61 protein-coding genes (1 of these 61 running past the window's edge) are annotated in these 57,671 nt (G+C 33.8%); 18 read left to right on the top strand and 43 right to left on the bottom strand.

Annotated features, from left to right (window positions below):
* The 4 genes from LX80_RS13935 to LX80_RS13920 all read left to right on the top strand — a co-directional run.
* Nucleotides 1-1,361, top strand: the 3' portion of a protein-coding gene (locus tag LX80_RS13935; RefSeq protein ID WP_111297264.1) for a GMC oxidoreductase. The gene continues 358 nt to the left of window position 1, outside the view; only the last 1,361 of its 1,719 coding nucleotides appear in the window; the start codon falls outside the window, past its left edge; its stop codon occupies nt 1,359-1,361.
* A 90-nt stretch (nt 1,362-1,451) separates the two neighbouring features.
* A complete protein-coding gene (locus LX80_RS13930; RefSeq protein WP_111297263.1) occupies nt 1,452-3,173 on the top strand; it encodes a GMC oxidoreductase in 1,722 nt (573 codons plus the stop codon).
* A gap of 18 nt (nt 3,174-3,191) precedes the next feature.
* Nucleotides 3,192-3,809: a gluconate 2-dehydrogenase subunit 3 family protein gene (locus LX80_RS13925; RefSeq protein WP_111297262.1), complete on the top strand. Its 618-nt coding sequence runs from the start codon at nt 3,192-3,194 to the stop codon at nt 3,807-3,809.
* A gap of 64 nt (nt 3,810-3,873) precedes the next feature.
* Nucleotides 3,874-4,761 (top strand): sugar phosphate isomerase/epimerase family protein, encoded by an 888-nt coding sequence (locus tag LX80_RS13920; RefSeq protein WP_111297261.1) that lies wholly within the window; start codon nt 3,874-3,876, stop codon nt 4,759-4,761.
* A gap of 69 nt (nt 4,762-4,830) precedes the next feature.
* Here the strand turns inward: LX80_RS13920 and LX80_RS13915 are convergent, their stop codons facing one another.
* Nucleotides 4,831-5,418, bottom strand: a complete 588-nt coding sequence (locus LX80_RS13915) for an archaeosortase/exosortase family protein (protein ID WP_111297260.1) — start codon at nt 5,416-5,418, stop codon at nt 4,831-4,833.
* A 227-nt stretch (nt 5,419-5,645) separates the two neighbouring features.
* Here LX80_RS13915 and LX80_RS13910 point away from each other — a divergent pair, with 227 nt between their 5' ends.
* On the top strand, nt 5,646-5,951 hold the full coding sequence (locus LX80_RS13910; RefSeq protein ID WP_111297259.1) for a YtxH domain-containing protein: 306 nt from the start codon (nt 5,646-5,648) through the stop codon (nt 5,949-5,951).
* A gap of 101 nt (nt 5,952-6,052) precedes the next feature.
* Here the strand turns inward: LX80_RS13910 and LX80_RS13905 are convergent, their stop codons facing one another.
* Genes LX80_RS13905 through LX80_RS13890 form a run of 4 tightly spaced genes read right to left on the bottom strand, consistent with a single transcriptional unit; the run spans nt 6,053 to nt 9,082 of the window.
* Nucleotides 6,053-7,042: a potassium channel beta subunit family protein gene (locus LX80_RS13905; RefSeq protein ID WP_111297258.1), complete on the bottom strand. Its 990-nt coding sequence runs from the start codon at nt 7,040-7,042 to the stop codon at nt 6,053-6,055.
* A 30-nt stretch (nt 7,043-7,072) separates the two neighbouring features.
* Nucleotides 7,073-7,651: an LPS export ABC transporter periplasmic protein LptC gene (lptC, locus tag LX80_RS13900; protein WP_111297257.1), complete on the bottom strand. Its 579-nt coding sequence runs from the start codon at nt 7,649-7,651 to the stop codon at nt 7,073-7,075.
* Between the two features lie 50 nt (nt 7,652-7,701).
* Nucleotides 7,702-8,430 (bottom strand): type III pantothenate kinase, encoded by a 729-nt coding sequence (locus LX80_RS13895; protein ID WP_111297256.1) that lies wholly within the window; start codon nt 8,428-8,430, stop codon nt 7,702-7,704.
* Nucleotides 8,431-8,446: 16 nt separating this feature from the next.
* Entirely contained in the window at nt 8,447-9,082 is a 636-nt protein-coding gene (locus tag LX80_RS13890) for an LON peptidase substrate-binding domain-containing protein (protein WP_111297255.1), read from the bottom strand.
* Nucleotides 9,083-9,227: 145 nt separating this feature from the next.
* Between LX80_RS13890 and LX80_RS13885 the strand changes: the two genes are divergently transcribed.
* Nucleotides 9,228-10,100, top strand: coding sequence for a glycosyltransferase family protein (locus LX80_RS13885; protein WP_111297254.1), 873 nt, complete (start codon nt 9,228-9,230; stop codon nt 10,098-10,100).
* On the opposite strand, the gene LX80_RS13880 is transcribed toward LX80_RS13885, so the two are convergent.
* A complete protein-coding gene (locus LX80_RS13880) occupies nt 10,082-11,287 on the bottom strand; it encodes an O-antigen ligase family protein (protein WP_146250544.1) in 1,206 nt (401 codons plus the stop codon). The genes LX80_RS13885 and LX80_RS13880 overlap by 19 nt on opposite strands.
* A 45-nt stretch (nt 11,288-11,332) precedes the next feature.
* On the opposite strand from LX80_RS13880, the gene meaB reads away from it, so the two are divergent.
* On the top strand, nt 11,333-12,241 hold the full coding sequence (meaB, locus tag LX80_RS13875; RefSeq protein ID WP_245898070.1) for a methylmalonyl Co-A mutase-associated GTPase MeaB: 909 nt from the start codon (nt 11,333-11,335) through the stop codon (nt 12,239-12,241).
* A gap of 37 nt (nt 12,242-12,278) precedes the next feature.
* Here meaB and LX80_RS13870 read toward each other — a convergent pair whose 3' ends face one another.
* On the bottom strand, nt 12,279-13,172 hold the full coding sequence (locus LX80_RS13870) for a glycosyltransferase family 2 protein (protein WP_111297251.1): 894 nt from the start codon (nt 13,170-13,172) through the stop codon (nt 12,279-12,281).
* A 132-nt stretch (nt 13,173-13,304) separates the two neighbouring features.
* On the opposite strand from LX80_RS13870, the gene LX80_RS13865 reads away from it, so the two are divergent.
* Nucleotides 13,305-13,559, top strand: a complete 255-nt coding sequence (locus LX80_RS13865) for a CDGSH iron-sulfur domain-containing protein (RefSeq protein WP_111297250.1) — start codon at nt 13,305-13,307, stop codon at nt 13,557-13,559.
* Nucleotides 13,560-13,567: 8 nt separating this feature from the next.
* Here the strand turns inward: LX80_RS13865 and LX80_RS13860 are convergent, their stop codons facing one another.
* Nucleotides 13,568-13,825: a hypothetical protein gene (locus LX80_RS13860; RefSeq protein ID WP_111297249.1), complete on the bottom strand. Its 258-nt coding sequence runs from the start codon at nt 13,823-13,825 to the stop codon at nt 13,568-13,570.
* 197 nt (nt 13,826-14,022) lie between these two features.
* On the opposite strand from LX80_RS13860, the gene LX80_RS13855 reads away from it, so the two are divergent.
* Together LX80_RS13855 and LX80_RS13850 are read left to right on the top strand one after the other, a co-directional pair.
* Nucleotides 14,023-14,913: a UDP-2,3-diacylglucosamine diphosphatase gene (locus LX80_RS13855; RefSeq protein ID WP_111297248.1), complete on the top strand. Its 891-nt coding sequence runs from the start codon at nt 14,023-14,025 to the stop codon at nt 14,911-14,913.
* A gap of 11 nt (nt 14,914-14,924) precedes the next feature.
* On the top strand, nt 14,925-15,980 hold the full coding sequence (locus LX80_RS13850; RefSeq protein ID WP_111297247.1) for a glycosyltransferase family protein: 1,056 nt from the start codon (nt 14,925-14,927) through the stop codon (nt 15,978-15,980).
* 35 nt (nt 15,981-16,015) lie between these two features.
* Here the strand turns inward: LX80_RS13850 and LX80_RS13845 are convergent, their stop codons facing one another.
* Genes LX80_RS13845 through LX80_RS13830 form a run of 4 tightly spaced genes read right to left on the bottom strand, consistent with a single transcriptional unit; the run spans nt 16,016 to nt 19,108 of the window.
* Nucleotides 16,016-16,909 carry a flavin reductase family protein gene (locus LX80_RS13845; protein ID WP_111297246.1) on the bottom strand — a complete coding sequence of 298 codons (894 nt, stop codon included), beginning with the start codon at nt 16,907-16,909 and terminating at the stop codon, nt 16,016-16,018.
* A gap of 21 nt (nt 16,910-16,930) precedes the next feature.
* Nucleotides 16,931-17,953 (bottom strand): fumarylacetoacetate hydrolase family protein, encoded by a 1,023-nt coding sequence (locus LX80_RS13840; protein WP_111297245.1) that lies wholly within the window; start codon nt 17,951-17,953, stop codon nt 16,931-16,933.
* 44 nt (nt 17,954-17,997) lie between these two features.
* Nucleotides 17,998-18,315 carry a hypothetical protein gene (locus LX80_RS13835; RefSeq protein ID WP_146250542.1) on the bottom strand — a complete coding sequence of 106 codons (318 nt, stop codon included), beginning with the start codon at nt 18,313-18,315 and terminating at the stop codon, nt 17,998-18,000.
* Between the two features lie 22 nt (nt 18,316-18,337).
* Nucleotides 18,338-19,108: a TIGR02757 family protein gene (locus tag LX80_RS13830; protein WP_211307782.1), complete on the bottom strand. Its 771-nt coding sequence runs from the start codon at nt 19,106-19,108 to the stop codon at nt 18,338-18,340.
* A gap of 158 nt (nt 19,109-19,266) precedes the next feature.
* Between LX80_RS13830 and bglX the strand changes: the two genes are divergently transcribed.
* On the top strand, nt 19,267-21,510 hold the full coding sequence (gene bglX / locus LX80_RS13825) for a beta-glucosidase BglX (protein WP_111297243.1): 2,244 nt from the start codon (nt 19,267-19,269) through the stop codon (nt 21,508-21,510).
* Nucleotides 21,511-21,540: 30 nt separating this feature from the next.
* Here the strand turns inward: bglX and LX80_RS13820 are convergent, their stop codons facing one another.
* The 5 genes from LX80_RS13820 to LX80_RS13800 all read right to left on the bottom strand — a co-directional run bounded on the left by LX80_RS13820 (nt 21,541) and on the right by LX80_RS13800 (nt 25,834).
* On the bottom strand, nt 21,541-21,801 hold the full coding sequence (locus tag LX80_RS13820) for a CBU_0592 family membrane protein (RefSeq protein WP_111297242.1): 261 nt from the start codon (nt 21,799-21,801) through the stop codon (nt 21,541-21,543).
* A gap of 24 nt (nt 21,802-21,825) precedes the next feature.
* Entirely contained in the window at nt 21,826-22,965 is a 1,140-nt protein-coding gene (locus LX80_RS13815; RefSeq protein ID WP_111297241.1) for a cystathionine gamma-synthase, read from the bottom strand.
* Between the two features lie 150 nt (nt 22,966-23,115).
* The gene (locus tag LX80_RS13810; RefSeq protein WP_111297274.1) at nt 23,116-23,685 is read right to left on the bottom strand and encodes a DUF2911 domain-containing protein; all 570 of its coding nucleotides are present in this window, start codon (nt 23,683-23,685) and stop codon (nt 23,116-23,118) included.
* 124 nt (nt 23,686-23,809) lie between these two features.
* A complete protein-coding gene (locus LX80_RS13805; protein ID WP_245898069.1) occupies nt 23,810-24,409 on the bottom strand; it encodes an acyl carrier protein phosphodiesterase in 600 nt (199 codons plus the stop codon).
* A gap of 57 nt (nt 24,410-24,466) precedes the next feature.
* Complete coding sequence (locus LX80_RS13800) at nt 24,467-25,834, bottom strand: hypothetical protein (RefSeq protein ID WP_146250540.1); 1,368 nt, start codon at nt 25,832-25,834, stop codon at nt 24,467-24,469.
* 162 nt (nt 25,835-25,996) lie between these two features.
* On the opposite strand from LX80_RS13800, the gene LX80_RS13795 reads away from it, so the two are divergent.
* Nucleotides 25,997-27,580, top strand: a complete 1,584-nt coding sequence (locus LX80_RS13795; RefSeq protein WP_111297238.1) for an NAD(P)/FAD-dependent oxidoreductase — start codon at nt 25,997-25,999, stop codon at nt 27,578-27,580.
* A gap of 359 nt (nt 27,581-27,939) precedes the next feature.
* Entirely contained in the window at nt 27,940-28,389 is a 450-nt protein-coding gene (locus tag LX80_RS13790; RefSeq protein ID WP_111297237.1) for a hypothetical protein, read from the top strand.
* A 34-nt stretch (nt 28,390-28,423) separates the two neighbouring features.
* Here the strand turns inward: LX80_RS13790 and LX80_RS13785 are convergent, their stop codons facing one another.
* The 3 genes from LX80_RS13785 to LX80_RS13775 are packed head-to-tail and all read right to left on the bottom strand — an operon-like array spanning nt 28,424 to nt 31,364.
* On the bottom strand, nt 28,424-29,212 hold the full coding sequence (locus tag LX80_RS13785) for a polysaccharide deacetylase family protein (RefSeq protein WP_111297236.1): 789 nt from the start codon (nt 29,210-29,212) through the stop codon (nt 28,424-28,426).
* Nucleotides 29,209-30,438, bottom strand: coding sequence for a glycosyltransferase family 87 protein (locus LX80_RS13780; protein WP_111297235.1), 1,230 nt, complete (start codon nt 30,436-30,438; stop codon nt 29,209-29,211). Before LX80_RS13780 ends, LX80_RS13785 begins: the two co-directional genes overlap by 4 nt.
* Nucleotides 30,439-30,440: 2 nt before the next feature.
* Nucleotides 30,441-31,364 (bottom strand): glycosyltransferase family 2 protein, encoded by a 924-nt coding sequence (locus LX80_RS13775; RefSeq protein ID WP_245898068.1) that lies wholly within the window; start codon nt 31,362-31,364, stop codon nt 30,441-30,443.
* Nucleotides 31,365-31,485: 121 nt separating this feature from the next.
* Here LX80_RS13775 and LX80_RS13770 point away from each other — a divergent pair, with 121 nt between their 5' ends.
* Nucleotides 31,486-32,460: a deoxyhypusine synthase family protein gene (locus LX80_RS13770; RefSeq protein WP_111297234.1), complete on the top strand. Its 975-nt coding sequence runs from the start codon at nt 31,486-31,488 to the stop codon at nt 32,458-32,460.
* A gap of 278 nt (nt 32,461-32,738) precedes the next feature.
* On the opposite strand, the gene LX80_RS13765 is transcribed toward LX80_RS13770, so the two are convergent.
* From LX80_RS13765 to LX80_RS13660, 23 genes are all read right to left on the bottom strand, one after another.
* Nucleotides 32,739-34,208: a TlpA family protein disulfide reductase gene (locus tag LX80_RS13765; RefSeq protein ID WP_146250538.1), complete on the bottom strand. Its 1,470-nt coding sequence runs from the start codon at nt 34,206-34,208 to the stop codon at nt 32,739-32,741.
* A gap of 457 nt (nt 34,209-34,665) precedes the next feature.
* Nucleotides 34,666-35,667: a TlpA disulfide reductase family protein gene (locus tag LX80_RS13760; protein ID WP_111297232.1), complete on the bottom strand. Its 1,002-nt coding sequence runs from the start codon at nt 35,665-35,667 to the stop codon at nt 34,666-34,668.
* Between the two features lie 76 nt (nt 35,668-35,743).
* The gene (locus LX80_RS14545; protein WP_170120474.1) at nt 35,744-35,902 is read right to left on the bottom strand and encodes a hypothetical protein; all 159 of its coding nucleotides are present in this window, start codon (nt 35,900-35,902) and stop codon (nt 35,744-35,746) included.
* Between the two features lie 299 nt (nt 35,903-36,201).
* Nucleotides 36,202-37,404: a TlpA disulfide reductase family protein gene (locus LX80_RS13755; RefSeq protein ID WP_111297231.1), complete on the bottom strand. Its 1,203-nt coding sequence runs from the start codon at nt 37,402-37,404 to the stop codon at nt 36,202-36,204.
* Nucleotides 37,405-37,813: 409 nt separating this feature from the next.
* On the bottom strand, nt 37,814-39,157 hold the full coding sequence (locus LX80_RS13745) for an HlyD family secretion protein (protein WP_111297229.1): 1,344 nt from the start codon (nt 39,155-39,157) through the stop codon (nt 37,814-37,816).
* Nucleotides 39,147-41,357 (bottom strand): peptidase domain-containing ABC transporter, encoded by a 2,211-nt coding sequence (locus LX80_RS13740; RefSeq protein WP_111297228.1) that lies wholly within the window; start codon nt 41,355-41,357, stop codon nt 39,147-39,149. Before LX80_RS13740 ends, LX80_RS13745 begins: the two co-directional genes overlap by 11 nt.
* Nucleotides 41,358-41,363: 6 nt before the next feature.
* Nucleotides 41,364-41,969 (bottom strand): hypothetical protein, encoded by a 606-nt coding sequence (locus LX80_RS13735; RefSeq protein WP_111297227.1) that lies wholly within the window; start codon nt 41,967-41,969, stop codon nt 41,364-41,366.
* A gap of 4 nt (nt 41,970-41,973) precedes the next feature.
* Entirely contained in the window at nt 41,974-42,405 is a 432-nt protein-coding gene (locus LX80_RS13730; protein ID WP_111297226.1) for a DUF4369 domain-containing protein, read from the bottom strand.
* A gap of 37 nt (nt 42,406-42,442) precedes the next feature.
* Nucleotides 42,443-43,582, bottom strand: coding sequence for a TlpA disulfide reductase family protein (locus tag LX80_RS13725; protein WP_111297225.1), 1,140 nt, complete (start codon nt 43,580-43,582; stop codon nt 42,443-42,445).
* Nucleotides 43,583-43,638: 56 nt separating this feature from the next.
* Nucleotides 43,639-43,842, bottom strand: coding sequence for a hypothetical protein (locus LX80_RS13720; RefSeq protein WP_111297224.1), 204 nt, complete (start codon nt 43,840-43,842; stop codon nt 43,639-43,641).
* A gap of 116 nt (nt 43,843-43,958) precedes the next feature.
* The gene (locus tag LX80_RS13715; protein ID WP_170120473.1) at nt 43,959-44,990 is read right to left on the bottom strand and encodes a TlpA disulfide reductase family protein; all 1,032 of its coding nucleotides are present in this window, start codon (nt 44,988-44,990) and stop codon (nt 43,959-43,961) included.
* Nucleotides 44,991-45,067: 77 nt separating this feature from the next.
* Nucleotides 45,068-45,256, bottom strand: coding sequence for a hypothetical protein (locus tag LX80_RS13710; protein ID WP_074419638.1), 189 nt, complete (start codon nt 45,254-45,256; stop codon nt 45,068-45,070).
* 266 nt (nt 45,257-45,522) lie between these two features.
* Nucleotides 45,523-46,668, bottom strand: a complete 1,146-nt coding sequence (locus LX80_RS13700) for a TlpA family protein disulfide reductase (RefSeq protein ID WP_111297222.1) — start codon at nt 46,666-46,668, stop codon at nt 45,523-45,525.
* A gap of 76 nt (nt 46,669-46,744) precedes the next feature.
* Nucleotides 46,745-46,900 carry a hypothetical protein gene (locus LX80_RS14540; protein ID WP_170120472.1) on the bottom strand — a complete coding sequence of 52 codons (156 nt, stop codon included), beginning with the start codon at nt 46,898-46,900 and terminating at the stop codon, nt 46,745-46,747.
* A gap of 29 nt (nt 46,901-46,929) precedes the next feature.
* Complete coding sequence (locus LX80_RS13695) at nt 46,930-48,093, bottom strand: TlpA disulfide reductase family protein (RefSeq protein WP_111297221.1); 1,164 nt, start codon at nt 48,091-48,093, stop codon at nt 46,930-46,932.
* 66 nt (nt 48,094-48,159) lie between these two features.
* Nucleotides 48,160-48,345 (bottom strand): hypothetical protein, encoded by a 186-nt coding sequence (locus tag LX80_RS13690; protein WP_143439173.1) that lies wholly within the window; start codon nt 48,343-48,345, stop codon nt 48,160-48,162.
* 569 nt (nt 48,346-48,914) lie between these two features.
* A complete protein-coding gene (locus LX80_RS13680) occupies nt 48,915-50,123 on the bottom strand; it encodes a TlpA disulfide reductase family protein (protein WP_111297219.1) in 1,209 nt (402 codons plus the stop codon).
* A 57-nt stretch (nt 50,124-50,180) separates the two neighbouring features.
* Nucleotides 50,181-50,423: a hypothetical protein gene (locus LX80_RS13675; RefSeq protein WP_111297218.1), complete on the bottom strand. Its 243-nt coding sequence runs from the start codon at nt 50,421-50,423 to the stop codon at nt 50,181-50,183.
* 5 nt (nt 50,424-50,428) lie between these two features.
* Complete coding sequence (locus LX80_RS14535; RefSeq protein ID WP_170120471.1) at nt 50,429-50,584, bottom strand: hypothetical protein; 156 nt, start codon at nt 50,582-50,584, stop codon at nt 50,429-50,431.
* Between the two features lie 29 nt (nt 50,585-50,613).
* Entirely contained in the window at nt 50,614-51,366 is a 753-nt protein-coding gene (locus tag LX80_RS13670; RefSeq protein ID WP_111297217.1) for a TlpA family protein disulfide reductase, read from the bottom strand.
* Between the two features lie 83 nt (nt 51,367-51,449).
* Nucleotides 51,450-51,659, bottom strand: a complete 210-nt coding sequence (locus LX80_RS13665) for a hypothetical protein (RefSeq protein WP_111297216.1) — start codon at nt 51,657-51,659, stop codon at nt 51,450-51,452.
* A 4-nt stretch (nt 51,660-51,663) separates the two neighbouring features.
* Entirely contained in the window at nt 51,664-51,807 is a 144-nt protein-coding gene (locus LX80_RS14530; RefSeq protein WP_170120470.1) for a hypothetical protein, read from the bottom strand.
* An 8-nt stretch (nt 51,808-51,815) separates the two neighbouring features.
* Nucleotides 51,816-53,426, bottom strand: a complete 1,611-nt coding sequence (locus tag LX80_RS13660; protein WP_111297215.1) for a vitamin K epoxide reductase family protein — start codon at nt 53,424-53,426, stop codon at nt 51,816-51,818.
* Between the two features lie 160 nt (nt 53,427-53,586).
* Between LX80_RS13660 and LX80_RS13655 the strand changes: the two genes are divergently transcribed.
* The 4 genes from LX80_RS13655 (at nt 53,587) to LX80_RS13640 (ending at nt 57,573) form a co-directional block, all read left to right on the top strand.
* Nucleotides 53,587-54,261, top strand: a complete 675-nt coding sequence (locus LX80_RS13655; protein ID WP_111297214.1) for a helix-turn-helix transcriptional regulator — start codon at nt 53,587-53,589, stop codon at nt 54,259-54,261.
* A 153-nt stretch (nt 54,262-54,414) separates the two neighbouring features.
* Nucleotides 54,415-54,606, top strand: coding sequence for a bacteriocin (locus LX80_RS13650; protein WP_111297213.1), 192 nt, complete (start codon nt 54,415-54,417; stop codon nt 54,604-54,606).
* A 56-nt stretch (nt 54,607-54,662) separates the two neighbouring features.
* On the top strand, nt 54,663-55,883 hold the full coding sequence (locus LX80_RS13645) for a TlpA disulfide reductase family protein (protein ID WP_111297212.1): 1,221 nt from the start codon (nt 54,663-54,665) through the stop codon (nt 55,881-55,883).
* Nucleotides 55,884-56,034: 151 nt separating this feature from the next.
* A complete protein-coding gene (locus LX80_RS13640; protein WP_111296236.1) occupies nt 56,035-57,573 on the top strand; it encodes an IS1182 family transposase in 1,539 nt (512 codons plus the stop codon).
* Nucleotides 57,574-57,671: the final 98 nt, after the last annotated feature.

The following is a 57,671-nucleotide window of genomic DNA, read 5'->3' as shown; positions in this document are numbered from 1 at the left end:
AAGTAGGCGGGCGCTCATTGCTATGGGGACGTCAAAGCTATCGTTGGAGCGATTTTGATTTTGAAGCCAATGCCAAAGATGGTATTGCCATTGACTGGCCGGTACGATACAAAGAAATTGCACCCTGGTATGATTATGTTGAAAAGTTTGCGGGTATTAGTGGATCGTTGGAAGGCTTACCCCATTTGCCCGATGGCCAGTATTTACCGCCTATCCCTTTAAATTGTGTTGAAAAAGAAGTAGCTGCTCGTATAAAAAAGCAGTATAACAATCAACGTCATTTGTTTATTGGTAGGGTAGCAAATATTACAAAGCCTATTCAAAGCCGTACCAATTGCCAATTTAGAAACAGGTGTTGGGAAGGTTGTCCATTTGGCGGTTATTTTAGTACCCAGTCCAGTACTTTACCTGCAGCAATGGCAACCGGCAAACTAACGGTTAGGCCTTTTAGTATTGTTACTAAAATTTTATACGATAAAGACAAACAAAGAGCAACCGGTGTAGAAGTATTAGATGCAGAGAATAATCAAACCTATACTTATCAGGCAAAAATAATTTTTTTAAATGCCTCAGCCCTAAACTCAGCTTGGGTGCTAATGAATTCTGCTACTGATATTTGGCCCGATGGCTTGGGAAGCAGCAGTGGCGAATTGGGGCATAATATTATGGATCATCATTACAATTGTGGTGCATCAGGGGTAATACCGGGCTTTGAAGATATTTATTATGATGGCGGTCGCCGCCCCACCGGATTTTATATTCCCAGATTTGCTAACTTGTACAATGACAAGCGGAATTACTTACGTGGATTTGGCTATCAGGGCAGTGCAAGCAGAGAAGGTTGGAGTAGAAATATAGCAGAATTACATATTGGCGCAGCCTTTAAGGAAGCATTGACTGAACCCGGACAATGGACAATAGGCGCTACCGGTTTTGGTGAAATATTGCCTTATCATGAAAATAAAATTACGCTTGATAAGCAAGTGAAAGACAAATGGGGTTTACCTGTTTTAGCAATGGATGCAGAAATTAAGGAAAATGAAAAAGCCATGCGTAAAGATATGGTTCAGGAAATGGCTGCCATGTTAACTGCTGTTGGCGCTACAAATGTAACCACTTGGGATAGCGGTCATGCAATGGGGCATGGTATTCATGAAATGGGCACTGCACGCATGGGTAATGATCCTAAAACCTCTGTATTAAACAAATACAATCAGGTTTGGGATGCTAAAAATGTATTTGTTACAGATGGTTCCTTTATGGTGTCATCTTCCTGCGTAAACCCATCATTAACCTATATGGCGTTTACTGCAAGGGCTGCAGATTATGCTGTAAGTGAATTGAAGAAGAATAATATTTAATAACCTTATTGTTGAATAATGATATGAACGTACAAGTGAGTGACACAACAGAAGTTGCACAAAGTACTGTACGTTAGTAAAAAAATAAATATGCCACAGGATAATACTAACATACATTTAAATACTAAAGCCAAAGTGCAAAACACTTACGATGCTATTGTAATTGGCTCGGGTATTAGTGGCGGATGGGCTGCGAAAGAATTAACCGAAAAGGGATTAAAAACGCTTTTGTTGGAACGCGGTAGAGATGTTGTACACATTAAAGATTATCCAACTGCAACGTTAAATCCATGGGATTTTCCACATCGTGGAAGAATGCCTTTGAAAGTAGTAACCGAGAATCCTGTAGTGGCTCGTTGTTATGCATTTGGTGAGGCCACTAATCATTTTTTTGTGAAAGATGTTGAACACCCTTATGTGCAGGAAAAACCTTTTGATTGGATAAGAGGTTACCAGGTAGGCGGTAAAAGTTTGTTATGGGCAAGGCAAACACAGCGTTGGAGCCGTTTTGATTTTGAGGGCCCTGAGCGCGATGGATTTGCTATACCTTGGCCATTCACCTACAATGAGTTGGCGCCATGGTATTCGCATGTTGAAAAATTTGTGGGTATTAGTGGAAATAAAGATGGCTTGGAAACTTTACCCGATGGTGAGTTTTTACCACCATGGGAATTGAATTGTGCTGAAAAAACAATTCAGCAACGCATAATGCAAAAATATAAAGACCGATTTGTGGTACAAGGGCGATGTGCGCATCTTACCAAACCAAATCCTATACATATTGAACAAGGTAGAAATCAGTGTCAGGCTCGTAGCCTTTGTGAACGTGGATGTCCTTTTGGCGGCTACTTCAGTTCAAACGCAAGTACCTTACCGTGGGCAGAGAAAACCGGTAACCTTACCTTAATGCCCAACAGTGTGGTACATTCAATTATTTATGATGATAAGCTACAGAAAGCTACCGGCGTTAGGGTAATTAATGCTATAACAAAAGAAACTGTTGAGTACTACGCCAAAATAATTTTTGTGAATGCATCAACTTTAAATACCAATTTAATTTTATTGAATTCTGTTTCTAATCGGTTTCCCAATGGGTTGGGTAACGATAGTGGCTTGTTGGGAAAATACATTGCTTTTCATAATTATCGCGGGCATGTTTCGGCGGCTTTTGATGGACCACTTGACAAATATTATTATGGCCGAAGACCAACACAAGCTATGATGCCGAATTTTAGAAATGTTTATAAACAAGAAACAGATTTTTTAAGGGGGTATATGGTACACTATAGTGCCGGAAGAGGAAGGGCTGCTGCTAATGGTATTGGTGCTGAATTTAAAGAAGCCATGACTGAACCCGGAAATTGGTATGTAAGTATGATGATGCAAGGTGAAACCATTCCCAAAGAAACCAATCATGTGCGTTTGAGTACTACAGAAAAAGATGAGTGGGGTATACCGCAATTAATTACTGCCGTTGATTACGATGAGAATGATGAAAAATTATTAAAAGACTTTTTAACACAAGGCAGTGAAATGTTGGCAGCTGCCGGTTGTACAAACATTCAAACACATGATTCTCATCAAGCACCCGGTTTAGATATTCATGAAATGGGTGGTGTAAGAATGGGGAAAGATGCTAAGAAAGCATTGTTGAACGAGTGGAACCAAATGCATCACTGCAAAAACGTGTTTGTTACCGATGGTGCTTGTATGGTTAGTACCAGTACACAAAATCCATCGTTAACTTATATGGCTATTACAGCCCGAGCAGCTAACTATGCAGTTGAACAATTGAAAAAAAATAACATTTAAATACTTAAAATACAAACTATGGATAGAAGAGAGCTTTTAAAAATGGTTGCACTGGCTACCGGCGGTGTGCTTATTGGAGGCGAGTTTTTACTAACCGGTTGTAAAAATGAAAAATCGGGTACTGTGGCTTTTACACCCGATGATATTGCATTTTTAGACGAAGTAGGTGAAACCATTATACCTACTACTTCATCGCCGGGTGCTAAAGCTGCCGGCATTGGTAACTTTATGAAAATAATGGTTACCGATTGTTATACCGAGCCCGATCAGCAGGCTTTTATGAAAGGTATTAAAGAATTGAATGAAGCCAGTAAAAAAGCTTACGGTATAGGCTTTATGCAAGCAACACCTCAACAGCGCACTGAACTGTTAGAAAAAATTGATGCAGAGGCCAAAGCCTATCAGAAAGAAAAAAACGAAAAAGAAGCCAAATTACAAGCTGAAGCAGCAAAAGAACGCAATAAAACCATTGCATTATCGCCCAACCATTATTTTACCATGATGAAACAATTAACCTTATTGGGTTATTTTACTTCTAAACCCGGTGCTACACAAGCATTGCGTTATGTGGCAGTACCCGGCCATTATGATGGTTGTATGCCTTATAAAAAAGGTGATAAAGCATGGGCTACTTAATAGTCCGTTTTTATGTTGTTAATGTATATAAATACCTTCATTCATTTTAAAATACAACCTCATCATGTCAACTAATCGTAGAACTTTTTTAAAAATGGGTGGCTTATCTGCCTTGGCAATGGCTGCACCTGTGAAAAAAATGGCCACAAATATTTTAAATGAAATGGCTGAAAATAATGCTGCAGGCGATTTACAAAAATTCGGCTTACAATTATGGACAGTTAAGGAAGATATGGCCAAAGACCCTAAGCAAACCTTGAAGGCAGTTGCTTCCTTCGGATATAAGCAGTTAGAAAGCTTTGAAGGAAAGATGGGTATGTTTTGGGGAATGACCAATAAGGAATTTAAAAAATATTGTGATAGTATTGGTACTAAAATTATTTCATCGCATTGCGACATTAATACCAATTTTGAACAAAAGGCTGCACAGGCTGCCGAGATTGGGATGGACTATTTAATATGTCCTTACAAAGGTCCTCAAAAAGATATTGATGCGTTTAAGAAATTTGCAGAACAGTTTAATAAATGCGGTGAAATTTGTAAAAAGAACGGTATCCGCTTTGCGTATCACAATCACGATTATTCTTTTAAACCTATTGATGGTCAAGTTCCACAGGTTGTGATGATGAATGATACTGATCCTAATTTGGTTGATTTTGAAATGGATATTTACTGGGTAGTAGCAGCCGGTGAAAACCCGCAAGAATGGTTAAGAAAATATAGTCACAGATTTAAACTTTGCCATGTAAAAGATTTAACTAAAACGGCAAATGGCGGACATGAATCATGCATATTAGGAAAAGGTATTATTGATTATCCCGCCATTTTAAAAACAGCAAAAGATAATGGCATGAAGTATTATATTGTAGAGCAAGAAGCATTTACCGGAACCACTCCTTTGGAAAGTGCTAAAGCAGATGCTGCATATATGAAAGCGTTTAAATTTGCTTAATTTATTATTGAATATTTTTTTAGCGGAGGTGTTACAAGCATCTCCGCTTTTTTTTGTAAATATTTAAGATTAAGATTGAAATTTCCGATTAACTATGTTATTATACAATAACGCCAAAAGTAAAATTGCTAAATAAGTTACAATGTTAAACCAGGTATGGTGATCAAGGCCAAAGGGCAGTTGCCATTTTTCTAATCCTGAAATAAGTACAAGGCATACACGTGCTATGTTGCAAGCTATAATAATGGCTATGCCTAAAACAGCCCAAACTGCTTTAAACCACCATTTGCCATGGTGTGTAATAACAAAAGCCAACCAAAAACTCATTACGGCAAATCCTAAACAAGAATAATTTAAAATAATACCATATTCGCCGCTAATGGTTAGTATATCAGGCTGCGGACTGTATATGTAATAGCCGTATGATTCCAATATTTTTCTGCTTCCGGCAAGTACAATATCTCTGTTAAAAGCTATGTAATTGAAATAATGGTCAATGAATGGAACATATAAGTGATAGGGTGTGGTTAAACCCCATATAATTTTTGTACCCCAGTAAAAAACAATAAACCATCCCAAAAAAATAAGTGCATACTTCCAAACGGAAAATGATAAAAGGGAGATAGTTGTACTATTTTTTTGCGTTATGGGTAACATATTTTCAAAAATACGTTCAATTACTTACTCTTGCTTCAAAATATAATTTCTGTTGATTTTTTAATATTATGGCAAATCATTCTCAGGTATGAAATTCTGTTAAATACTACCCGTTTGTATTGTTAAAAAATATCGTTTCTAATGGGCTTAACATTGCTTTAAAACAATATGTATTTACCTTGTACTTGCTTTAAAAAATGATTATTCACAACTAAAAATACAAAGCTATGAGTACACAAAAATTATTAATCGGCATATTGTCAGGAGTAGCTGCAGGCGTAGTCATAGGTTTATTAACCGCTCCTGCAAAAGGTAGTGAAACAAGAAAAAAAATTGCTGATACGGCAGAAGATATTAAACGAAAAATACGAGCAATGCGTGGCCAGGCTAACAGTGAATTAGATGAATTGAAAACCATTATTGAAAATGAAACCGGTGGTATGCGCGATGATGTTCGGGAAAGAATTTTAAAGTTGGTAGAAGCCAGCAAAAAGTCGTATCATAAAATGACAGAAGATATGCATATGAGTTAAGTATATTGGATTGTTTATGGAAGGAACAATCTGTTAATAAAAAGAGGCTGCATCGCTATATGACGCAGCCTCTGTCTATTTAAATAAATATTCATAGAATTTTAAAATTCAGCTAAGTGTGGTTTATTGTTTACTATGCCTTCAATCTTATCCATTATTTCGTGGTTAAGCATGGGCAAAACATCCAGTGCTTTTAAATTATCATTTAGTTGCTGAGTTTTTGTAGCCCCTAATATGGCGGTTGTAACATTTGGATTTTTTAACACCCATGCAATACTTAAAGCGGCAACAGATATGCCTAAAGTTTGCGCTAATGCGGTAAGCTGTTTTGCTTTTTCAATTTTGTCTGATACCAGTATTCTGTCTTTTAACCATTCAAAGCCTTCAATGCTTAAACGGCTATCTTCGGGTATGCCATTATTGTATTTTCCGGTTAATAAACCGGAAGCTAACGGGCTCCATATTGTGGTACCCATTCCAACATTTTTAAATATTTCTAAGTATTCGTTTTCTAATTTGTTTCTTTCAAAAAGATTGTATTGTGGCTGTTCAACAGAAGGACCAATTATTCTGTAATCACGGGCAATTCGATGAGCTTCCATTATTTCAACACCACTCCATTCACTGGTACCCCAATATAAAATTTTGCCTTGATTGATTAAAGTGTTCATGGTAAGAACAACTTCTTCAATGGGAGTAGATTTGTCAGGGCGATGGCAAAAATAAAGATCTAAATAATCTGTTTGTAATCGCTGTAGTGCTTCATGGCATGCTTCCGTTAAATGTTTTCTGCTTAAACCGGTTTGATTGGGTTTATTGTTTTTACCCCGCCATCCAAAATAGGCTTTAGATGACAATACATAAGAGGTACGGTCCCAACCTTTGGATTTCAAAACACGTCCCATCATTTTTTCACTTTCGCCTAAAGCGTAAGCTTCAGCATTGTCAAAAAAATTAATGCCATTATCATAAGCAATGCCCATTAATTCATCAGCAATGCCATCATTAATTTGTTTATGGAAGGTTACCCAACTTCCAAAGCTGAGAGCACTGAGTTGTAAGCCGGTACGACCCATTTTCCTGTATTCCATACAAAAAGGTTTTATGGTTAAACAAAAATGTTATAATGAACTATCAGGAACATTTAAAAAACTTGACTGACCCCCATTGCCGAAACCTACTTTAAACACTTTAATGTTGGTAAGATCCTGATTGGAGGAAAACCCTGTTCCATATAATTTTTGACGAATAGGATTGGTTTGGCTAATAACAACCGGCTTATCGGTATAATAAGTGCCTTTTGCTTGGTCCCAATACAATTCGTTCGTAAATAACGTATCACCCTTTATGTTGAAAACAATTACACTATCGCGTAATAATACTTTATTTTCATTTTCTAAATAAGAGCCATAACGAGCAAATAAGCGGCTGTCAATTTTAGGGGTGCTGTCATAAAAGTCAACATGTAAAGTTTTAGGGAATTCAATTTTTACCGTGTCTAATTGATAGCGTAACATATAAGGTGCTCTTAATATGGCTTTGATGTGCCCGCCTTGGCTGAATTGGCTAACAATACCCGTACCTTCTTCAACTCCCATTTTTCTTTTCCCTAAATTTTGTACTTCATGAATATCGTTTTCACAGCCAACAGCAATTAAGCCCATTAACAAAATGAATAATATTTTTCTTATTGATAGCATGTTATTTTTCTGTCTATTGCTATTGCAAAATTACAATTTGGCAATGACAACTAGGGGTTGTTTAATTGGTTAATGTATAACAAACCTTTAAATAATAAATGTTCATCAGTATAAATTTCATTTTTTAGGTAGGTTTTAAAAAAATGCATATCGCCACCGGTTATACTTACTTTTAAATCTGAAAATTTTTCTTTATACGCTTCTATAATGCCATCAATTTCTTTGGCCATACCTACTAATACACCACTTTGCAAATTTGTTTTGGTATCATAGCCAATTAGGGGAAAGTTTGTATCGGCTTGTACTAAAGGAAGTTTGGCAGTATGTTCATGCATGGCTCTAAAGCGCATATTCATGCCGGGCGAAATAGCGCCGCCTAAAAATTCGTGAAAAGGATTAACATAATTGTAAGTAATGCATGAACCCAGGCCTATGGCCAAATTGTGTTGTGTTGGGAATAAACTTACCGCAGCACTGCAAATAGCCAATCTGTCAGCGCCAATAGTTGAAGGCTTACCAATAGGCGTGGAAATAGGTAATTTGCTTTCATGACTAAGCAAATGAAAGCGTGTATGCTTGCTTAAAAATTCTGGTAACGCTTCATTGTGGTGTATAACTGATGATAGAATGCAGTGTGTAGGCTTAAATTGATTAAGAATGGGTTCAATAGTTGATGGGCTGTCATTGGTTAAGGTAAAAACCTCAACAATGTCTGTATTACTAAAAATGACACCTTTTAAACGAGTATTTCCAAAGTCTAAACAAAGTGTTGTGGGCATTTGTATTTTTTTGTAGTTATAAATTAAAGCCTTTCAAAGATTTAAAATGACCGTTTAATTTTATTTTTTCTTTTAATTCATCCATGCTGTGTAATAAAGGTAATACCTGGGCTAAATGCCTTCTTAAAAATTCTATTCGTTCTAGTTCTTTATAAAAGCCCAGTAAGCTTAATTCTTGTTCCTGATTTAATCCTACATGGTGGGCAACATCATAACTTAACAGTGTTTCGTCCGGCTTTTTGAATTGTTTTTCTACTTTTAGAAGGTGAAACAAATCTCTAATTTGTTGTAATATTGGCTTTAAGTATGCATACATTGGTTGCATTTCATTGGCAGGATAATTCACAATGGCGCCACTATATAATTTATCAGGTAGTTCATTAATTACTTCCAATATTTTAAATACCGAAGTTCCTTTCACAACTATATCCATATTGCCATTGTCATGTATGCGCACTATTTCTTTAATTTCTACCAATGTGCCAAAATCTGTTAATTTGTTTTGTAAAACAGCAGGTATGCCAAATGGCTTGCTTTCTGCATAACAAGTAGTGATAAGTTGTTTATAGCGAGGCTCAAAAATATGCAGGTTTACCACTTCATCGGGGTAAACAATTAAACTTAATGGAAATATGGGTATAAAATTGGTCATTTGTAAGTAATTCTAATGTGCAGTATTTTATCAATTCTATGTAAAAGTAAGGCTTACGGTTTTTTTTCAGTTTCTTTGTGTTAATAATTTTAAGTGCAATCAACAGCCACCTGTTTGAATAAAACAAATTTATATTCTTATATACATGAAAATTTCCGGATTTACGATTATCAAAAATGCAGTGATTAACGATTATCCCATTGTAGAGGCAATTACTTCTATATTGCCTGTGGTAGATGAAATGATTGTATTGGTGGGCGATTGTGATGATGGAACATTGGAACTGGTAGAATCAATTGGTGATGCTAAAATAAAAATTCATCGTTCCGTTTGGGATAAAACTTTGCAATCGGGTGGGGTAGTTTTAGCCGACGAAACCAATAAAGCATTTCAGTTAATTGATCCGGAAAGTACTTGGGCTTTTTATATACAAGCCGATGAATGCGTTCATGAAAAATACCATGCAGCTATACTAGCAGCTTGTAAAGAACATCAATACAATATTAAAGTAGAAGGTTTATTGTTTCAATACCTACATTTTTATGCCACTTATGATTATGTGGGTGATAGTAGAACTTGGTACGACCATGAAGTGCGCATTATTCGAAATGATAAAAAAATTGCTGCTTACAAAGATGCACAAGGGTTTAGAGTAGGCAATAGAAAATTATGGGTAAAGCCTGCAAATGCCTTTATATATCATTATGGATGGGTGAAAAGTCCGGAACAAATGATGCGTAAAAATAAAAATATGGCCGCTTATTGGAACCATGCTGCTATTCAAGCCATAGCCAATTCGCCGGAGCAGGTGTATAATTTTGATGAATACGATTCTGTTCAAAAATTTACCGGAACCCATCCTGCTGTAATGCAAAAACGCATTGCTGCAAAAAATTGGCAGATAGAGTTAGATGTAAACAAAAAAAGATTTTCATTTAAAGACCGATTGCTGTATTATTTTGAAAAATTAACCGGCATTCGTCCTTTTGATTTTAGAAATTATAAACTGCTGCGCTGAGGCAAAATCGACATTAATGCCAATGGCCACGCATGTAAAAAAACGCCAAACTGGTAATTTAAATTACATTCAACCAGGCACGATGCGGTAATGGCAATACTCCAAACAGCAACACCTGTTTGTTTTTGTTGCCAAGCCCAAAAAATGGGATACAATAACCAAATACTCCAAGCAATTACGCCTATCCATCCACTGCCTATTAACCAAAATAACCATTGGTTGAATGGCCACCCGAACTTTAAATTTTGTTGCGAAAAATAAGTTCGGCCAATTTGTTGCATGGTTGGTGCAACACCCGCCCAACCTACATTGTATTGTTTTTCTTGAATAGCTTCTAAAGCAATGGTATTCATATTGCGTCTTGCACCATCTGAATAATTACTGTTAAAAACCAACGGATTAAATTGCTGCCATTCATAAAAACTATAAGCAATTTTTTTTTGTACGGTAGGGAAAAAAATATAACTGCAAAAACCTAAAAGTATTATACCAACGGTAATCCATTTTCGCTGAGGTATTGATTTTGTAAAAGGAATAAACAGCAAACAAATAATAAGTATAATCCAGGCAGTACGAACTGATAAAAATAGAATGAGTAAAAGTAATAAGCCAATCAAAATCCATCGAAACCTTAAAGAAAATGGGTTATGGAATAATAGCATTACAAGAGCGCTGCATAAAAATATGCTGTAACGAATATGGTCATTATCCATCAACACTGGTAATGTTTGTCCGCTGCCATATCTGGTAATGCTTGCTTGTATATGTGTAATAAACCAACTAATGGGATATATGCAGCCGGCTATTGCAACAATAACCCATATTTGATTTATTATAGAAATATTTTTTTGGTTTTTGAGCATTGTTACTGAAAAAAAAGCAATAGGGTAGCTGCACAATGTTAGCAAAAAATCATATGTGTCTTTTTGAAAGGGTAATTGCCAGGCACCTGTTAGAAATAGTATTAGCGGTACAATTGACCAATACAACAAATGATTGTCATTTCTAAAAAAATTGTATTTACGCCATGAAATCAATATCACTATAAGCCATACAAGCGTACTAATAGATAGTAATGCCCTGCTGAATAGCAAGCCTAAAAGCATTACCATCAACAAAACAATCAGTTTGTTGCCTGAAAAACTGAACACTTGTGGTAAATGATATTTTTCTTTGTTTTTGGTCATGTCATTACCCTTATGGTTTAATTTTAGGTAGAATAATGAATGGTTATGTGGCAAAATTTGCTGAAAGATATACAAAGCGGAAATACAAAGTCACTTGCCCGTGCAATAACACTGATAGAAAATGAAATTTCAGGCTATGAGTTGTTCATGCAAATGATGGCTTACGATACAAGCGCCCGCATAATAGGTATTACCGGTCCACCAGGCGTAGGCAAAAGCACACTGACAGATGCATTGATAGGCGCATTATTAGCCACAGAAAGGAAAGTAGCCGTTTTATGTGTTGATCCTTCATCGCCATTTCATAATGGGGCATTGTTGGGCGATAGAATACGGATGAGCCAATGGTACACCCACAAAAATGTTTTTATTCGTTCCTTAGCCACACGAGGGCATATGGGTGGTTTGCATCCCAAAACTTATGAAATTACCGATGTGCTAAAAGCTGCAGGTTTTACGGATATTATTATTGAAACCGTTGGTGTTGGGCAAAATGAAATTGACATAGCAACAATAGCTGCAACAACCATTGTTGTATTAGCTCCTGAAATAGGTGATTCCATTCAGTACATGAAAGCGGGGTTAATGGAAATAGCACATGTTTTTGTGGTCAACAAAAGTGATATGCCGGGGGCAGAACAATGTATTAATAATTTACAACAAATGTTACGGCAGCTAATGCACAATAATGTTTGGGAAGTGCCTATTATTGCAACTGTAGCCACTCAAAATAAGGGCATTGAAGCAATGCTGCAGGCAATTGAAACGCATACGGCTTTAACACTTAAACCCGAGTATAATGTTGTAATGCTTGCAAATAAAGCTTACAGTTTATTGCAAGAAAAATGCATGAAAAGGTTTAATTATTCAGCATTGAAAGCCATGCTGGTAACTGAGATGTTGAAGCCGGAGTTTAATTTGTATAAGTGGATAAATGAACTGGATATGTCTTAAATATGTAATGGTGTTGTTACAATCAAGTATCATTTTTTTAGTAAAACGTCGCCACAAAGCGCTTGAAGTTATTTTTAATTTGAATCAATTTAGGTATTGAAGGTTCGCTTAATTCACCGTTAAAAACTTTTCCTCGTCTTAAGTAAAACTTTGAAACAGTACTGGATGTGATTCCCCATTTTTGTATAAACTTATAATAACCTCTGTTTTTCTTTACTCGCTTTACCGATCTTGAACCAAAATGATACACTCTACTTTTGCTAATCCCCTTAAAATAACGGATACCCATTTGCCATAGTTTCATAGAAAAGTCCGGATCTGAATACATGCCAGGAGAAAATTCTATACTATATCCGCCTACCAAATCCCAAACATCTATGTGTACAATATTGGGTGGCCAGGTAGCACCTTGCCAATCATTCATAGGAAGCTGTGCAAATTGTTCAAGTAATGCAGTTTCATTAAAATTTGTTATGTCGGTACCAAAATTATATTCAATAGCACAGTTACTGGAAGCAACAGGCTCAATAGCTGTTGCAGATATAAAAAAATATTTATGACCTATTAATTGAATTTCTTCCCATAAATAAGTATCCCATTTCGGGCAAACATACATGTCATCATTCATGTACAACAAATAATCAGTTTGCAGTAATTTTCTGCATGCGTTAAGTGCATAACAAACCCCAACGTTTACCGAACTATAAACAACATCAATATCTGTTTGGCTTTGTGCCCATTCAAAAGTGCCATCTTTACCATCATTTACAAATACAATAATCTGATGTGATAATGTTGAGTTTTTTCTAATGCTTTCAACACAAAGTTTTAAATAGGGTAAATTATTCCAGCTGGGTATAACAATTGAAAAAGTGTTGTTTTTTTGATGGGTATTTTTGGGTAAGAAAAGTATTTCTGCTGAATGATTCATACGGTAAGTTAAACTGCACAAATCTAATGCACAAAGCCAAATGATTGGTAAATAAGGTTTTTTTCAATAAATGCACATTTCAGGAACAGTTAGCATTTATTTTTGATTAAATTGCATCCTCAATTTTGGATTATGCAAGAACCTCATGTTTTTAAAGCTGAACCTACAGCTGTAATGTTAGAAGCAGGAAAAACTTATGCCTGGTGTACTTGTGGGTTAAGTCAAAAAAATCCATTTTGCGATGGCCATCATAAAACCATTGAAGGGATGCCATTTAAACCCCTACGATTTACTGCCGAAAAAAGTGAAGAAGTTTGGCTGTGCAACTGTAAACACACCAAAACACCACCATTTTGCGATGGTACACATGAACAATTCAGAAAGTAATTGCTTACTTAAATAGTATCCTGATCGTTAGGCTGTGCATCTAAACGCTGTTTTTCTTTTTCAGCCTGAAACCAGCGATAACCCAAATATCCGATAATTAAAAAAGGAGTTGCGGCTAAATATAATATGCCGGCATTTAAGCCTTTTGCAGGTCCTTCACCCAGTTGTGAAGCTGTTTTGGTGCATATAGAGCATTGTGCATGGCTGCCAACTGTAACTAAAGCGAAAAATACAGTGATTGCTAACTTACTTACCCACTTTTTCATACCTGTATATTGTTTAGCAAAGATAGTTTAAAATTCAACTTACGGAAGGCCTGTTACCCAAATAGTGGCTTTAAAAGGCTATTCTTTTAACAATTCTAAAGGGTTGATTCTTCTGTTTTAGGCAGATGTAACAATTAATTCATATTCAATTCACATTCAGGTAATACTATGGTTTGAATTTTGGTAAACCATTAGTTATGAACAGAAGGCCAGTTGACGTTGTTGTGATGAGTGATTTGCATTTAGGAACTACCGGCTGCCATGCCCGTGAGCTGGTAAATTATTTAAAAAGTATATCGCCCAAAATCCTAATTCTGAATGGCGATATTATTGATGTGTGGCAATTCCGTAAACATTTCTTTCCCTTAACCCACATGCAGGTAATTAAAGAAATTTTGAGCCTGGCTACCAAAGGTACCCGGGTTATTTATATTACCGGAAATCATGATGAAGCTTTGCGCCGTTATACGCATTTTGATGTTGGCAATATTCAATTGGTTGACAAAATGGTAATGGAAATAAACGGGCATTTATGTTGGATTTTTCATGGTGATGTATTTGATAATACAACAAAAGGAAGTGCCAAGCTTTTAGCCAAATGGGGAAGTCATGGTTATAACTTATTAATTCGCTTTAATAGGTTGTTGAATTATTTTTTGCAATTGCTGGGGCGTGAAAAAATGAGTTTATCAAAATCAGTAATGAATAGGGTGAATAAAGCGGTTATTAAAATTAACAATTTTGAACAAACGGCTGCCGAAATTGCTATTTCAAAACATTACGATTATGTGATTTGTGGCCATATTCATGAACCACAAATGCGGGTTGTTGAAAATGAAAATGGAAAAGTTACCTATTTAAACAGTGGCGATTGGGTGGAACATTTAACTGCATTGGAATTTTATGGTAACGCCTGGCATATGTATCAATACGATGATAAAGCATTTGAAAGTGCGAAGGTGGTTGATATGAATAAGAAAGTACAAAGTCCGGATGTAGTTACAGATGAAATTGCATTATTTGTGCATGCTTTTGCTCCCTCATTTCATGCAGTTCCCGGGCAAGCTGCTTTTACCCCACCCTTTTAAAAGAAGCAATTATGAAAATATTTTATGCAGTACAAGCTACAGGAAATGGACACATTAGCAGAGCAATGGAATTGTTGCCTTACTTGCAGCAATACGGCACCGTTGATGTATTTTTAAGCGGAAGCAACAGTAATCTTAATCCTAATTTGCCGGTAAAATTCACCAGTAAAGGATTAAGCTTATTTTACGGAAATAAAGGTGGTTTAGATTACGTTAAAATGCTGCGTTATTGTTCGCCTGTAAGGGCTTTAAAAGAAGCAAAGGCATTACCGTTACAAGACTATGACATTGTATTGAATGATTTTGAAAGTATTACTGCATTAGCTTGCTTTCTGCAGAACGTACCCAGTGTTAATTTCGGTCATCAGGCAGCATTTATTTCTCCAAAAACTCCTCGTCCAGATAAAAAAAATATAGTAGGTGAACTGGTATTAAAAAAATATGCGCCTGCCACTGCCTATGTAGGTTTGCATTTTAATCAATACGATTCATTTATTTTTCCTCCTGTTATTAAACAACAAATAAAGCAGGCAAACCCAAGCAATAAAGGATATATTACTGTTTATTTATCGCATTACAGTGATGAAGTAGTGGCTGCAGCATTAAATAAATTGCCGGATGTTCCATTTGAAGTGTTTTCAAAAAAAGTAAAACAAAGGGTAAAACAAGGCAATATCACGTTTATACCTATTAGCAATGAAGCATTTAATCATAGCATGATTCATGCTCATGGTATTATTACCGGTGCCGGTTTTGAAACACCTGCTGAAGCTTTGTTTTTGCAAAAAAGACTGTTGTGTTTACCCATTCGCGGACAATATGAACAATTGTGCAATGCCGCTGCTTTGGCTGATTTTAATGTGCCTATTATTGATAAAATTGATGAGCATTTGCATCATCATATTGCTAATTGGTTAAATGTTGCCCCTCAAAAACCTTTGCATTTATCGCATGATACGCATGCAATTGTTCACCAGGCCATATTAACTGCACAAACAGTAAAGCAGCAACCGGCCAATAATTTTAATAATTTACTTACCGAGGAAGATATGCTGGCATTGAGCTAATGACTTATTTTAATTTGATCGGTTTTGGCAATTTACTAAAGAACATCTGTGCCGGTTAGCAATATTTGCCAAGCTTTGTCAATTTCATTTTTGTCAATAAATTGTTTTGCATACTGGTGCAATTCTTCTTCCATTTCGGTAGGGCTACCGGCATAATATTGTATAATATTTTTTACCTTGTCGTCATTAAAATTCGCGTCAATTTCGGGCAAGGCACTAACGTTGGCCAACTGTGCTAAATGATTACCGGTTAATATTTTACTGTTGCGGATGCTTATAGGTAAGGCATCAATACCAATGCCCAAATGTGCATTGGGTTTAGCAACCGTAAATAAATTTTGTTCATTGATGGATGCATACCAATCGCCGCCTAAACGACTAACGTGGTGTAATTTACGTTGGTCAATCATTGTGCGGGCTTCGTTTAAAATACTTTCTGCAACATGCATACAAATAACTTCGGCAATTACTAATTGTCCGGCTCCCGGGCCGTCGCCCAAACTTTTTATTTCTAATACTTTACATTCCATTTGAACCGGCGATTCTTTTACCAAAGGCGGTTGAATGTAAGTTGCTTTCTGTTTTGTAAATCCGGCTTTCACAAATTCATCAACCCCTTTGGGATAATTGCAACTACTTAAGCTTACTTGTTGCACCATTTCAGTAGTGCAAATATGAATACCCACTTCGGGTACCTCCATTACATTAAGCAAAGTATGTTTTACTGCATTTTCGCGTACACTGCGTGTGGGTGAAAAAATAACAATGGCCGGATTAGTTGAAAATAAATTGAAAAAACTAAAAGGGCTAAGGTTTACATTGCCTTGCTTATCAATAGTACTTGCAAAAGCAATAGGCCTAGGGGCTATGGCATGTTGTAACCAACCTTGTCGTTCTGTTCCTTTTAATTCTTGAATATGAATAAGCATGGTACTAAAGTAATTTTTGTATTAAGCAATGCTTGTGCCTTTTTTCTTTTGAGCCAAAATACTAAAGCTACTGTCTTCTTTTACTATTGTATTGCTAATACTGCCAATGTGTTCAATTTCCATTTCAACAATATCACCTTCTTTTAACCATTGCGGTACATAGTTGGGGTTATTCATTTTGCCGGTTCCATTCAATTCTAAAAAACAACCGGTACCAACAGTGCCTGAACCAATTACATCGCCGGGATATAATGTAGCACCATAACTGGCTCTTTCAATAATTTCAGCAAAAGTCCAATCCATGTCACCTAAGTTGCCATGGCTAACTTCAATGCCATTTACGCGGCATTTCATGGTTAAATTCCAACTTTTACCGGTATGGCCGGGTTTTGCTGGAATTTCATAAGGGGCCAATTCATCTAATGTTACCAAACAGGGTCCAATAACGGTTGAAAAATCTTTTCCCTTGGCAGGACCTAAATTCAATAACATTTCTTCCATTTGCAATTTGCGGGCACTCATATCATTCATAATCATTAAACCACCAATGTATTCATCGGCAGTTTCGGCGGCAATGTTTCTTCCGTTTCTGCAAATAACTATTGCAGCTTCTAACTCAAAATCTAATTGTTCAAAGTGGTCAGGCATGCAGTAAACAGGTCCCGGACCTTGTATGCTATGGTGATTGGTGAAATAAAAAATGGGATATTCATCAAACTCGGGTATCATAGGTACACCACGGTTACGCCTTGCTGCTGCAACATGTTGCCTAAATGCATAACCATCGCGGCAACTGGTTGGAAAAGGAACAGGTGCTAATAATTGAATACCATCTAGCGAAAGTCCCTTGTTAACACCCATCGTTCCGTTTACTAGTGCCGCGTTTACTTTTTGGGCAATCGGAAACATGTCATCCCAATAGTTTAAAAACATATTCATATTTCCTGCTAATTCGGGATGTACAGCATCACAATCGTACAAGAAATTATTGACTAAAAAAGCTAATTGATCTTGACCCTCTCTTAAATATGATACAAGTTTCATGTGCTACTAATTTAAATTCGTTAATAGTGTAAAATTACAGGCATCTACCATTTATCTTCTTCATTAATGTTATTATTCTTTTGCATGTTTTTTCGGAAAGCTATTTTTTCTGCCTGCCGGCGAATAATAAATTGGGTAATAACATCAGCAGCATGCTCAGGTAAATTCTCGTTGAGTGCTTTTTTTAATTGTGCTTCGTTTACATCTATTCTATACAACAATTGAATCAGTGCATGAAAATCGGTTTCTATTAAATATTCAATGGCATTTCGCAGTTGTGTGTATTGCGGGCTTTGGGGCACAATTGCTGCATCCGTTTTTTGTAAAAAGTTTTGAATAATATCTAAAGGCAATTCCTGCATAATATTATATAGGCAAAGTACATTAATATTTTTCAATGATGCCTAAACCAAAAAGAGCAAAATCGTATTTTACGGGATCATTCTTGTCTAATAGGCGTAAAAAATTCGTTAATTCAATGGCTGCTAACCAATCGGCAGGTTTTCGTTTTATCATACCTAAACGTTTGGCAACACGTGCAACATGCAGGTCTAATGGGCAAATAAGTTGTGCCGGGCTAATATTTTTCCAAATGCCAAAATCAACGCCGGTTTTATCATTTCGTACCATCCATCTTAAATACATATTTAAACGTTTACAGGCTGATTTATTTTCCGGTGCTGCAATGTGTTTTCGGGTTCGTAATGGGGCATCTTCCAATGAAAAAAAGTAATGATGAAAGCCATTTAGCATAGCTTCTATGGTGTTACCCCATTGGCAGAAGGCAGTTTCTAAACTGTTGTGTTGTAAATAATGGTGCTGCAAAAAATGAATAGTGTATAATAAGTCGGTTGTATTAAATGTACGATACTGAAACTGCATTAATTTTTTTAAATCGGAAATTTGGTGATGCTTAATAAAATCATAAGGGGCATTATCCATCAAATGCATTAAGGTGTTTGATTTTTGGATGATTGCAGTTCGATTACCCCATGAAAATAATGCCGCAAACAGTCCTGCAATTTCTATGTCTTGTTGCAATGAGAAGCGATGTGGCACCGAAATAGGATCGCCCGAAATAAAATGTGGTGTGTTGTATAATAATACCTTGCTGTCTAAAAAATCTTTTAAAGCTAAATTTGACTTTTTCAACATAATTCTGGTATTATTTTATCTATTTCCTAACTTCTTAATACAGATGCTTACAATGCAGCTTAACTTTATGGCACAAACCTATGTTAAACGCCAAAGTTCACCAAGTGTTTATTGCGCGAATATTGTACATATATGCTTTTATTCTAAAATATAGATACATGAAAAAAACAGTTATTTTGTTCGGCCTGCTTGCAACTGCAGGATTTATTCGGGCACAACAGCCATTGTATAAAAATGCGAAAGCCCCTATTGAGGCGCGTATTAACGATTTGTTGAAGCGAATGACCCCTGAAGAAAAAGCCGGTCAGTTAAACCAATTGAATGGTGGTATTTTTACCGGTCCCGCAGCCAATGATCCCGGCCAGCAAGCCAAAATTGCCATGACTCGCCAAGGGAAAGTGGGTTCATTTTTAAATGTAACCGGTGCTGAAGAAACCAGGGCAATGCAAAAAGTTGCGGTTGAAGAAAGTCGTTTAGGTATTCCGCTTTTATTTGCTTTTGATGTAATTCATGGTTATAAAACAATTTTTCCTATTCCTTTAGCAGAAGCCTGTAGTTGGGATGTTGCTCAAATTGAAAAAGATGCTTCCATTGCTGCAAAAGAAGCTGCCGCAGCGGGTTTACATTGGGTATTTTCACCCATGTGCGATATTAGTAATGACCCCCGTTGGGGCCGTGTAATGGAAGGTGCAGGCGAAGATCCTTATTATGGTAGTGTGGTTGCAGCAGCCAGAGTAAAAGGTTTGCAAGGTAATTTAAACGATGCAGCGCATGTAATGGCTTGTGTAAAACATTTTGCAGCTTATGGTGCAGTGCAAGGGGGAAGAGAATATAATACAGTAGATGTTTCAAGAGTGGCTTTATGGAATAAATATCTTCCGCCTTATTATGCCGGTGTAAAGGCCGGTGCCGCCACTGTTATGAATGCGTTTAATATTGTAGATGGCGTTCCCGCCAGTGGTAATAAATATTTGGTGCATGATATTTTAGAAAAAAAATGGGGCTTTAAAGGTTTTGTAGTGAGCGACTGGAATTCATTTGATGAAATGATTACACATGGTTATGCGGCCAATAGGAAAGATGCTGCTTATAAAGCATTAGCAGCAGGCAGTATGATGGACATGGAATCGAAAGTGGTTGTGGATTATTTACCGCAATTATTGAAAGAAGGGAAGATTACCATGCAACAGGTTGATGATGATGTGCGCAGGGTACTCTATTATAAATTTAAACTGGGTTTGTTTGATGATCCCTACAAATTTTCAGATGTAGCTCGTGAAAAAGCTACAGAATTCACCGCAGCACATAGAATGGAAGCACGAAAAGCTGCAGACGCTTCCATCGTATTGTTAAAAAATGAAGATAACGTATTACCCATTGACGCAAAAAGTAATACAGCTATTGCTTTAATAGGTTATTATGCCAAAAGCAAAGCTGATATGTTTGACTTTTGGATTGCGAATGGAAAAGCTGAAGATGCTGTAAGTGTGTTGGAGGGCATGAAAGAAAAATTTGCCAATAGTAACATAACATACAGCGATGGATATTTACCGGATGGCAGTTCGAATGAAGCATTAATTGACAATGCTGTGGCTACTGCAAAAAATGCCAATGTGGTAATTGTTAATGTTGGCCTTACCGGCAAGTTAGCGGGTGAAGATCGTTCATTGGCTAATCCTGCTATTAGTGAAGGTCAAGTAGCTTTACTAAAAGCTTTGCATGCAACCGGAAAGCCTATTGTTGCATTAGTTTCAGCCGGAAGGCCTTTGGTATTAACTGCTATTCAGCCTTATGTTAATGCCATTGTTTATACTTGGATTTTAGGTACAGAAACCGGCCATGCAGTTGCCGATGTTTTGAGTGGTGATTACAACCCTTCCGGAAAAACAGTTATGAGTTTTCCTTATGCGGTTGGCCAAATTCCTGTTTACTATGATCATTTTAATACCGGCAGACCTTTACCCGATTCAGGCGACTTAAACTGGAAAAGCCGCTACCGCGATATTCCCAATGAACCATTATATCCATTTGGTTTTGGTTTAAGCTATACCACTTTTCATTATGGCAACTTGCAGCTTAGTTCAGCCAGTATGAAAAAAGGCTCACCTTTACAAGTAAAAGTTGAATTAACCAATACCGGCAGTAAAGCAGGTTATGAAGTAGCACAATTGTACATTCGTCAAATGACTGCATCTATCGTTCAGCCGGTAAAAGCCTTAAAAGCTTTTCAGCGTGTATACTTACAACCTGGCGAGAAAAAAGTATTGAGCTTTACCATTACCGATAATGATTTAGCTTTTTATGACGGAGAAGGTAATGTGCATATTGAACCCGGTGCTTTTAAAGTGTTTGTCGGGGGCAACTCACGTGATGTGTTAGAAAAAGATTTTACACTTCAATAGTTACAATCAATAATATTTTGAGAAGGGGCACTATTTACTAACGGTGCCCCTTTTTTGTTGCTGCGATTTTATTAATGCACCGATGGCAATACCTATCCATATAATATTAACCATTACGGATGGAAAGGCATGGTGGTAAGATGAATTGATAATAAAGCAAAGGCCGCCAATTAAATTGCTCCAAATATAAAGTGGTGCTTTGGCTGAAAGCTTTCCACTCATATTTAAATAATAGGAACCCAGTAATAGTAAAGCACCTATCCAACCAATTATTTCTACTAAAATTTGCATATTATTTTTCTTGATTTAATAAGGTTATCCTATTGCCTTGTTAAGATCATCAATTAAATCTTTTTCATCTTCTATACCCACGCTTAAACGAATTAAAGAATCGGTTAATCCGTTTTTCAAACGTTCTTCTCTTGGAATGGAAGCATGCGTCATAGAAGCAGGATGATTGATTAAACTTTCAACACCACCTAAACTTTCGGCTAATGAAAATAAGTGGGTTGAAGAAAGTACCCTCTTGGCGTTTTCTACGCTATCATCTTTCAATGTAAAACTCATCATGCCACCATAGCCGCGCATTTGCTTTTGAGCAACTGCATAACCGGGATGGTCTTCAAATCCGCACCAATATACATGGGCAACTTTGGGGTGATTACGTAAAAAATGTGCAACGGTAGCGCCGTTTTCACAATGGCGTTCCATGCGCACATGTAACGTTTTAATGCCACGTAATACCAAAAAGCAATCCATGGGGCCGGGAACTGCTCCACAAGACTTTTGTATAAAATACAATTGATCACGTAATGCATCATCATTCATTACCAAACAACCTTGTATAACATCGCTATGACCGCTTAAATATTTAGTGGCAGAATGCATAACAATATCTGCACCTAACAACAATGGATTTTGTAAAAAAGGCGAAGCGAAGGTGTTATCTACACACAACAACACATTTGCTTTTTTGGCAATGGCTGCAATGGCTGCAATATCTGTAATATTCATTAATGGATTGGTAGGTGTTTCAATCCAAATAAGTTTCGTTTTTGGTGAAATGGCGTTTTGCACATTTTGTGGAAGTGTTGTGTCCGTGAATTTAAAGTGTATGCCAAATTTTTCATACACTTTAGTAAATAAACGATAAGTGCCTCCATACATATCATTTGCTGCAATTACTTCATCACCGGGTTGTAACAATTTTAATACAGCATCGGTAGCAGCTACACCACTGCTGAAAGCCAATGCATATTTACCTTGCTCAATGGCGGCTAACGCACTTTCTAATGCAAAACGGGTAGGGTTTTGGCTACGTGCATATTCATAACCTTTGTGTACACCGGGTGCTTGTTGAACGAAGGTAGAGGTTTGATAAATCGGTGTCATTATTGCACCGGTTGAAGGATCGGGTTCTGCTCCCGCATGTATCATTAAAGTTGCTAATTCCATAAAAATGCATTTGTTGTTGAAAAATAGATGCTAAATAATTAGCTATTCAACAAAGATGCAAAAGTTTAAGGAATGCCTTACCAAAAATCAATAAAAAAGCCTTAACGATAGGTCGCTAAGGCAATAGCAAAATTTTTTTAAAATTATTGCTTAAGGTACAATACTAATGGGCATCGTGGCTTTTACATCGTCCCATTCTACAATTAAATTAGCATTGCCTCCTTTGGCATCTTCAAAATAAATAGTAAAGTTTTCAATGGGGCTGGTTAGTTTTTCAACCGGTATAGTGGTGCGCAAAACATCCTTTTTGATATCATAGGTATAATTGCCCCAGGTATAATTGTCTTTATTTAAAATTAAGGTCCATTTATCCGCTTCAGGTATGCAATACAGGGTATACCTTCCTTTTGGTACCACCTTTCCGCCTATTTTTACATTTTTAAAAAACTCCACCTCAGTAGCCTCATTAGCACCTAAGCGCCACATTTCACCATATTTTACAATGCCATTAAAAATAGTACGATTATTTTTTTGTGGACGACTATAGATAATTCTGGCAATCGGTAAATCTTTTACTTTACCATTCATTTTAAGCAGCGGGTAATTGTCGGGCCAATAGCTCATGTCCATTGGACTTTTATCTAATTCTGTAGGTTTTTGTTGTGCCATAATTGGCAGCGATAATAATAAACAGGTACATACAACAAGTAGCTTGTTCATACTTATTTGTTTTTGATATGTGGTTGAATAATGCCTTATTAACGCAGATATGCAGGGTTGGTTCAAATTAATTTTGAAGTAATTATGGCATATTGCCAATAAAGCCTTACAAATATAAATTGAATTAAGTTTCCTGTAAAAGAATGGCCATTTGTTTGGAAGCAAATTGAATAACATCCGGAAAGAAGAGCCGATAAGCATCTTCGAAAAAATAATAATTTTCTTCAACCACCGGTAATAGTGTAATATCTGCTGATAAATATTGAGCCCTATGAATCATTCCTTCAAAAGTTCTGGCAATACCCTGCGAATAGCGGTATTGCAATAGCCAGTTTTGGGTTTGCATATGCTGAAAGGCTATGTTAAATTTTTCCGGAAAATAAGGTTGATATAATTGTAAGGTATCATATACCGAAAAACTAAATTGCTGTAATGCTTCTTCGGCAGGAAAGATTTGTTTATCGTTGGCTAAAAAGTAATCATATACCACATCTAAAAATGCGCCGGCATATAATCCCACTTTGGGCTTAAGTAATTGTTTGGCTGCAATAGTGGCCGGATGTTCATCGGTATATTGATCTATCAGCCTATGCAATACAATCCCTTTTTGTATAAGGGGTGGAAATTTATTTTTATTGTTACCCTTCACAAAATCGCTCATCATATTGCCGGCCAATATGTCGTTATGGCCAAATGATAAATATGCATGTGCCAAAAAATTCATTCTAATAAAGATACAGTATTTGGCTTTGCGAAATATATATATTGAAAATGTTAGATGTTATGATTTGGATGATTGTAGTTTTTCCGGATTTTGTTCAAACCACTCGGTATCCAAATTTTTCTTTTTCACTTCATTAATGGCTGTTTTTTGCCACTGAATGGCCTCTTTATAGTTACCTAATTTATATAAAATTCTGGCTTGTGTATTGGCATTGTCGGCATTTAAATTCGCTCGTATTGATTTTGAATTCCATTCTAATGCCTTGTTAAGGTAGGTAACCTCATTTGTCATTTCATACAACTGTTTAGCACCTTTATGTAATTCACCGGCAATGCGTGTTCCGTTGGGTGAAATAATGGTAGTTCGTTTTATGAAATAATTTCCATTTTCAGTTGGATTTTGGATATTCATTTTTTTTAATTGTTTCATGAATGCATCATTATTATGTGCTGCATAAATTGAATCCGCTGTATGAATGGAATCAATTAGTGTTGTAGGGAAATATCTATCATAATAGCGCAATGCTTTTTGGATGAATTGTGTAGTATCGCCAATGCCATAGTAATATTGAAGCAAAGCGGCATCAAATTGCTGATTCCCCTCATCCTTGTTGTTATAAGTATTCGCAATAAACTGTGCTGCTTCTATGGCATAAACAAAATTGGTATCGGCAATTGCCCTGTTCAACGACTTTGTTAAAATTCTGCTATTAATGGTCATTCTTAATGACAATGGTAGTTGGTACCAGCTTTCACTAAACAATCGAGTATCTTTTCTTAAGTATTTAAATAATGTTGATGATACAGTAGGTGCCGCTTTGGCTAAGGTTTGTATGAATGTGGTAGAATGAATAGAATCAGCAGGAATAGTTTCAGCAATCCTATTCAATAAGGAATTACCCGGCTCTATATTATAATCTAATAAAGTTTTTAATAAGTTATATGCGTTATAAAAATCTTTATTGTTTAAGTTATAAGCTTGTAGTTGTTGTTGCAATAATGAGCCACCATGCATCTCTTTATTCTTAATGCTATAACTAAAGTTGGTGTAATAGTTAGGGTAATTTCTCGCATTGGCATCAACTGCTAAAATATTCCCTTTTGTATCTGTTATAATCATTCCAAAAAATGTTTCCGGGAAGTAGTAAACACTGGTATCCGGCTGAATTTCGGAAGGTATGGTAGCCGTTGTATAAAAAACGTATTCGTTTTTCAAAATATATTGAATGCTCTCATCGCTATTTAAAGCGGTTTTTGCTAATGCATTACATAATTGGCAGTTGTTGGATTGAACATACATCCAAATATTTTTATTTTCATTGCCGGCTTTTGTTAAAATTGTTTTAAACGTATTGCTTTGTTGGTTATAGGCTAATGATGAGCAAAAACTTAAAAGAATCAATAAAAATATTGTTTGAACACGCATAGAAGCAGGATTTTTTTTCAATATAATATTTATTTTGATATTCAAAAAAATAATTGTTTGAATGTGATTTTAAATCAAAAGCATAAATTAATGTTGAATTAATACAGCGGAATTGTCAAAATCGGATATTCGCATTGCTCTAAATAATATTTTCAATTTTATATGCCTGAAACAGCTGTTATTATTGGTGCCGGTCCGGCAGGTTTAACTGCTGCCTATGAATTGGTTACCAAAACCAACATTCAGCCTATTATTTTAGAACAATCGGCCGATATGGGTGGTATCTCAAAAACAGTTGTATATAAAGGCAATAGAATAGATATTGGTGGCCATCGGTTTTTTTCCAAGTCAGATGTTGTAATGCAATGGTGGCAGCAAATTTTACCCCTTCAAGGTGTGGGGGCAAATGAAGTTATTCCCAATGAAATTACTTATCACCGAAAAAAAACAACGGTTGCTCTTTCGCCCAACGGTCCCAACCCTGATCACACAGACAGGGTAATGTTAATTAGAAAAAGGGTTTCTAGAATTTTTTATCTAAGAAAATTTTTCGATTATCCCATTTCTCTTAGCTTTCATACGCTTCAAAATTTAGGTGTTGTTCGGGTAATTAAAATTGGTATTAGTTATGTTGCTATTCGATTGTTCCCTCTAAAAAAAGTAACAACGTTAGAGGAATTTTTTATCAATCGTTTTGGGCGTGAATTGTATAAAACTTTTTTTAAAGATTATACTGAAAAAGTTTGGGGTATGCCTTGCAATGCTATTGCTGCCGATTGGGGAGCGCAACGCATAAAAGAATTATCCGTTTCTAAAGCAATAATGCATGCCATTAAATCAGTATTTAAAAAGTCAAATTCTATTCAACAAAAAGAAGTAGTTACTTCCTTAATTGAACAATTTATGTACCCTAAGTTGGGGCCGGGACAAATGTGGGAAACTGTTGCATCAATTATTCGCGAAAAAGGTGGAATCATTATTACAAATGCCAAAGTAAATTCCGTAAATGTTCAAAATAATGCTATTCAATCGGTTTCATACATCAACACCTTGAATGGTAATACCCATTCAGTATCCGGTAATTATTTTTTTTCAACCATGCCGGTAAAGGAACTGATTGCAGCAATGGGTAATATAGTTCCCATTAATATTCAAAATATTAGTAACGGGTTGCAGTATCGCGATTTTATAACTGTGGGCTTACTCTTAAATAAATTATCAATCGCAAATACTTCAAACAGCACATTACACAATAATCTCGTTCCCGATAATTGGATTTATATTCAGGAGCGTGATGTGAAAATCGGAAGGTTGCAAATATTCAACAACTGGTCGCCTTATCTTGTTGCCGACCCAAGCAAGGTTTGGATAGGCTTAGAGTATTTTTGTAATGAAGGTGATGCTTTATGGCAAATGGATGATAAAACTTTTATTCAATTTGCTATTGATGAACTTCATAGTATTGGTATTATTGATAAGCAGGATGTAATTGATAGTACACTTATTCGAATGCCCAAAACTTATCCTGCTTATTTCGGCACTTATCATCAATTTAACGTCATTCGTCAGTTCACCGATAGCTTTGCCAATTTATTTTTAATTGGCCGCAATGGTATGCATAAATACAATAATCAAGATCATTCTATGTTAACAGCCATTGCAGCTGTTAATAATATTATACACGGCATTACTTCTAAGGAAAATATTTGGGCAGTTAATACGGAAGAAGATTATCATGAAAAATAAAACGCGTTTTTACATGATATTTCTTTTCAATGTTAACTTTTTCATAAGTGTATACTCATAAAGGATGATAACTGCTGGTTTTTAAAATTTTATTTTCCATTCATCCAACTTGTTATCATTTTATTTACACTTTCATCACACATTCGTGATGCTAGTTATTCAAAAAAATATTTTCTATAATACTTGTCTGTATTGCATTTCATCTAATCTTTTTAAAAAAATTAGAAAATGTTTTTCTACCGTTCATACAAAACGAATAAACATTTCTGTAACCAATCACAAACAACTTCGTTTCATTTAAAAGGTAAAATAGTTTTGCCTTGTGAGAAAAACATTTTAAAACCTTCAATTTATTTACAATGAAAAAAATTTTATTTCTGGCGTTAATTACAGTTTCTATTGCAGCTACTGCCGCCACCGATCCTGCTTCTGATGTAAGCTTTACTGTATTAAACAACTTTACAGCAAAATTTTTAAAAGCTGAAAATGTTGATTGGAAAGTTACGCCTCAATTCATTAGGGCCAGTTTCACTTTAAATGGAAAAGAAATGAATGCCTTCTACGACAGTTATGGTGATTTAACTGCTGTAACTTCTAAAATGGATTACAGCAAATTACCAGAACGTGCTATTAAGGCTATTAGTTTAAAGTATCCTTTTCCTCCTTATCAACTAATAGATTGTATAGAGTACAGGAGTGCTGAAAATGAAGTTTCATACTATGTATCCTTATTAACTGAGCAGGAAACTATTGTATTGCAAATTTCACCTGCAGGTAATGTGAGTGAATTTAAACGTATGAGTAATTAATACAGAAAACGAAAGAATATTCAGTCAACAGTATTTATGAAATATTGCTTGACTGAATATTTTTAAATTGTTGCATGGTTATAAAATCGCCATGTTTTTGAAGCGTTCTGATAAGCGCATGCAATTTATCTTCTAATTTTTTACCTGCTTGCCTTTTGGTATAAGCAGGAATGGGATAGCTTGAAATATCTGTAAACTCCCACGGATGTAAGTATAAACTTACGTACCCATCTTTGCGTAGTGTTTGCAAAGTAAATTGGGTAAATAACCATAGTGGCATATTTTTAAATGCCAACCAAAACAAAGGAATACGAAAGTGTGGTGTTACCGATGCAGGTATTCGCACAATACATTCTTCCTCATAAAGCGTACGAGGTAAATGTCGGTTATTGTATCTGCCGGGTATCCAGGTAGGGTTGATGGATGCATCATATTCGTATCCTGCTGCTTTTACTGCTTGAATATTCACTTGTTGCATTCTGGGCATACGTAAACCGGTAACTCGTTGCTTACTTATGGCTTCAAGGGTGTTTTTTGAATTGAGCAAATCGGCTTCTTCAAATTGGCTATGATAATAGGTGTGCGATGCTATTTCGTGCTTTTGTGCCAATGTGCTAATTTGTGCTTTATGGTGAATGGCATAGTTGGCAGTAGTAAATAACGTGCAAGCTATATTGTGTTGTTGTAAAACATTTTGCATAATAGTGGTGCCACTATTACCCACCTGCATTTGTTCTTCCATACTCATGTTATGCCCATATTCTAATGGCAAATCAAACTCTTCTACATCAAAACTGAGTAATATGTAATTCCCTTTTCTCATTCTTTAGATAAATGGGTATTTAGTTTTTGTTCTGAAATCTTCAAAAATTGTTGTCGCCAAATTTGCACAATCAGTATTATCCAAACAATAACATTCGGCAAAGCTTTTATGGCATAAGGCCTTGCAATACTTTCACGAAACCAAGGTGTTAATAAATCCGAATAAGAAAAACTGGTAATTACAAAAGCAAACACAAAAAAAATAGTAGTACTTAATTGTTTAGGTTGTAGCCAGTACCATAAACAAACCGCCGGAAATGCAATAATGTAAGTGGGCGATTCGGAGCCGGTACTAAATATAACCGTAAATAATAGTACTGAACATAAAAGATACAATGCAAATCGTAAGTTGCTAAAATTTTTAAATTGCAAATATTGCGATACGAATAATAATACCGCCGGAATTAATACCCATACGTCTTTTAAGTAATTAATTTTAAAAATCCTTCTCAATATTCCCATCGCAGAAATATCCTGATAATCATTTTGAATGTCTAAACGAATATTTTTAGCCGATTTAGCTGATAATGCGTAAAACCAATCCATATAGCTTTGAGCAATAAACTTAAAGGGCGCAATTAAAGCAGGTGCAATAAAAAATAAAATTGACCAAATTATCGTCCATTTTATAAAATGAATTTTTCGCCTGCTAAAAAAGAAAAAGGCAAACCCTACAACGCCATATAGTTTAATAAAAGTGGCTACTAATATGAAAAAAAGACCCCATTTATCTTTGCCTTCCCATATGTAACAAAACCCTAAAATAATACAAGCTGCAATAAACGCATTGCTTTGTACCCATGAGGAAGCATTCATCATTTCAACAGATGCAAATACCAAAATAAAATTTTGTCCCTCTTTTTGTATGGGTAATTTTCTTATAGCCCAATACAACATAGCTGTATTAAATAATACCCATGCAATGGCTCCTATGTCTTTAGGTAATACTGCAAATGGCGCTATTACAATACTAAAAAATGGTCCATATAAATTTACATCACCATAGGTTTGCGGATATTCTAAATATAAATTGGCTTGTTGAAGTGTATGGAAAAATACATATCGAAAAATTTGGAAGTTATTAAACCTGTCGTGACCAATAATTTGTATAATTATAGTAGCTAATGATAATCCAAACCAAATAATAATGGCTACTCTGTTGCTTTTAAGTTGGTTATATAATTGATATACGAATGGTTGCTGTGGTTTTTGCAAGGTGCTTTCCATTGCTACTGAATATTTGTTTCATCAATAATATATTTAGGCCTTTGTTTACTTTGCATAAATAATTTGCCCAAATAAATACCCATAATACCTAAAATCATTAATTGCAATCCTCCAAAAAAAACAATGGTAACAATGGTTGATGCCCAACCTGAAATAGCTTTACCATACAATAAGCTGTATAATACATAAGGTAAGTAACAAACGGAAAGTGCCGAAAAACTGAAACCTAAATAAATGGCAATATTTAGCGGCTTTACACTAAATGAAGTAAGTCCTTGTAAGGCTAAACGTACTAATGCTTTATGGTCGTATTTTGTTTCGCCGGTAGCTCGGGCATGCGGTTTATAAGGAATGCCGGTTTGTTGAAAGCCTACCCATTTTACTAAACCTCTGAAAAAAGGTCGGTCTTCATGCAAATTATTTAAAATAGCCACTACTTTTTTATCAAGCAATCGGTAATCGGCAATACCATCTTCCAATTCAACATCCGATAAATGATTGATGAGCCTATAAAAAAATGTAGAGGAAAGTTGATTCATTTTTGCCGCATGCTCATTCTTGTCTTCTCTGTACGTGTACACAACGGCATTGCCTTGCTGCCATAAATCAATTAGCTTTGGAATTAATTCAGGCGGATGTTGCATGTCAGCATCCATTGTTATTACCGCATCGCCTTTGGCAAAATCAAATCCCGCCAACAAGGCATTGTCTTTCCCAAAGTTTCTTGAAAATGAAATGTATTTAATGTGTTTATTTTCGGAAGCTACTGTTTTTAAAGCTTGTAAACTATTATCGGTACTGCCATCGTTTACAAATAGTATTTCATAGTCATAGGGTATGGCATTAAAAAGGCTAGCAATGCTATTGCTAATAATGGGAATATTCCATTCCTCATTAAAAACAGGGATTACAACGCTTATCAGCATATTCATGTAGGGTAAAGGCAACCAAATGTATAAGTTTTTATAACACCTTACAAAACAAGCTAAATATTAACCGTTAAAACCGTTCAAAAAATTTATTTTTGCCCCCTTAAAATAGCAAAGTATGCAAAAAGGTCCTGTTTCTCAATTTATACAGCATCATTACCGTCACTTTAATGCTGCCGCTTTAATGGATGCTGCAAAAGCTTATGAAGCCCACATGCTGGAAGGGGGCAAAATGATGATTACACTGGCCGGAGCCATGAGTACAGCTGAATTAGGTATTTCATTGGCCGAAATGATTCGGCAGGATAAAGTGCAAATTATTAGCTGCACCGGTGCTAATTTGGAGGAAGATATCATGAACCTGGTGGCACACAGTCATTACAAACGTGTACCAAATTACCGCGATTTAAGTCCACAAGAAGAGTGGGATTTACTTGAAAACCATTACAACCGTGTTACCGACACTTGCATTCCTGAAGAAGAAGCATTTCGTCGTTTGCAACAACATATTTTCAAAATTTGGAAAGATGCCGATAATAAAGGCGAGCGCTATTTCCCGCACGAGTATATGTATAAAATGTTGCTCAGCGGGGTGTTAGAGCAGTACTATGAAATTGATCCCAAAAACAGTTGGATGTTGGCTGCTGCACAAAAAAATATTCCTATTGTAGTACCCGGTTGGGAAGATAGCACCATGGGCAACATTTTTGCCAGCTATGTGATTAAAGGCGAGCTAAAAGCTTCAACCATGAAATCCGGAATTGAATACATGGTAGAATTAAGCCAATGGTACCGCGAAAACAGTAGCGGCAAGGGGGTAGGGTTCTTCCAAATTGGCGGTGGTATAGCCGGCGATTTCCCCATTTGCGTTGTACCCATGATGTACCAAGATTTAGAGTGGCACGATGTTCCATTCTGGAGTTACTTCTGCCAAATCAGCGATTCAACAACTTCATACGGATCTTATTCCGGAGCCGTTCCCAACGAAAAAATTACATGGGGAAAATTAGATATACATACGCCCAAGTTTATTGTTGAAAGTGATGCTACCATTGTAGCGCCATTAATGTTTGCATGGATATTGGGCTGGTAATTTTTTAGGTAGTCGGCAATATTGCTACTATTACACTTTCGTTGCGTCGCACACTTGTACTGCAACAATACTATTCAACAAAGGCCGGGCACTATTTAAAGTTACCGGCCTTTGTAATATCCAAGCAATTGGAATATTATATAAAATGTAACAAGAAAATGTATGCTTTCGTATCTGTTTAAACTATTAACTTCAAGAAATAAGTGCAATTTTTTATTATAGCTTTTTGCACTTTTCCAAATTACATATATCATTTAACATAAAGCTATTAATCATCTTCAATATAATTTACTTTTCTTTAATAATGCATCAATGTTGTTTTTAAATGCATCATTATTGGGCGATGGCAAATGTTCATTAACTATATTCCCATCTGCATCTACTAAAATTAAGCGAGGAATAGCAGTGATATCAAAATAGTTAGCCATGGCAGATTTAAAATTATTGATAAGTAAATAAGATTGCTGTTGATTAATACCTAATTCATTTTGTTTTTTTAACCAATCACTTTTATTGTTATCAAATGAAATATAAATGATATCAATATTGTCATTATATTCTTTCATTTTTGCTTCCAGTATCGGTATTTCCTTAATACATGGGCTACACCAAGATGCCCAACAATTAATGATGATTGGTTTTTTATTTAAACATTTTTGAATATTGAAAAATTGCATAGTAGCCGATAAAAGTAAAGCACTAAAGGCATCGTTTTTAGTTATTTTATTTTTTTCTCTATGCCTTTCCACCAGTGAATCAAGGATATGAATTTGTGAGGCCGTAGGATAGTTGAACTTAAAATTGTTACATAAACTATCAAAACAAGCGAAATGTTTTTTTTCATTATTCATGATGTATCTCGACAATAAAATGGCACCAGTATTTGAATTGGGGAATGCATTTTTTATGGCCAAATAAGTTGCTTGAAAAGTATTTTCAGGATTGGTAGTTTGTTGCAAATATTTAACCAAATACTTTTCAACATAATCTAAATAAGCATCAGCGTATAAGGGCGTTTTAAATAAATAGCGATAATTAAAATCAATGTTTTTTAGTGTACGGGCATACTTTTCAGGTAAAATGTCATTACCCTGTAATGGTATTAACAAATTTATTATATAAGCTGCATAACATTCTGCGTTTACAAGTTCGGCTATACTTTTCGGAATGTTATATTTTGAGGTATATTGATGAATTATCTTTAATCTTGATGAATAAATTTTGCTTACAGAATCGTAATAATCATTTAACGAATATTTGTCAGGTTCAAATTTTATAAAATATTTATAAACATATCCTGTGTAATAGGTAAGCGTGTCAAGTATAGTATATAAATACTTGTTTTTTCCCTGATAGATATAATCATAGGCCCAATATGCATAAAATTTATTATTTATTTTAATGCTATCATCTCTTACGCCTCTTCTATGTATTTGAATATTGACTTGATCATTCGGTATAAGAATTGTTTCTTTTCCGAACAAATCAGCAAAAAAACCTATAGAAGTATCTTTTATTTGGTATTCTACTGTTGTTTTAGATCTATTATTTGTTATATCATACGCCTTTATTGTGTCTAAATAATATGGATTCGCAAACAGCGTTCCTTGTGTATTAATGGGTGCATATATTTTAAAATAAAAACTATCCGGATGTACTTTTTCTGAATCTATGAAATGGATAGTCACCTGCGAAAAAGCATTTATTTTTAAAATTATCAATATAAGTGTAACAAAAAATTTTTTCACTTGTTTTGTTTTGATTAATTAATGTCGTTAATTAATGTATAATAGATGTGTTTCCGTTTTATTATACCTAATTTGTCGATCCGCATACAACATCATCACAACAATTAGATGCTGCGCAAATTTGATCTGCAACTGTTTGACAATCACTTGTGGAACCATTACAATGAACAAAGTTGCTTCAACCACCACACCCATTGTCGCTGTTAATGAAAAGGTACATCCGGCGTTTATTTATGTGCCTGCTTTAATTTTTTAACTTCATTCTTGCTCATTACTGCTGTAAATTGGAAAGTTTAAGTATTTTTTTGTATTATTAAAATGTTTTAAGTGATTGATTTTTTGAAAGGATCTTAGAGCGTTCATTTGCATTGACTTTTACGGTTTGCTGCTTGTATAGCCCAGAATTTGATTTAGTAATATTTTCTTTTAAGGAACTTTATGAAAAGAAGATTCATGTTTATTTATTTTTTTCAGCTAAAAAATTATTTAAAACTTCAGGTGTTATATCTTTTCGGATAATAACATAATTACTATCTAAAAGAAAGTTTCTAGGGTAAGTATCAATGGCTAACTTGTAGGCCTGCTCGCCGTTTTTATCTAATAATTGTTTCCATGGTAGTTGTTGTTCATCAATTATCTTTTGCCAGTTTACTATATTTTGATTGTCATCAATAGATATCCCAATCATATCAAAATTAACATTTTTGAATTGCTGATATATTTGTTTGAATTGTGAAAACTGCCCAATACAAGGGTTACAATGGCTGAACCAAAAATCAATCAGTATATACTTGTTCGATTGTCGGTGAGTAAAAAGTTTTGTAGGATGATTAGACCTGTCTAATAATGTTAAATTTGGAAAAACACGATGCAGGCTTAATCTAGAGGCAGCTTTTAATTTTTTAGCTAAACTGGTACCCGTATAGCTCATTTTAACCGCATCAGACAAATAAGCAAATGCTGTATCTAAATGGGGATTGTAATTGAAAGAAAGCATTCTTGCCAATTGCCACAATGCCATGTAAGAATCGGGATTTTTTTTAGTATATTGTTGTATGGTCTCTACTGTATAATGATGTTGCTTAAATTGGCGCAATTCCTGCATTGTTTTATTATTTATGTCAGGAATTTCACGGAGGGAATCAACATGGCATGTGATGGTTTGTGTCCCGGCATCAATATAAAACTGGTCTGAAATATACTCTTTTGCTCCTATGAATAAAAGACGAAATGCTAATGGGTATGATAAAGTGCCACTAAATGAAAACTGACCATTTTGAATTTTTTCTATCGTTGAAGAATGGATAGGGGGATAATTGGAACTATCACCGGTTAATATCAATCGAATAGTGCCAGTATCACAATTAATGTAGCCATTTAAGGTAAAATGTTTATCAATTGTTTGTGCTTGTATAAAGCCAATACTGATGTATGCTAAACAAAGAATTATTTTTTTCACATTGAATTTAAAATAATTACATGATAGAATCTATTAATCTCATTGTTTTATTAATAACTTTGAATAGTTGATTCAATTAGTAATTTTTATCACAAACATTACTTCCATTTGTATCACATTTACAGTAAGGTGCATTACAATTGGTATTACATGTTGCAGGGCAGCTATTATTATCTAATTCAACATTACTGCCAGCTTTGATTTGTTTCATTTCATCTTTAGTTAAAGGTTTCATTTGTTTCAATTTTAAAAGTTAAATACTCCCCATTTTTACCGGTAGGAAAGTTTCACCGTTTGAATGGCCATTCATGTATTTTTCAATTATTTTCCGGAAAATAATTGAAAAAATACAATACAATAATATATTATTTTTTTTGAATTGGAAATGGGGAAATCCCTACAATTTTAAGTTTCGTTATTAATCTATAATTTGGATGTTTATTATGTGAACATATTTACAATCTTATGTAAATTGATGCTTATTAAGTTTCAATTTTATTCATTATATCAATTCAAATTGTTGATTGGTTAAAGTCACTGCTCGAATATTGCTTCCAATTTTTGTTTTAAATCGGTGACAAAATCCTGCTTTGATTGATAAAATCCACCATACCAACCAATAATTTGTAAATGATTGTTAATCAAAATCAATGAAGGAATACTTTGCACACCATACATGTCAGTAATTCGCTTTTCTACAGGCGATATTATTGGATTGCCTTCATTTTCTATAATACATGGCCAAGTTATTTCATTATCATGTATATCCTTTGTCCATTCCTTTTCGTTTTCCTGATTAGATATGCTAATTATTAAAAGTTTATCTGAATATTTTTTCTGTATTTGCTTTATTATAGGTAGTAATTGTTTGCATGGTAAGCACCAAGATGCACTAAACTCTAATAAAATATATTTCCCCATTAAATTATATAAATTGATAGTATCCCCTTTATTATCTTTTGCTATAAATTGCTTAGCGTTGGTCATATTGGTATTAGAAGCAATCATTATTTTTTCATGAATTTTTTTGCCCAAATATGAATTTTTGATAGCAGTGCTTAGGTTATCATATAGATTAGTTATTTCATTTATAGAGACCCATTCGGTTCTAAGATAATTTAATATTACTGCAGAAAACTGATCATTGGGATATTCTTTAATGAATGTTTTATCGATGCTAATTCCATGTTGAATTGTTGTGTTTTCAATTGTTGTTAAGTTATGAATTTGTTTATTTAAATGATCTAATACTTCATTAGCATCCTTTTTCTCATTAGCATCCTTCATTTTTTTTCTATAAGCAAATAAACTATCAGATATAGAATTTAATGTTTCATTAATAGGCTTTTTTAACTGTATATATTTTCTATAAAGACTGTCATTTCTTGAGCCGCTTACTTGAATATTGTTAAATTGATGATTGATAAGTGAAACATGAATTTCAGTGTTTTCTAAATAAAAATTTCCAACATTTAATGGCTCAATTTTTTCATGAAAACCGAAAGTGGTTAAGTTGGCTAAAGTAGGTTCTTCTACATATCCTTTGAATTGAAAATTTCCATCTCTAATCTTGCAACTGTCTAAAATACCTTTACCATTTGGTATTGGTATATAATTTAGATAAACCCACCCGGTATCTTTTCCTTGTATGTACCCGGATACAATAAAATTATTTTTCTTTTGGCCTACGCTACTACTTGCAATTGTAATTATAACTAATATTATAAACCATTTCATTTTTATTATATTAGATGGGTTAATTCATAAATAGCGGAAATGATGTATCATTTACACAACGCATTGATAATAAGAATAACCACATCCGGAACAGGCACTATAAACACATTTTCCTATCGTTCCGTATAAAGTGCAACTTTCTCCAGGTCCTTTTCCTGGGCCACAGTCGCTATTATCGCAATTGCAACCATCTCCATTCAATAAAGTTTGTACGTCACCCGCTTTAATTTGTTTCATTTCATTTTTTGAGAGTTTACCTCTGAGATCTGTGAGACTCAAATTTTTCATAATTTTAAAATTTTTGAAGTTAACAATATATCTGTAAGTTCTTCAGACAACTTTTGCGCAATAGGTAACTTAAAAATATAAACAATTTTTGAATAGTATGTATAGGGTAAGCCCTACAATTTTAATTTCTATTGATAATTTTTAAAAAATTTTCATAAAAACGTTGTAATAAGCGTTTTTCAGCTGTTATGATAGAAGCTTGTGCAGTTAAACCTTCTCTGTATTGTAAAGCTTTATTAAAATTCGTTTTTAAGCCATTTACTAAATTTACTTTCGCCATATAGCCACTATCGGTTGGAATGGCTGAAATAAAAGAGATTCTACCCTCTATATAGCCAAATTCCTGATAGGGATAAGCATTTAACTTCAATAAAACTTTTTGCCGGGTTTTTACTTTCCCAAAATTTGTTTGAGGAACATTAATGATGACATAATACTTACTATTATTTGGGTTAATATAACAAATAACTTGTCCGGCTTGAATTTGTTGATTTTCTTCAGTCAATGATGCAAAAGATAAGATACCATTTTCAGAAGCAACTAAAATATATTTCTTTATCCAATCATCAACTTGGCTTTTAAGCGTATTTAATGTTTGTAGGTATAAAATTTTTTGTTGCTGAATTGTATTGCTTAATTCTGCTAACTCTTTTTGTTTATCAATTTTTAAAGACTCATTTGAAACAATTGCTGCACTTATTTGTGGTATGGTTAACTGCTTATTAATCAACTTACTGGCTTCAGTGCGATAATCAAAATCAGAAATTACTTTTTCTTTTTTCAGGGATTCATTTGCATGAAATGTTTTTTCAGAAAGCTGTAAATCTTGTTCCATTAATTTTTTTTGGTCTAATAAGATATTATGTAAACGTTTTATATTAATCAGGTCTTTTTCCAACATTTCATATTTTTTTGTATAAAACCCATTAGGTAAATATGCTTTAAAACTCAAATTGGCTTGCATAAAATTTTGATAGCTGCTTTGTAATTCACCAAGATTTTCAATGTTATTTTTAAATGATTGAACTGCTTTAGTAAATTGATTTGAAGAAATTGCTGAAAGTGCATTGTCAATTTGTTTTTTAACATACAAAACTTCCTCATGATTCCCTATAGCTTCAATATAAGCAATCATATCTCCCTGTTTAAAATAGTCCCCCTCTTTTTTTAATAATTTAATCAATTTCCCATTGCTTACACTAACTATTGGTTTAGGTGTATTGATTGAAGTGAGCTTTGCAGATGTTGTTATAATATCTGGATATTTTATAAACCAACAAATAATAAAAAATATGATCAATATGAAAAGAAATAAAAGTGTTCCCCATCTAACTAAAAATGATGGTTTTTCTGATATAATTTCATCGATTAATGAATTATTTTCTTCAATAGCCCAAAGCTTATTGTTGTAAGCTTCAATTTTGTTTCCGTTATTTTGGAAAGAATTTGATTGATTATTTTCCAAGTTCTAACTGATTTTTTACAAGTTCAAAATAGTAGCCTTTCAAAGCTGATAATGCTTCGTGATTCCCTTCTTCAACAATTTCACCTTTATTTAATACGATAATTTTATCTGCATTTTTAACTGTGCTTAGCCTATGTGCAACAATGATTACAGTTTTGTTTTTAAAAAATCTTTGCAGGTTTTCTAAAATTTCTTTTTCGTTATTGGCATCTAAGGCATTAGTCGCTTCATCAAAAAAAATAATTTTTGGATCTTTATATATAACCCGGGCTATAGCAATTCTTTGTCTTTGTCCTCCACTAATATTAGTACCTTCTGCCCCTAATTTCGTATAAAATCCTAATGGAAGAGATTCTATAAAAGAGAGAATATTGGCCGATTTACAGGCTTGCGTTAATTGATTGAATTGTATATTTTCATCGGTGATAGTTATGTTTTTTCTGATAGTATCATTAAATAAAAAATTTTCTTGCATTACTGCACCACAATTCCTCCTCCACAATTTAGCACTAATATTTTTAAAATTCATATCCCCCAGATATATATCCCCATTATAATTCTCATAAAATTTAAGTAATAATTTTATTAAGGTGGTTTTTCCGCTGCCACTCATTCCCACAATAGCTGTAATTTTTCCTTTTGGAATGGTTAATGTAATATTTTTTAGTACAGGTTCATTTCCGGTACCAGGATATGTAAAAGATAGATTTTTTATAATTATATCATGGTTTTCAGGTAAGTAATAATTATAATCTTTGTATATTGGTTCTTCATCTTCCAATTGATGGATATCATTCAATCTTTCTAGTGAAATTTTGGCATCCTGAGCCTGTTGTGTAAATCCTATTAATTGTTCAACAGGACTGTTTAGCTGGCCAAGAATATATTGTATTGCCAACATAGCACCCAATGTTAAATTGCCTTCAATAACTAATTTTGCAACTAAAAATGTTATAATGATGTTTTTACCCTGATTAATTAAAAATGCACCTATTTGCTGTGTTTGGTTTAGCGATAGTGATTTAAAATTAATTTTAAATAAACCGGCTTGTAAACCTTCCCATGCCCATCTAAAATTATGTTCTGCATTGTTAAGTTTTATTTCCTGCATACCATATACCAATTGCATAGTTGCATTGTTTTCTTTAGCTGCAATGGCAAACCTTTTGTAATCTAATGATCTTCTGATTTTTAAGAAAAGCTTGATCCATAGCAAATACAATACACTACTCAAACCAAACACCACAAATACACTTGTATTGTATGTGAGTAAAACAATTGAAAATATAAATAAATTAATAATACTAAAAAGCGTATTTAATGCAGTTCCTGTTAAAAAGCTTTCAATTCTATGATGGTCATTAATTCTTTGTAAAATATCGCCCGGATGTTTGCTGTCAAAAAATGACATTGGTAATTTCAATAATTTAGCCCAATAGGCAGAAAGTAAAATTACATTTATATTTGTACTAATGTGTAATAAAATTTTATTTCTAATAAATTCAACAATTGTTTGTGAAAAGAGCAACATAAGTTGTGCACCTAAAACAATTTGAATAAAATTAAGATTTCTTGTATTGATGCCAGTATCTACAATGCTTTGGGTTAAGTATGGGAATATCAGTTGTATCAGACTTCCCATGAATAATCCAATGAATAACTGAATTAAGGATGCTTGATGTTTTTTTGTATATTGTAAAAGTGTAAACCAACTAATTATTTTCTCATTTGATTTTTCATTTTCATTTTCTGATATATTATCCCATTGCGCTGTAGGTGTTAAAATGAGTGCAATTCCTCTTTCATTTCCTGCTTCATTTGTTGACAACCAGGCATTTAAAAACTCTTGTTTTTTTAAACTAATAATACCTTTAGCCGGGTCGGCAATATATATTTTGTTTTTTTTGGGTTTTGGTATTAACACTACAAAATGGACCTGCTCCCAATACAGTATTGCCGGTAAAGTAATCTCTTCCATTATTTGTTGAAAGCTTAATTTTGCACCAACGGCTCTGAATCCGATAGATTCTGCTGCCTCTGCTAAGCCCAATAAAGAAACGCCCTCTTTGCCATATTGTGTTTTCTTTCTAAAGTAATCTAAGCTGATGTTTTTTCCGTAATATTTTGCAATCATTCTAAGGCAGGTAGGCCCACAATCCATAGCATCTAATTGTTTGTAAAATGGAAAACTTTTTTTCATATTCGGTTAAAATGGCCTAATTGCCTTTTTTATAATCAGCTGTTTGATGTTTGTTATAATTAGTTCTTCGTATAATTTATAATATTCATTTACTACTTGTTCATTAAAGTATTTCATACATTTATAAAGAATATAATTAATTGATTTTTTTGTTTTCAATAATTTATAAATCCTGTATTCAATTTCATCTATATCATATAATGAAATGATATTATTATCTATTTCTTGAACCACAAGGTTTAAAAACTTTCCACTTTTAAGTTTAATATTTTCCTGATCGAAATCCTTTTCCGTAAAATCTTGTGCCTGTATGTTTACCATACTTTTTTGAAGTGTTGCTGCAATTAATTGGCCAACCCTGCTTTGTTGAACCGGATCAGTTAAATGATGAAATAAACGGTTGGCTTCTATTGTGCCTAATTGTTGATTTATCATTAAACTGTATAACTCTGTTGCACTGATATAGGAATGAGGCATTGTTTCTATCCATTGAATGGTTGCAAGCTTTAATGCACGGTTATAATTTTCAATACTATCACGCATATTTTGTAGTTGTTGATTCAGTTGTAATTTTAATGAATCATTTTTTCCAGTATTGTATAATTTCAACATTGTTTCATATTTTTTTACAACCGGATATTTTAATAGAATAGCTTCTTTTTTTTTGATTCCATTGTTGTAATTCTTTTGCAATGTTGCTACCGGTTAAACTGTAATTATTAAAATTGGTGTCATTTAATTCTATTGATTGTGTTCCTTTATCTATATAAATATCTGCATAGTTATTAGCAATATTCGGTCGTATTAAATGACAAAAGGTGGGTTGATTCACCATTCCGGTAAACAGGAATTGGCCATTGCTTATTTGGCAGGTATCACGCTTCCATTGGTTATTTGTGGTTGGATATAGTAATACAATATTCCCGGTATCTCTTCCAATTATTTTACCATATAAGTGAAATGTTTGTGCAATTTCTACATCTTTTTGTGCAACTGCACAATAACTCACAAAATTATAACATAGTAAAATTAATATTGCCTTATTCATTTTAATTTATTAAAACAATGAAGCTATTTTTAAAACTTTATTCAGAAATGATCTTCCTCAAAACGGTGTCAATTTTTTCTTTTTCTTCTGTTCCTTCTATTCTTAAAACAATAACTCCTTTTTTATCAATAATAAATACACAGGGAATGGCGCTTACGCCAAATAATTTGCCAATATCTTTTTTTGTACCTGCTTGTTGTAATACTTGCGGCCATTGGAAAAGCTGTTCATCATAAATTACTTTTTTCCAGGCATCAATTCTTTTGTCATCATCTGCAATGCCAATAATTTCTAAACCAAATGGTTGGTATTGCTGGTACAATTTTTTTAAATAAGGGGTTAAAGTCCTGCAAGGAATACAATAACTGGCCCAGAAATCGAGTAATAGAATTTTTTTATTTTTGTATTGATTTAAGTTGATTATTTTTCCATTTATATCATAACCCTCAAAATAGGGTGCCATATTACCGTTTTGTCGCAACAAGTAGTTGTATATAATGTTTCCATTTATAGAACGCTGAGTACTTGGACTTAGTCTTATAAAATATTTTTGAATCGTATCAACAGGAACCCAATTAATTTTATACATTAATAAATAGGCACTGATGAATGAATTTGGGAAATGTGAAATATAATCCAAATCAAACCGTGTTTTTTGATTCCGAATACTTTCTCTTTCGCTTAATAATTTTTGTATTGCAATGGGGTCTTGTATATTTTCTTTATATAATTTTTTTAATTCTTTATAAATTTTATCCTCTTTCTGACTGAGTATGGACGATTTTTTTAAATATTCTTCATATTCCGATTGTGCGGAAGAACCCCAAACGATTACTTTCTTTAATGCATGATAACTTGCTTTTACCTTGATGTTACCGGGTTGAATGAAAAATTCAGTTACCAGACTATCGTCGATAGATTTATGGTTCTTATCTAAATACAATGTTGCCATACAAGGCGATGAGACCATTCCTTGAAAATTAAAATGTCCTTTTTTTAATGAACAACTTTTCTTTCTATAGCCTTCATTTGCATCCATATAATTCAAATAAATGTATCCTGTATCTCTGTCTGTTATGGTTCCATCTATTGTAAATTTACCTGCACTAGTATTCGTTTTTTGTGCGAAAACAATAATTGGAAAATAAAATAAACAATAGCTAATAAATGCCTTCATTTTTATTCTTTTTTAAAACGTGCACCATTCATAATAGTGCACGTTTATTTTACAAATTATAAGCCCTGACATATTTTTCCACCTGCATTCCCACCATCTTTGCAATAAGGACATGGTTTACCTGCGGTGTCACAATCGTTATTTGATTTACAATAAACATTACACTTGTTGCCATAACCTGAACCCGCTTTAATTTGTTTCATTTCTGCCCTGCTCAATTGCTGCTGCAAATCGGCAAGACTAAATTTTTTTGTTGTCATTTTTTTACATTTAAAAGCGATTAAATATTTGGCTGGAGCTTAAAGCATCACCCGGCGTTGGTTTATCCGGTTTGCTGCTTGTATTGCGCAGCAGGTGTTCCACCGGATATCTTCTTTTAGGGAACGTTACTAAAAGAAGATTTTTGTTCATGCATTTTTTCTGCTAAGAAACTATTTAAAGCTTCCGGTGTTATATCTTTCTGAATAATAACATGATTATTATCTAAGAGAAAATTTCTGGGATAAGTAGCTATGGCTAACTTATAAGCTTGCACGCCGTTTTTATCTAATAATTGTTTCCATGGAAGTTGATGTTCATCAATCACCTTTTGCCAGTTTATTATATTTTCGTTGTCATCAATGGATATACCAATCATATCAAAATTAACATTTTTGTATTTTTGATATATTTGTTTGAATTGTGGAAACTGTCCAATACAGGGGTTACAATGACTGAACCAAAAATCAATGAGGGTATAGTGTTTCGATTTTTCATCAGTAAAAAGTTTTGTAGGATAATTAGACCTGTCTAATAATGTTAAATTTGGGAAAACATGATGCAGGCTTAAAACACTGGCAGCTTTTAATTTTTCAACTAAACGGGCACCTGTATAACTCATTTTAACGGCATCAGACAAATAAGCGTATGCTGTATCTAAATTGGGATTGTAATTGAAAGAAAGCATTCTTACCAATTGCCACATAGCCATGTAAGAATCCGGATGCTTTTTAGTATATGCTTGAATAGTTTGGGGTGTATAATGATGTTGCTTAAATTGGTACAATTCCTGCATCGTTGCATTATTCATGTCAGGAATTTCACGTATGGAATCAACATGGCATCTTATGGTTTGTACCCCGGCATCAATATAAAACAGGTCTGAAACATACTCCTTATTTCCCAAAAATAAAAGGCGGAATGATAATGGGTATGATAAGACACCATTGAATGAAAATTGGCCATTTTTTACCTTACCAATGGTTAAAAAATGAATTGGAGGATAATTGGAACTATCGCCGGTCAATATTAACCGAACAGTCCCGGTATCACTATTTATGTAACCATTTAATGTGAAGGGGTTTTCAACGCTTTGTGCATGTAAAAGGCCAACAGTTATAAATCCTAAAAAACAAATTAATTTTTTCATATTGCGCAGTTTAAGTATAGGCATTGAATATTATTCAATACCTATATATACTATGCATTCAAGAAATATTAATGATATCAATAGTTTTTATCGCAAACATTACTTCCATTGGTGTCACATTTGCAATAGGGGGCATTGCAATTACTGTTGCAGGTAGCCGGACATTTGTCATTTAATCCGACTGTACTCCCAGCTTTAATTTGTTTCATTTCAGCCCTGCTCAATTGCTGTTTTAAGTCGGCAAGGCTCATTTTTTTTGTTTGCATTTTTTTAGATTTAAAAGTGATTAATTATTCCTATTTATTCTGGTAAGGAGAAGATTACACCTATTCAATGGCCATTGAAAGCATCAATATTTATTTTCCGGATGATAACCGGCAAATGCAGCATAAAAATATATGTTTTATTTTGAAAACTGTAGTAGGGGAATCCCTACAATTTTCTCAATTAGTGAAAATTAACATGGGATCCAATGTCTGTATTTACCTTTTTGATGGAATTGAAATTAGCATACTGGTTTTACCTAAATTTTTTACAACAATTCGTTTTTTAAAAAAGTAGCTAAACGTTCAGGTGTAATATTTATTGCTACAATTTTTCCCTGTTGGTTAATTAAAAAGTTACTGGGATAACTCTGAATATAAATGGATTGTGCCTGTTTGCCGGCAGTATCAATACATTGCCTCCAGGGATATTGTTGTTGTGCTAAAACTGCTTTATATTGTTGTAATGTAGAAGCTCCATCGGTTGTAATCGCTATTATTTCAAATCCTTTGGTATGGTATTGTTTGTAAATAGGTTTCAATAATTCAAATTGCCCAATACACGGGCTGCAACTGCTGTACCAAAAATCAACTAATGTGTATGCAAGTGTGTCGCGCTTCCATCCAGGCATTTTAGCCTGAATAAAATGCAATAAGGGAAATGGTTCTCCAATGGTTTTTGTGCGCAATTGCTTTAAGAAGATGATTAATATCTGCTGAATTGGCTTTGGAAATAGTCCATTTTGTTGTTGTAATAATTTTGCATAAGCAACTCGATAGCCTATTTTGTTCATATTCCAATACAATATCCATGGGTTAATAGCAGCATTTGGATGCGCTTTTATATAATCTACTAAAATACTATCCCGTTGGTTTCTGTAAGTGTTTCTTTGTAATTCAAAATGCATAGTACATACTTTTCTATCTGCTCTATTTTCTATGACATTGCAATTGGTGGTATCGTAAAGTGTTAAAATCTTTTTATTTACAATATCAAACAAACTCAAATAATGTATGAAAGTATCTTGAATTGAATTATTACTTATCTCAACACCCCAACCTACATCAAAAGGATTGTGGTTGGCGGCTTGTTGAAAAGTAATATTTTGGTATCCTGTGTCAATAAAAAACGGTTCAGTAATAAAATCATTTTCAACATTGATTAATCTGTACAAAGCCGGTTGCAGAATATACCCGCTAATGGTAAAATGATGTTTGTTTACTTGTATGGTATCGGGAAACTGATTACCCTGATATAGTACAGATGTAGCCAACTCATTATTTTCTATATTTTTCACTAATTTTAAATATCCTTTTTCTATTTTATTGATGGTTCCACTAATGTGGCAATTGGTTTGAGCGGATGCTATGCTTAAAGAACAAATCAATAGGAGCTGAAAAATTAATCTTATCATAAATAGATCGTTTTAAAAGTCAGCATACAACTTCTTATTGTATGCTGACAAACTGTAAATTCAGCAAATGTTTATTTTAGGTAAGATTTGCTGCTTGTGATGTACAAAAAAGACCACCAGAATGATTTTCGCAGATACAAGACTTGGTGCCGCATGGATCACCTGACGCTTTTCCGGCACAAGAAATACCGGTTCCACAGCCAAAATCTTCTCCTGCTTTAATTTGTTTCATTTCAACCCTGCTCAATTGCTGTACTATGACTATAAGTCTTCAGTCTTTTTTCTTTTTAAAAAATCTAATAACATAACTGGCTCAATATTTTTAGCAATTATTTTCCCGCTTGAATTTATTAGTACATTAGATGGGAATGTATTTCCAATTATTTTTAAAATATTTAATCCATTTACATCGAAAAAAATTGGCCACTTTATTTTTTGATTTGAAACTATCTGTTTAGCTAAAGGAATATTTTTTTCATTATCAATTGAAATACTGTAAATGGTAAAATATTTTCTGCTAAATTGTTGATAAATGTCTTTTAAGAAAGGGAATTGCCTTATACATGCACCGCAATGTGCAAACCAAAAATCAATTAATATATATTTGCTACTATTTTTTGTGTAACTTATTTTAAGTGGTTGATGATTCATATCAATTAACTTTAACGTAGGTAGTGTTTCTCCGATGGCTGTTTTGCTTAAATCTTTACAATTTTCTTTAACGAGTTTCCCAATATTTGATTGTAGATATTTATCAGGAATGAGATTTAAGATGGTTTTATAAATTTCACTGTATCCATTTGCTTTAATATATTCATTTAACAACCAAAGACTGATAAATGGATCAGTTTCTTTTAAGGTAAAATGTAATAATGCGCTGTCTTTTAATGGTCGTATATTATTTATATATTCTGTTCTTAATATTCCTCTTTTCTTTTCAAGTGTTAAACCTTCATTCTGGTCATATAATTTTTGCATTTGTTTTTCCCAATTATAATGTAGGCTGTCATATTCTTTCAACAATGGCAAGAAATCATTTAAATAATGCTGATTAACAGCTGAACCATTAATAAAATATGAATTAAATTTTAAATTTTTTTTGTCAATTGAAATTTTTTGTTCACCTGTATCTAAAAACATATAATTCGTAATTACATCAAATTCACTATTTGAAAATTCTAATTGAAATAGTTGAGGTGTTTTAATTAATCCCGTAAAATGAAAAGTATTATTATGAATATTTAAAACATTTGTATCTAAAACGAAATCGTCTAAATTCGGATAAGTAAATATCACTTTAGTATCATTTGGAAATCCATTTAATGTACCTGTTAATTTAAAATTGTTTTCTTGTGCTGTAAGTTCTATAGAAAACAGTAAACAAAAAATTAGTATCGGTGAATGAATTATTTTTTTCAATTTCATATTTGTGATTTTATATTAGCAACATTGTCGTGATATAATTCATTATATCACGACAATGTTTAACAATTAGGAACAGTAGTTTTTACCACTGGGATTGTAAGTCATATCACAAGTGCCACAACAGCCATCATATTTTGCACCTGGGGCAGGACAGAGTTGTCCTGCAGTAGCGCAACCTAATCCCATTTCTCCTGAACCTGCTTTTATCAATTTCATTTCCTGTTTTGATAATTTTTCTAATTGTGTTATCATATTTAATAATTTAATTATTAGTAACATAATTTTATTCCCGTAGAATTTGGTTTACAGCTTCCGCAGCAACCATCTGGAGTTCCATCATGATTAGGGCATTTTTCTCCGGCTGGTGCACAGGTATTTAACCCTGCATAGCTACCTGCTTTAATTTGTTTCATTTCTGCCCTGCTCAATTGCTGTTGTAAGTCGGCAAGGCTCATTTTTTTGTTTGCATTTTTTTAAATTTTAAAGTAATTGAATGTTTGCCGTGAGCTTAAAGCATCACCCGGCGTTGGCTTATCCGGTATGCTGCTTGTATTGTGCAGCAGGCGTTCCACCGGATATTTTCTTTTAGGGAACGTAACCAAAAGAAAATAATATTATTAAGATAATTTGTATTGATACCATCTTAATTATTTATAACTTTTTTACATGCAACTTTTATTTTATTAATATTATCATTATATGCTACATTTTTTTTTGGCTTTTAAATTTTTTACTAGATCCCAAATAGTTATCTTATATCTTTTTTCACCATCGTTACCTTCAATTATTCAATATTATGACATACAATAATTAGTGTTATGCTAATAACCAAAACTGTACCTTAATTTATTTTTAAGCTCTAATAAAAAGTCTTGTTTTGACTGATAAAAATTACCATACCAACCAACAACCTTTAAATCATCATTAATTAAAATCAACGATGGAAACGTTTGTATTCCATACATTTTTGTGATGCTTTGGCCAATGGGAGATAGGATTGGATTTTCATCATTCTCCAATATGCAGGGCCAGCTTATCTTATCTTCTTGAATTGCTTTTATCCAATCTTTTTTATCTGTTTGATTTGATATGCTCAGTATTACCAGTTTGTCATTATATTTTTCATACAATTTTTTGAGTTTAGGTATTATTTGCCTGCAGGGGATACACCATGAGGCATTGAAGTCTAACAATATATATTTATATTTAAAATCTGATAAATGTATAGTATCTCCATTTCTCTGAATGGCCGTAAATAATTTAGCAGGGATAAGTTGGTCATTCAATGCCATTGTGATTTTTTTTTCAATTTTTTTACCAACTGATGTTAATTTAATTTTATTAGAAAGCTGGTTGAATAAATGCCTGATTTCTGTTAATGAAATCCATTCATTTTTAAAATTATATAATAAAATAGCTGATAGTATTGAATTTTTGTGAAAGGTTATAAATGTCTTATCTATATTAATGCCATTATTAAATTCAAGATTTCTCTTTGCTTCTAATTGATTTATTTTTTTATGCATACTATCAAAAATATTTTCACTGATCTTACTTTTTTCTGCTGAACGTATTTTTTCACGATAGGAAATAATGCTATCTGTTATTAAATTCAATAATTTAAAATTATCACTTTTTAATCTTATGTAATCTCTATAATCTTTATCTGTAAACGAACCCGAAACTAAAATTTTTTTAAAATGATTATATTCAACTTGAATCTGCATTTTGGAGGCTTCCAGATAGAACTGTGCAATATTTAATGGGTCAACTTTTTCCTGAAAGTTAAATGTGGTTAGGTTTGATAACATTGGTTCTTGTATTTTACCCTTGAATTGAAAGTGTCCATTTTTAATTTTGCAACTGTCTAAAATCCCTTTTTCATTGGGTATGGGTATGTAGTTTAAATACAACCATCCACTGTCTAATCCTTTTATATAACCCGATATAGAAAAATTATTGTGGATGTTTTGTTGCCCTTCAGCGTTATGTACACATACTATAAACCCTAATAGGAGTAGCCATTTCATCGGTAGTGTTATTAATGGGTTAGTATTTTAATCATCGTCATTTAAATAAATGGAATCTTAATTCGTGCATTGATAGTAAGAATACCCACACCCGGTACACGCAGCGTACACACATTTGCCAGGTGTGCCATATATTGTGCAACTATCGCTAGAACCTTTTCCCGGGCCACAGTCACTATTATCGCAATTGCAACCATCTCCATTCAATAATGTTTGTCCGTCACCCGCTTTAATTTGTTTCATTTCTGCCCTGCTCAATTGCTGTTGTAAGCCGGCAAGGCTTAATTTTTTTGTTTGCATTTTTTTTAAATTTTAAAGTGATTGAATGTTTGCGGGGAGCTTAGCGCATCAACCGGCGTTAGCTTATCCGGTATGCTGCTTGTATTGCGCAGCAGGTGTTCCACCGGATATTTTCTTTTAGAGAACGTAACCAAACGAAGATAGTATGTATGCCTACTCATAAAATTTCAATTTTATACATTTTAATAGCCTACAAATGTTTTAGTGCCGCTTTCATTTCATTTAAATTAGAATATACATTCATGATATGGCCTGTACTATCTACTATTAACTGCGTTGGAAAACCAATAATTTGTAAGGTATCCATTAAATATTTTTCTTTATTGGGGATGATGGTGTATTTAAACGTATGATTGGGTAAAAATGCTTTGATGCTATCTGTACTATCAAATGCCAGACCTAAAAAACCAATATCAGGTCTGTTCTTGTATGCATCTACCAATTCATTCAATTGAGAAAATTCAGCAACACAGGATTTACAATGAATAAACCAGCAATTTAATACATAGGTTTTCCGTGGTGTACTATTGTTACCAACGATGGCTCCGTTTATCGTTTTGAAATTAAAGTTAGGTAGTGGCATACCGCGCATAGAATCGTAATGTGATTCAACAATAGCTTTGTTGCGAATCAGATTCCCCACTTCCGCATTATGGGCTATGGATAATTGATATTGAATTATACTGTCTTTACTTTGTAATCTCACAGGTATATATTTTCCGGTTGTTAATTGTTTTAAAAAATCTTTTTTAGTAATTAGAATGTCTTGCTCATTGTAGGCTATACAATCTGCTGACCAATTCATGTAATCACGTTCATAATACAACCAACTCATGATATTTTTTTCAATTTCTGGGGCATTCACAATAGCAATAGCATTTTTATTGGGTGACGTACATCCATAAAAAAAATAAATAAGTAACCATACGAATGTATATTTCATAAACTTAAGTTTAGGTGTATAAACCAGAAGGAAATCTATATTTCCCTCTGGTAAAAAATAAAAGCTTCAACTGTTAGTATTATTTAACATTCAACTGCAGTTGCGCCAGAGACACAATCCGGACGTGCAGCAGGTTGGCAAATACTACAGTTGGAAGTGCCGGTCCAGCAACACATATATCCCTGTGTGCCAGATAAGCCCTGATCTAAGTTACCACCCGCTTTAATCTTTTTCATTTCTGCCCTGCTCAATTGCTGTTGTAAGTCGGCTAGGCTCATTTTTTTTGTTTGCATTTTTTTAAATTTTAAAGTGATTGAATGTTTGCCGTGAGCTTAAAGCATCACCCGGCATTGGCTTATCCGGTATGCTGCTTGTATTGCGCAGCAGGCGTTCCACCGGATATTTTCTTTTAGGGAACGTAACCAAAAGAAAAGCTTTCATAACTTTATTTAATTGATGATATTTTTTAAATCTTCAATGGAATAATCTTCCGGCAATCTGTAACCATTGATAAATAGTGTGGGTGTAAATGCAATGGCTGCCTCACGAACCCATTGATTCATCGCATTTACTTTTTCCTGCTGGTCTTTTAAAGACACTTTTACAGGAAATTTGGAGGCAAATTGTTCATAATCTTTTTCCGGTGATAAGTACCAGGCATCTAATGCATTTTTTGTCTTTAACTCATCACCTTCTGCATATATACCCATTAAATGGTTTACAACAATTTCTCCTTTAGAACTGGATAAAAAAACGATTTTAACCTGAATATCCTTATTTGAATGGATGAGTTCTTCCAAAACGGGATGTGCTTTTGAGCAGGGGTTACAATAAGGATTGCAAACTTTGATGATGATGATTTTACCTTCCGGATTGCCGATTGTTATGCCAATATTTTGCCAACCATCAGGTGCAGTTGGCTGAAGTACTAACAAACCATTGAATACGTCGGGATTAAAATGAGTTCTTCTATAAGCCTGATAATATAACTGATATTTTTTGGCATCTTGAAATACTGGTTTTAAAAAGAATAAGTAATTTGTTGGTAAAACGATTGCAATAAAAAATGAAGCCAGTATATTTAAGTTGAAAATTGTTAAATCAGATATTTTTGTAAATATGCCAACATAAATAACCGACCAAAGCAGTTCCAGTAAAAGTGCTGATTGAACTATTAAACACAAAGGGCACCATTGTTTCATCACTTTCCATTGATAATAAATACTAAAAATAATATAAGGACTTACACAGACACTCAATAAGGCTATAATAGAAAATTTATTATCTAAATTTAAGCCGGGTAGCAGTAAAAAAATACATGTGGCTGAAAAATAAATAAAGCCTAATTCACTCCAGGATATTCCGGCAATTTTTGAAGCTTTACTATGTAGAATAGCGCCACAATTTGTTTTCTTACCAATACCGCATAAATTTTTTATAAATGGATTATTTTGGTCAATTTCATATACCAACAGTAGGCTGGTTGCTAGAATTCCAATTAGCTTAATACATACAATGGCTATATATGGAATATAGCTATTGAAAGGTATTGATAGGTTAAGTACCATTAATCCTGCAATGGCTGCAATGCCTGCAACAATGGCTATCCACTGCTTTAACCTTGCGTACATTTCTTCTTTTTTATATTCCTTATATTGCTGATTATTTTTTTGAGTAGCATTTTCTGTTACCCAAACAATTTGTTGAAATGATTGTAAAAACTGTTCTTTCGATATGGTTTTTTGATTAACCCGGTTATGATAAAAAGTAACGTCATTTTTGTTGATGTCTTGTACTAAAATAAAATCTTTACCCACATTTTCTACCTGATGAAAGGCAATAAATGGTGTTTCTAAGCTTTCTACTTGTGTTGCTTTTAATTTAAAAGCCGCGTTGTTTAGGTTAAATTTTGAAAAGGTATCGCTTAGGCTTAATAAGCTGGGATAAAATGGATGTTCTAAAAGTGATTGTTTTATTTGCGATGCTGTTATTGGTATCCTTTTCAATTTAGCGTATTTTATAGCTACCGCATCTAAGGATGTGTTAAAACTATATACCATATAAGTTTTTTGTAAATTTAATAACTATATTAATATGTACGATGTAGGGGAATCCCTACAATTTACTAAAAATTGAATTTGGTAGGGAACTTCCTACTTAAAAAAATAAACTTATATAGTATATATATATATATATACTATATTTACAAAAATATTTTGAATGAAAATTTTTATTTACCTCAGTCAAACTGATATGGCAAATGTGGTAAGTCATCAAATACAAAGTTGCTTCTCATCCTTATCAATTGTTTTGTTTAACGACGCGGTACATTTTTTACAGCAACTTCATTTTGCCAAACCGTTGCCCCGTTTCATTGTGTTGGGTTTGCCTTCCAAAAAAATAGAATTATTAACATTAATAGAATTTATTTGTACACATTATTCGGACTTAACCGTTTTGCTACTAGTACCTGAACTGGGCGTAAAACAGGTGAAAGATGCGGTAGCCCTCGGTGTTAGCAGTGTGGTAATGTTAAATAGTATACCACAAGAATTACCGAAAGCCATAGCAGCTATATTGAATCATCAACCTTATTTTTCTGAACAAACGGGTATTACTGCCGATGTACGTAAGTTGCTTAGAGAAGAACGGTGGGCAGAGCAATTGAATATGAAAAGCCTTCGTTTAACGGCCACCGAACGTTCAATTATTAGCTTATTACCCGGCACGTTAAGCTATAAAGAAATAGGCCTTATTTTAAACAAAGAAGAAAAAACTATAGAAGTATATATACAACGCATATGTAAAAAGCTAAACATAGAAGGAGGTAGGATGGGATTGTTGATTTATTGTATTAGTAGAAAGTTCATTCGAATTGGGGATACATCTCTTTAAAACTAATATAGATTTAACTTACTGTTAATTTAAAAATTGTGGGGCTTCCCCTACACATACTATTCAAAAATTGTTTATATTTTAGGGTTGCCTAAGTACAAGTGTTGCCTGTGCAGGTGTACAGTTATTTTTTAACTTTTTAAATTTTTAAAAATGAAGCAACTAACTAAAGAAGAAATGAAACAAATTAAGGGGGGTAGTGATAGTTGTAATCAGGAATGCCCTGCAGGAAGTGGCCGGGTACAACTTGCACAACTATTGCGGGCACTTCAGGTACATGCACAAGAACTTTATGTAATACGCAATCGCTACCTTATTATTATTATGCATGTTCCTAAAATTTAAGCACCTATTAAATAGGTGCTTAAATTTTTTTATATTTTTATTTTATTCAAAAAAATATGCGAAATTCAATTTTTTTCTTTTCCATCCTTCTTTTATTCTCTTTTCCTTGCCTATTCGCCCAACAGAATGCCTGTAAACCTTTTACCATACAAGGTACTACAGAATGGCCAAATGGTACAATAATTTACCTGCAATATGCGGCAACTCTTACAAAATTTGTAACAGACAGTTGTAAAGTGGTTAATCATAGTTTTTATTTTAAGGGCTGCATTGCAGAACCGGTTATGGCTACTTGTTCTATTGGACCAGTAATGAATGCTGTAGCTAGTAATGAATATTGTGATATTTTCTTATCACCTGCTTCCATGCACTTAACAATTCCACTTAACAATATATATAACCATGCCCACTTAACCGGTTCTACAGAAGATAGTATTCTTTCTGCGTTCAAGGTAATGAATGCTTATTATAGCGCATTGCAAAAACCATTACGTGACAGTATGCTTTATTATCAGAAGACCATTCAAAAGGCTTTTCAGGAAAACAATACTATACAAGTTGCTGCATGTAAGTCATTGCAGCAAGCAATTCAGGAAAAAATGAATCTATATAACAGTAAGCAAAAAAGTGCAGATTCATTGTTTATTTTACAAAATCCATTTTCTTATTTTACATTAAGTTGGTTAGCATCTTCCAATAATGATTGGATACCACTAACCACACTGGAAAAAATGTATGCAGCTTATCCTGATGCATTAAAAAATAGTAAGAATGGTAAGATTATTGCACAAAATATTGCCAATGAAAAAAAATTTGCAGTAGGAAATACTGTGCCCGATTTTACTATAACAGATGTAAAAGGTAATACCATACATTTGGCAGCGTATCAACAACAGCAATATGTTTTATTAGAATTTGGTGCCTCTTATTGCCTGCCCTGCCGGCAAATTGAACCATATCTTAAAAAAGTAGATTCACTGTATCGGAATCATGTAACCATTATTAGTATTTCTACTGAAGAAAGTGCTGCAGACTGGCACCGTTGGGTAGAACATGCCAACCTGCCCTGGATTCAAATATTTGATCAGCCGGTGATAAAAAAAGTTGGAGGGCAATTACAAAAAATTGGGGATGCCTATCAAATAGTAACAATTCCATCTATGCTGCTATTAGACAAACAAGGTCGTATTGTAGCGAAATATGGTGGTTACTATACTTCGCCCACCGCTTATATTCCTGCATTAAAACAGCAGCTACATGATATTTTTGGGGATTAAATATTGCTATTACTACAATTCAATTTTATAATCCATATTCCCTAAATAACAAAGAAGCCGTCTCACAACTAGAGACGGTTTTTTTATGTTTTTTTCTTGTATAAAAGAGTGATTTTTTGTATATTTATATCTGATTTACAGACGATTATATATGAATTTTAAACATTACAATCAACGACAAATCACACTTTTGCCCTATTCGTTTGACGACCTTATTTCTAAGAAACATCCTGTTCGAGTAGTTGACCAAGTTGTGGAATCTATCAACATCCAACCATTATTAAAAGCATACAGTAAAGAGGGTAATCCAGCTTACCATCCAAAAATGTTGCTCAAAGTAATGTTGTATGCTTACATGACTAATACGTATTCTTCCAGGAAAATAGAATTAGCCATTAGAGAAAACATAAATTTTATGTGGTTAACCGGAATGACCATAGTTGATCACAACACTATTAATAGATTTAGAAGCAATAAGTTAAAGGATAGTTTTAAAGAAATTTTCAAACAAGTAGTATTAATGTTGGCTTCTGAAGGATTGATTTCATTAAAACAAATTTATATCGATGGCACAAAGATAGAAGCACAAGCAGGAAGATATACCTTTGTTTGGGGTAATAGCATCAAAACAAACAAAGCTAAAATGCTTACTCAGTTAGAGGAATTATGGAATTATACTCAAAGCATCTCCAATGATGATGACCCAAATCCAGAACCACCTGAGTTTAAAGAAATCAGTAAAGAAGTTATTCAAAAAACGGTAGAACAAATCGATGCCAAGCTCTCAGGGAATGAAAAAGCTACATCAAAAGCCAAAGCAAAACTGCGTTACATCAAACAAAATTTTGAAAAAAATCTTCAAAAATACGAAGAGCAAGAAGCTAATTTGGGTGAAAGAAACTCCTACAGTAAAACTGATCCTGATGCTACTTTTATGCGAATGAAAGAAGATCACATGCAAAACGGACAACTAAAACCAGGTTACAACGCACAAATATCTACTGAAAATCAAATCATCGTTAATTACACATTACACCAAAATCCAACAGATACTAAGACCTTACAACCACATTTAGAAAACTTCAAAGAAACCTACGGCGAAGAAGTATTTAAAGAATTAGAAGACATCACCGCTGACGCTGGTTATGGAAGCGAAGAAAACTATGATTACCTTGAAAAACAACAATTAACGGCTTATGTGAAGTACAATACTTTTGACAAAGAACAAGACAAAAATTATCAAAAGGAACATAAACCCTTTAGCAAAGAAAATCTTCATTACAACCAAGAAGAAGATTATTATGTATGTCCGATGGGACAAAAAATGCACAAAACTCACGAAAGTAAAAAAACTACCGAAGCTGGATACACACAACATTTATCACATTACCAAGCCAAAAACTGCGAAGGTTGTCCACTGCGAGTTCAGTGTTTTAAAGGAAAAGGAAATAGGAGTATAGAAAGAAATCACAATCTTGAAAGACACAAACAAAAAATAAGAGAACTACTTACAAGTGAAAAAGGTTTACAAAAAAGAAAACAACGCACAGCCGATGTTGAACCTGTATTTGCACAACTCAAACACAACCATAATTTTAGACGATTTTCTTTAAAGGGAATCCAAAAAACAGAACTTGAGTTCGGTTTAATGGCTTTAGCACACAATTTAAGAAAGAAAATTGCCGCTTAAAACTAAATTTTTCATTTATATATAAAAAAATAAACTTTTATCGAAGATATTGAAAAATAAAAAAACCGTCTCAAATTTTAGTAATGAGACGGCTTCTT

Origin of the sequence: Hydrotalea sandarakina (assembly GCF_003254115.1) — a bacterium.
In the GTDB taxonomy this organism is placed as follows: domain Bacteria; phylum Bacteroidota; class Bacteroidia; order Chitinophagales; family Chitinophagaceae; genus Hydrotalea; species Hydrotalea sandarakina.
Note: the sequence above shows the minus strand (reverse complement) of the source record. Positions and strands in the feature narration are given on the sequence as shown.

Coding starts and splice junctions, on each gene's coding strand:
- LX80_RS13930 (WP_111297263.1), top strand. CDS start 1,452: ATGCCACAGGATAATACTAACATACATTTAAATACTAAAGCCAAAGTG.
- LX80_RS13925 (WP_111297262.1), top strand. CDS start 3,192: ATGGATAGAAGAGAGCTTTTAAAAATGGTTGCACTGGCTACCGGCGGT.
- LX80_RS13920 (WP_111297261.1), top strand. CDS start 3,874: ATGTCAACTAATCGTAGAACTTTTTTAAAAATGGGTGGCTTATCTGCC.
- LX80_RS13915 (WP_111297260.1), bottom strand. CDS start 5,418: ATGTTACCCATAACGCAAAAAAATAGTACAACTATCTCCCTTTTATCA.
- LX80_RS13910 (WP_111297259.1), top strand. CDS start 5,646: ATGAGTACACAAAAATTATTAATCGGCATATTGTCAGGAGTAGCTGCA.
- LX80_RS13905 (WP_111297258.1), bottom strand. CDS start 7,042: ATGGAATACAGGAAAATGGGTCGTACCGGCTTACAACTCAGTGCTCTC.
- lptC (WP_111297257.1), bottom strand. CDS start 7,651: ATGCTATCAATAAGAAAAATATTATTCATTTTGTTAATGGGCTTAATT.
- LX80_RS13895 (WP_111297256.1), bottom strand. CDS start 8,430: ATGCCCACAACACTTTGTTTAGACTTTGGAAATACTCGTTTAAAAGGT.
- LX80_RS13890 (WP_111297255.1), bottom strand. CDS start 9,082: ATGACCAATTTTATACCCATATTTCCATTAAGTTTAATTGTTTACCCC.
- LX80_RS13885 (WP_111297254.1), top strand. CDS start 9,228: ATGAAAATTTCCGGATTTACGATTATCAAAAATGCAGTGATTAACGAT.
- LX80_RS13880 (WP_146250544.1), bottom strand. CDS start 11,287: ATGACCAAAAACAAAGAAAAATATCATTTACCACAAGTGTTCAGTTTT.
- meaB (WP_245898070.1), top strand. CDS start 11,333: ATGTGGCAAAATTTGCTGAAAGATATACAAAGCGGAAATACAAAGTCA.
- LX80_RS13870 (WP_111297251.1), bottom strand. CDS start 13,172: ATGAATCATTCAGCAGAAATACTTTTCTTACCCAAAAATACCCATCAA.
- LX80_RS13865 (WP_111297250.1), top strand. CDS start 13,305: ATGCAAGAACCTCATGTTTTTAAAGCTGAACCTACAGCTGTAATGTTA.
- LX80_RS13860 (WP_111297249.1), bottom strand. CDS start 13,825: ATGAAAAAGTGGGTAAGTAAGTTAGCAATCACTGTATTTTTCGCTTTA.
- LX80_RS13855 (WP_111297248.1), top strand. CDS start 14,023: ATGAACAGAAGGCCAGTTGACGTTGTTGTGATGAGTGATTTGCATTTA.
- LX80_RS13850 (WP_111297247.1), top strand. CDS start 14,925: ATGAAAATATTTTATGCAGTACAAGCTACAGGAAATGGACACATTAGC.
- LX80_RS13845 (WP_111297246.1), bottom strand. CDS start 16,909: ATGCTTATTCATATTCAAGAATTAAAAGGAACAGAACGACAAGGTTGG.
- LX80_RS13840 (WP_111297245.1), bottom strand. CDS start 17,953: ATGAAACTTGTATCATATTTAAGAGAGGGTCAAGATCAATTAGCTTTT.
- LX80_RS13835 (WP_146250542.1), bottom strand. CDS start 18,315: ATGCAGGAATTGCCTTTAGATATTATTCAAAACTTTTTACAAAAAACG.
- LX80_RS13830 (WP_211307782.1), bottom strand. CDS start 19,108: ATGTTGAAAAAGTCAAATTTAGCTTTAAAAGATTTTTTAGACAGCAAG.
- bglX (WP_111297243.1), top strand. CDS start 19,267: ATGAAAAAAACAGTTATTTTGTTCGGCCTGCTTGCAACTGCAGGATTT.
- LX80_RS13820 (WP_111297242.1), bottom strand. CDS start 21,801: ATGCAAATTTTAGTAGAAATAATTGGTTGGATAGGTGCTTTACTATTA.
- LX80_RS13815 (WP_111297241.1), bottom strand. CDS start 22,965: ATGGAATTAGCAACTTTAATGATACATGCGGGAGCAGAACCCGATCCT.
- LX80_RS13810 (WP_111297274.1), bottom strand. CDS start 23,685: ATGAACAAGCTACTTGTTGTATGTACCTGTTTATTATTATCGCTGCCA.
- LX80_RS13805 (WP_245898069.1), bottom strand. CDS start 24,409: ATGAATTTTTTGGCACATGCATATTTATCATTTGGCCATAACGACATA.
- LX80_RS13800 (WP_146250540.1), bottom strand. CDS start 25,834: ATGCGTGTTCAAACAATATTTTTATTGATTCTTTTAAGTTTTTGCTCA.
- LX80_RS13795 (WP_111297238.1), top strand. CDS start 25,997: ATGCCTGAAACAGCTGTTATTATTGGTGCCGGTCCGGCAGGTTTAACT.
- LX80_RS13790 (WP_111297237.1), top strand. CDS start 27,940: ATGAAAAAAATTTTATTTCTGGCGTTAATTACAGTTTCTATTGCAGCT.
- LX80_RS13785 (WP_111297236.1), bottom strand. CDS start 29,212: ATGAGAAAAGGGAATTACATATTACTCAGTTTTGATGTAGAAGAGTTT.
- LX80_RS13780 (WP_111297235.1), bottom strand. CDS start 30,438: ATGGAAAGCACCTTGCAAAAACCACAGCAACCATTCGTATATCAATTA.
- LX80_RS13775 (WP_245898068.1), bottom strand. CDS start 31,364: ATGCTGATAAGCGTTGTAATCCCTGTTTTTAATGAGGAATGGAATATT.
- LX80_RS13770 (WP_111297234.1), top strand. CDS start 31,486: ATGCAAAAAGGTCCTGTTTCTCAATTTATACAGCATCATTACCGTCAC.
- LX80_RS14545 (WP_170120474.1), bottom strand. CDS start 35,902: ATGAAACCTTTAACTAAAGATGAAATGAAACAAATCAAAGCTGGCAGT.
- LX80_RS13755 (WP_111297231.1), bottom strand. CDS start 37,404: ATGAAATGGTTTATAATATTAGTTATAATTACAATTGCAAGTAGTAGC.
- LX80_RS13740 (WP_111297228.1), bottom strand. CDS start 41,357: ATGAAAAAAAGTTTTCCATTTTACAAACAATTAGATGCTATGGATTGT.
- LX80_RS13735 (WP_111297227.1), bottom strand. CDS start 41,969: ATGTTGAAATTATACAATACTGGAAAAAATGATTCATTAAAATTACAA.
- LX80_RS13730 (WP_111297226.1), bottom strand. CDS start 42,405: ATGAATAAGGCAATATTAATTTTACTATGTTATAATTTTGTGAGTTAT.
- LX80_RS13725 (WP_111297225.1), bottom strand. CDS start 43,582: ATGAAGGCATTTATTAGCTATTGTTTATTTTATTTTCCAATTATTGTT.
- LX80_RS13720 (WP_111297224.1), bottom strand. CDS start 43,842: ATGACAACAAAAAAATTTAGTCTTGCCGATTTGCAGCAGCAATTGAGC.
- LX80_RS13715 (WP_170120473.1), bottom strand. CDS start 44,990: ATGAAAAAATTAATTTGTTTTTTAGGATTTATAACTGTTGGCCTTTTA.
- LX80_RS13710 (WP_074419638.1), bottom strand. CDS start 45,256: ATGCAAACAAAAAAAATGAGCCTTGCCGACTTAAAACAGCAATTGAGC.
- LX80_RS13700 (WP_111297222.1), bottom strand. CDS start 46,668: ATGATAAGATTAATTTTTCAGCTCCTATTGATTTGTTCTTTAAGCATA.
- LX80_RS14540 (WP_170120472.1), bottom strand. CDS start 46,900: ATGAAACAAATTAAAGCAGGAGAAGATTTTGGCTGTGGAACCGGTATT.
- LX80_RS13695 (WP_111297221.1), bottom strand. CDS start 48,093: ATGAAATTGAAAAAAATAATTCATTCACCGATACTAATTTTTTGTTTA.
- LX80_RS13690 (WP_143439173.1), bottom strand. CDS start 48,345: ATGATAACACAATTAGAAAAATTATCAAAACAGGAAATGAAATTGATA.
- LX80_RS13680 (WP_111297219.1), bottom strand. CDS start 50,123: ATGAAATGGCTACTCCTATTAGGGTTTATAGTATGTGTACATAACGCT.
- LX80_RS13675 (WP_111297218.1), bottom strand. CDS start 50,423: ATGCAAACAAAAAAATTAAGCCTTGCCGGCTTACAACAGCAATTGAGC.
- LX80_RS14535 (WP_170120471.1), bottom strand. CDS start 50,584: ATGAGTAGGCATACATACTATCTTCGTTTGGTTACGTTCTCTAAAAGA.
- LX80_RS13670 (WP_111297217.1), bottom strand. CDS start 51,366: ATGAAATATACATTCGTATGGTTACTTATTTATTTTTTTTATGGATGT.
- LX80_RS13665 (WP_111297216.1), bottom strand. CDS start 51,659: ATGCAAACAAAAAAAATGAGCCTAGCCGACTTACAACAGCAATTGAGC.
- LX80_RS14530 (WP_170120470.1), bottom strand. CDS start 51,807: ATGAAAGCTTTTCTTTTGGTTACGTTCCCTAAAAGAAAATATCCGGTG.
- LX80_RS13660 (WP_111297215.1), bottom strand. CDS start 53,426: ATGGTATATAGTTTTAACACATCCTTAGATGCGGTAGCTATAAAATAC.
- LX80_RS13655 (WP_111297214.1), top strand. CDS start 53,587: ATGAAAATTTTTATTTACCTCAGTCAAACTGATATGGCAAATGTGGTA.
- LX80_RS13650 (WP_111297213.1), top strand. CDS start 54,415: ATGAAGCAACTAACTAAAGAAGAAATGAAACAAATTAAGGGGGGTAGT.
- LX80_RS13645 (WP_111297212.1), top strand. CDS start 54,663: ATGCGAAATTCAATTTTTTTCTTTTCCATCCTTCTTTTATTCTCTTTT.
- LX80_RS13640 (WP_111296236.1), top strand. CDS start 56,035: ATGAATTTTAAACATTACAATCAACGACAAATCACACTTTTGCCCTAT.